The 57261-nt window shown below is 60.1% G+C and carries 53 protein-coding genes (2 of these 53 cut by a window edge); 25 read left to right on the top strand and 28 right to left on the bottom strand.

The genetic code is table 11. The features are described from left to right. The 3 genes in view from ACOQFT_RS13165 to ACOQFT_RS13155 are tightly spaced (at most 3 nt apart) and all read left to right on the top strand, a layout consistent with a single transcriptional unit that may run on beyond the window. Nucleotides 1-321: the 3' portion of a DUF2927 domain-containing protein gene (locus ACOQFT_RS13165; protein ID WP_421598360.1), read on the top strand. 1047 nt of this gene lie to the left of the window's left edge; 321 of the gene's 1368 nt are visible here — the last part of the coding sequence; its start codon lies off the left edge, out of view; the stop codon is at nt 319-321. A gap of 3 nt (nt 322-324) precedes the next feature. After that, nucleotides 325-495: a hypothetical protein gene (locus ACOQFT_RS13160; protein WP_421598359.1), complete on the top strand. Its 171-nt coding sequence runs from the start codon at nt 325-327 to the stop codon at nt 493-495. Between the two features lie 3 nt (nt 496-498). Then, nucleotides 499-1683, top strand: a complete 1185-nt coding sequence (locus ACOQFT_RS13155; RefSeq protein ID WP_421598358.1) for a vWA domain-containing protein — start codon at nt 499-501, stop codon at nt 1681-1683. A gap of 18 nt (nt 1684-1701) precedes the next feature. Here ACOQFT_RS13155 and ACOQFT_RS13150 read toward each other — a convergent pair whose 3' ends face one another. Beyond that, a complete protein-coding gene (locus tag ACOQFT_RS13150) occupies nt 1702-2505 on the bottom strand; it encodes a methyltransferase domain-containing protein (RefSeq protein WP_421598357.1) in 804 nt (267 codons plus the stop codon). A 150-nt stretch (nt 2506-2655) separates the two neighbouring features. Here ACOQFT_RS13150 and ACOQFT_RS13145 point away from each other — a divergent pair, with 150 nt between their 5' ends. Next, the gene (locus tag ACOQFT_RS13145; RefSeq protein ID WP_421598356.1) at nt 2656-3345 is read left to right on the top strand and encodes a M48 family metallopeptidase; all 690 of its coding nucleotides are present in this window, start codon (nt 2656-2658) and stop codon (nt 3343-3345) included. 105 nt (nt 3346-3450) lie between these two features. On the opposite strand, the gene ACOQFT_RS13140 is transcribed toward ACOQFT_RS13145, so the two are convergent. From ACOQFT_RS13140 to ACOQFT_RS13120, 5 genes are read right to left on the bottom strand one after another with little or no spacing between them, the layout of a single operon-like run. After that, the gene (locus tag ACOQFT_RS13140; protein WP_421598355.1) at nt 3451-3993 is read right to left on the bottom strand and encodes an RSP_2648 family PIN domain-containing protein; all 543 of its coding nucleotides are present in this window, start codon (nt 3991-3993) and stop codon (nt 3451-3453) included. Further along, on the bottom strand, nt 3990-5192 hold the full coding sequence (locus tag ACOQFT_RS13135) for an RSP_2647 family RNA methyltransferase (protein ID WP_421598354.1): 1203 nt from the start codon (nt 5190-5192) through the stop codon (nt 3990-3992). Before ACOQFT_RS13135 ends, ACOQFT_RS13140 begins: the two co-directional genes overlap by 4 nt. A gap of 38 nt (nt 5193-5230) precedes the next feature. Next, nucleotides 5231-5503 carry a hypothetical protein gene (locus ACOQFT_RS13130; protein WP_421598353.1) on the bottom strand — a complete coding sequence of 91 codons (273 nt, stop codon included), beginning with the start codon at nt 5501-5503 and terminating at the stop codon, nt 5231-5233. Beyond that, nucleotides 5490-8279 (bottom strand): glutamine-synthetase adenylyltransferase, encoded by a 2790-nt coding sequence (locus tag ACOQFT_RS13125; RefSeq protein WP_421598352.1) that lies wholly within the window; start codon nt 8277-8279, stop codon nt 5490-5492. Before ACOQFT_RS13125 ends, ACOQFT_RS13130 begins: the two co-directional genes overlap by 14 nt. After that, a complete protein-coding gene (locus ACOQFT_RS13120; protein WP_421598351.1) occupies nt 8276-8665 on the bottom strand; it encodes a DUF4440 domain-containing protein in 390 nt (129 codons plus the stop codon). Before ACOQFT_RS13120 ends, ACOQFT_RS13125 begins: the two co-directional genes overlap by 4 nt. Before the next feature lie 154 nt (nt 8666-8819). On the opposite strand from ACOQFT_RS13120, the gene ACOQFT_RS13115 reads away from it, so the two are divergent. The 4 genes from ACOQFT_RS13115 (at nt 8820) to ACOQFT_RS13100 (ending at nt 11034) form a co-directional block, all read left to right on the top strand. Continuing rightward, the gene (locus ACOQFT_RS13115; protein ID WP_421598350.1) at nt 8820-9242 is read left to right on the top strand and encodes a DUF2852 domain-containing protein; all 423 of its coding nucleotides are present in this window, start codon (nt 8820-8822) and stop codon (nt 9240-9242) included. Nucleotides 9243-9307: 65 nt separating this feature from the next. Next, complete coding sequence (locus tag ACOQFT_RS13110) at nt 9308-9739, top strand: RDD family protein (RefSeq protein ID WP_170671863.1); 432 nt, start codon at nt 9308-9310, stop codon at nt 9737-9739. A gap of 75 nt (nt 9740-9814) precedes the next feature. Further along, nucleotides 9815-10639 (top strand): arginyltransferase, encoded by an 825-nt coding sequence (locus tag ACOQFT_RS13105; protein WP_421598349.1) that lies wholly within the window; start codon nt 9815-9817, stop codon nt 10637-10639. 5 nt (nt 10640-10644) lie between these two features. After that, entirely contained in the window at nt 10645-11034 is a 390-nt protein-coding gene (locus tag ACOQFT_RS13100; protein ID WP_421598348.1) for a VOC family protein, read from the top strand. 133 nt (nt 11035-11167) lie between these two features. On the opposite strand, the gene ACOQFT_RS13095 is transcribed toward ACOQFT_RS13100, so the two are convergent. The 3 genes from ACOQFT_RS13095 to ACOQFT_RS13085 form a co-directional block, all read right to left on the bottom strand. Beyond that, a complete protein-coding gene (locus ACOQFT_RS13095) occupies nt 11168-13522 on the bottom strand; it encodes a TRAP transporter large permease (protein WP_421598347.1) in 2355 nt (784 codons plus the stop codon). A 17-nt stretch (nt 13523-13539) separates the two neighbouring features. After that, a complete protein-coding gene (locus tag ACOQFT_RS13090) occupies nt 13540-14466 on the bottom strand; it encodes a TRAP transporter small permease subunit (protein ID WP_421598346.1) in 927 nt (308 codons plus the stop codon). Between the two features lie 121 nt (nt 14467-14587). Beyond that, nucleotides 14588-15670, bottom strand: a complete 1083-nt coding sequence (locus ACOQFT_RS13085) for a TRAP transporter substrate-binding protein (protein ID WP_421598345.1) — start codon at nt 15668-15670, stop codon at nt 14588-14590. A gap of 248 nt (nt 15671-15918) precedes the next feature. On the opposite strand from ACOQFT_RS13085, the gene ACOQFT_RS13080 reads away from it, so the two are divergent. Next, nucleotides 15919-17352, top strand: a complete 1434-nt coding sequence (locus ACOQFT_RS13080; RefSeq protein ID WP_421598344.1) for a cache domain-containing protein — start codon at nt 15919-15921, stop codon at nt 17350-17352. Further along, complete coding sequence (locus ACOQFT_RS13075) at nt 17349-17987, top strand: response regulator (protein WP_421598343.1); 639 nt, start codon at nt 17349-17351, stop codon at nt 17985-17987. The genes ACOQFT_RS13080 and ACOQFT_RS13075 overlap by 4 nt, the downstream gene beginning before the upstream one ends. Nucleotides 17988-18068: 81 nt before the next feature. On the opposite strand, the gene ACOQFT_RS13070 is transcribed toward ACOQFT_RS13075, so the two are convergent. Both ACOQFT_RS13070 and ACOQFT_RS13065 read right to left on the bottom strand, forming a co-directional pair. After that, complete coding sequence (locus ACOQFT_RS13070) at nt 18069-18452, bottom strand: bleomycin resistance protein (protein WP_421598342.1); 384 nt, start codon at nt 18450-18452, stop codon at nt 18069-18071. Nucleotides 18453-18497: 45 nt separating this feature from the next. Continuing rightward, on the bottom strand, nt 18498-19343 hold the full coding sequence (locus ACOQFT_RS13065; RefSeq protein ID WP_421598341.1) for a HalD/BesD family halogenase: 846 nt from the start codon (nt 19341-19343) through the stop codon (nt 18498-18500). A 423-nt stretch (nt 19344-19766) separates the two neighbouring features. Here ACOQFT_RS13065 and ACOQFT_RS13060 point away from each other — a divergent pair, with 423 nt between their 5' ends. From ACOQFT_RS13060 to ACOQFT_RS13050, 3 genes are all read left to right on the top strand, one after another. Further along, nucleotides 19767-21518, top strand: coding sequence for an acetolactate synthase 3 large subunit (locus ACOQFT_RS13060; protein WP_421598340.1), 1752 nt, complete (start codon nt 19767-19769; stop codon nt 21516-21518). Nucleotides 21519-22059: 541 nt separating this feature from the next. Continuing rightward, the gene (gene ilvN / locus ACOQFT_RS13055; protein ID WP_421598339.1) at nt 22060-22620 is read left to right on the top strand and encodes an acetolactate synthase small subunit; all 561 of its coding nucleotides are present in this window, start codon (nt 22060-22062) and stop codon (nt 22618-22620) included. Between the two features lie 282 nt (nt 22621-22902). Continuing rightward, nucleotides 22903-23655, top strand: coding sequence for a helix-turn-helix domain-containing protein (locus ACOQFT_RS13050; RefSeq protein ID WP_421598338.1), 753 nt, complete (start codon nt 22903-22905; stop codon nt 23653-23655). Nucleotide 23656: 1 nt separating this feature from the next. Here the strand turns inward: ACOQFT_RS13050 and ACOQFT_RS13045 are convergent, their stop codons facing one another. The 7 genes from ACOQFT_RS13045 to ACOQFT_RS13015 all read right to left on the bottom strand — a co-directional run bounded on the left by ACOQFT_RS13045 (nt 23657) and on the right by ACOQFT_RS13015 (nt 32919). Further along, nucleotides 23657-24439 carry a DUF2189 domain-containing protein gene (locus ACOQFT_RS13045; RefSeq protein ID WP_421598337.1) on the bottom strand — a complete coding sequence of 261 codons (783 nt, stop codon included), beginning with the start codon at nt 24437-24439 and terminating at the stop codon, nt 23657-23659. 30 nt (nt 24440-24469) lie between these two features. After that, nucleotides 24470-25864, bottom strand: a complete 1395-nt coding sequence (locus ACOQFT_RS13040; RefSeq protein WP_421598336.1) for an amidase — start codon at nt 25862-25864, stop codon at nt 24470-24472. A 96-nt stretch (nt 25865-25960) separates the two neighbouring features. After that, the gene (locus ACOQFT_RS13035) at nt 25961-26644 is read right to left on the bottom strand and encodes a M50 family metallopeptidase (protein ID WP_421598335.1); all 684 of its coding nucleotides are present in this window, start codon (nt 26642-26644) and stop codon (nt 25961-25963) included. 24 nt (nt 26645-26668) lie between these two features. Further along, a complete protein-coding gene (prfB, locus tag ACOQFT_RS13030; protein WP_421598334.1) occupies nt 26669-27796 on the bottom strand; it encodes a peptide chain release factor 2 in 1128 nt (375 codons plus the stop codon). Nucleotides 27797-27886: 90 nt separating this feature from the next. Then, nucleotides 27887-30373: a penicillin-binding protein 1A gene (locus ACOQFT_RS13025; protein WP_421598333.1), complete on the bottom strand. Its 2487-nt coding sequence runs from the start codon at nt 30371-30373 to the stop codon at nt 27887-27889. 95 nt (nt 30374-30468) lie between these two features. Then, a complete protein-coding gene (locus ACOQFT_RS13020) occupies nt 30469-31689 on the bottom strand; it encodes an N-acetylmuramoyl-L-alanine amidase (RefSeq protein WP_170671885.1) in 1221 nt (406 codons plus the stop codon). 66 nt (nt 31690-31755) lie between these two features. After that, on the bottom strand, nt 31756-32919 hold the full coding sequence (locus tag ACOQFT_RS13015; RefSeq protein ID WP_421598332.1) for a pyridoxal phosphate-dependent aminotransferase: 1164 nt from the start codon (nt 32917-32919) through the stop codon (nt 31756-31758). Here ACOQFT_RS13015 and ACOQFT_RS13010 point away from each other — a divergent pair. From ACOQFT_RS13010 to ACOQFT_RS13000, 3 genes are all read left to right on the top strand, one after another. Further along, complete coding sequence (locus ACOQFT_RS13010) at nt 32918-34300, top strand: M48 family metalloprotease (protein WP_421598331.1); 1383 nt, start codon at nt 32918-32920, stop codon at nt 34298-34300. The two genes, ACOQFT_RS13015 and ACOQFT_RS13010, sit on opposite strands and share 2 nt — an antisense overlap. Further along, nucleotides 34297-35055, top strand: coding sequence for a DsbA family protein (locus tag ACOQFT_RS13005; RefSeq protein ID WP_421598330.1), 759 nt, complete (start codon nt 34297-34299; stop codon nt 35053-35055). Before ACOQFT_RS13010 ends, ACOQFT_RS13005 begins: the two co-directional genes overlap by 4 nt. 536 nt (nt 35056-35591) lie before the next feature. Then, nucleotides 35592-36488, top strand: a complete 897-nt coding sequence (locus ACOQFT_RS13000) for an FkbM family methyltransferase (RefSeq protein WP_421598329.1) — start codon at nt 35592-35594, stop codon at nt 36486-36488. Between the two features lie 87 nt (nt 36489-36575). On the opposite strand, the gene ispG is transcribed toward ACOQFT_RS13000, so the two are convergent. From ispG to hemA, 3 genes are all read right to left on the bottom strand, one after another. Then, nucleotides 36576-37697: a flavodoxin-dependent (E)-4-hydroxy-3-methylbut-2-enyl-diphosphate synthase gene (ispG, locus tag ACOQFT_RS12995; protein ID WP_421598328.1), complete on the bottom strand. Its 1122-nt coding sequence runs from the start codon at nt 37695-37697 to the stop codon at nt 36576-36578. A 71-nt stretch (nt 37698-37768) separates the two neighbouring features. Next, nucleotides 37769-38977 carry a helix-turn-helix domain-containing protein gene (locus ACOQFT_RS12990; RefSeq protein ID WP_421598327.1) on the bottom strand — a complete coding sequence of 403 codons (1209 nt, stop codon included), beginning with the start codon at nt 38975-38977 and terminating at the stop codon, nt 37769-37771. Nucleotides 38978-39105: 128 nt separating this feature from the next. Continuing rightward, complete coding sequence (hemA, locus tag ACOQFT_RS12985) at nt 39106-40329, bottom strand: 5-aminolevulinate synthase (protein WP_421598326.1); 1224 nt, start codon at nt 40327-40329, stop codon at nt 39106-39108. A gap of 322 nt (nt 40330-40651) precedes the next feature. Here hemA and ACOQFT_RS12980 point away from each other — a divergent pair, with 322 nt between their 5' ends. After that, complete coding sequence (locus tag ACOQFT_RS12980) at nt 40652-42040, top strand: dipeptidase (RefSeq protein ID WP_421598325.1); 1389 nt, start codon at nt 40652-40654, stop codon at nt 42038-42040. Between the two features lie 137 nt (nt 42041-42177). Here ACOQFT_RS12980 and lpdA read toward each other — a convergent pair whose 3' ends face one another. Beyond that, the gene (gene lpdA, locus ACOQFT_RS12975; RefSeq protein WP_421598324.1) at nt 42178-43572 is read right to left on the bottom strand and encodes a dihydrolipoyl dehydrogenase; all 1395 of its coding nucleotides are present in this window, start codon (nt 43570-43572) and stop codon (nt 42178-42180) included. Between the two features lie 215 nt (nt 43573-43787). On the opposite strand from lpdA, the gene ACOQFT_RS12970 reads away from it, so the two are divergent. Beyond that, the gene (locus ACOQFT_RS12970; RefSeq protein WP_421598323.1) at nt 43788-44222 is read left to right on the top strand and encodes a hypothetical protein; all 435 of its coding nucleotides are present in this window, start codon (nt 43788-43790) and stop codon (nt 44220-44222) included. Here the strand turns inward: ACOQFT_RS12970 and ACOQFT_RS12965 are convergent. From ACOQFT_RS12965 to ACOQFT_RS12950, 4 genes are all read right to left on the bottom strand, one after another. Further along, nucleotides 44219-44797 (bottom strand): DUF924 family protein, encoded by a 579-nt coding sequence (locus ACOQFT_RS12965; protein ID WP_421598322.1) that lies wholly within the window; start codon nt 44795-44797, stop codon nt 44219-44221. The two genes, ACOQFT_RS12970 and ACOQFT_RS12965, sit on opposite strands and share 4 nt — an antisense overlap. A gap of 109 nt (nt 44798-44906) precedes the next feature. Then, nucleotides 44907-46178 (bottom strand): MFS transporter, encoded by a 1272-nt coding sequence (locus ACOQFT_RS12960; RefSeq protein ID WP_421598321.1) that lies wholly within the window; start codon nt 46176-46178, stop codon nt 44907-44909. A gap of 114 nt (nt 46179-46292) precedes the next feature. Then, nucleotides 46293-47339, bottom strand: a complete 1047-nt coding sequence (gene queA / locus ACOQFT_RS12955; protein WP_421598320.1) for a tRNA preQ1(34) S-adenosylmethionine ribosyltransferase-isomerase QueA — start codon at nt 47337-47339, stop codon at nt 46293-46295. Nucleotides 47340-47370: 31 nt separating this feature from the next. Next, entirely contained in the window at nt 47371-50751 is a 3381-nt protein-coding gene (locus tag ACOQFT_RS12950) for a DUF3971 domain-containing protein (protein WP_421598319.1), read from the bottom strand. Between the two features lie 68 nt (nt 50752-50819). Here ACOQFT_RS12950 and ACOQFT_RS12945 point away from each other — a divergent pair, with 68 nt between their 5' ends. The 6 genes from ACOQFT_RS12945 (at nt 50820) to aqpZ (ending at nt 55894) form a co-directional block, all read left to right on the top strand. Next, the gene (locus ACOQFT_RS12945) at nt 50820-51281 is read left to right on the top strand and encodes a peroxiredoxin (protein WP_421598318.1); all 462 of its coding nucleotides are present in this window, start codon (nt 50820-50822) and stop codon (nt 51279-51281) included. Between the two features lie 85 nt (nt 51282-51366). Then, complete coding sequence (locus ACOQFT_RS12940; RefSeq protein WP_421598540.1) at nt 51367-52182, top strand: ferritin-like domain-containing protein; 816 nt, start codon at nt 51367-51369, stop codon at nt 52180-52182. Between the two features lie 179 nt (nt 52183-52361). After that, nucleotides 52362-53687: a DUF5930 domain-containing protein gene (locus ACOQFT_RS12935; RefSeq protein WP_421598317.1), complete on the top strand. Its 1326-nt coding sequence runs from the start codon at nt 52362-52364 to the stop codon at nt 53685-53687. Continuing rightward, the gene (locus ACOQFT_RS12930; protein ID WP_421598316.1) at nt 53677-54177 is read left to right on the top strand and encodes a bactofilin family protein; all 501 of its coding nucleotides are present in this window, start codon (nt 53677-53679) and stop codon (nt 54175-54177) included. Before ACOQFT_RS12935 ends, ACOQFT_RS12930 begins: the two co-directional genes overlap by 11 nt. A 97-nt stretch (nt 54178-54274) precedes the next feature. Beyond that, nucleotides 54275-55084 (top strand): zinc-dependent peptidase, encoded by an 810-nt coding sequence (locus ACOQFT_RS12925; RefSeq protein WP_421598315.1) that lies wholly within the window; start codon nt 54275-54277, stop codon nt 55082-55084. Nucleotides 55085-55207: 123 nt separating this feature from the next. Next, nucleotides 55208-55894 (top strand): aquaporin Z, encoded by a 687-nt coding sequence (gene aqpZ, locus ACOQFT_RS12920; RefSeq protein WP_421598314.1) that lies wholly within the window; start codon nt 55208-55210, stop codon nt 55892-55894. A gap of 42 nt (nt 55895-55936) precedes the next feature. Here the strand turns inward: aqpZ and ACOQFT_RS12915 are convergent, their stop codons facing one another. Beyond that, entirely contained in the window at nt 55937-56485 is a 549-nt protein-coding gene (locus ACOQFT_RS12915) for a peptidylprolyl isomerase (RefSeq protein ID WP_421598313.1), read from the bottom strand. Beyond that, on the bottom strand, nt 56478-56984 hold the full coding sequence (locus tag ACOQFT_RS12910) for a peptidylprolyl isomerase (protein WP_421598312.1): 507 nt from the start codon (nt 56982-56984) through the stop codon (nt 56478-56480). The genes ACOQFT_RS12915 and ACOQFT_RS12910 overlap by 8 nt, the downstream gene beginning before the upstream one ends. A gap of 135 nt (nt 56985-57119) precedes the next feature. Here ACOQFT_RS12910 and ACOQFT_RS12905 point away from each other — a divergent pair, with 135 nt between their 5' ends. After that, on the top strand, nt 57120-57261 hold the 5' end (the start) of the coding sequence (locus ACOQFT_RS12905; protein WP_421598311.1) for a phosphoglycerate kinase. Its footprint extends 1049 nt past the window's final position; the window shows 142 of its 1191 coding nt (coding positions 1-142); the start codon lies at nt 57120-57122; the stop codon falls past the right edge of the window.

Below are 57261 nucleotides of genomic sequence, written 5' to 3'. Positions count from 1 at the left end.
CCCGGCACCGAGGTGCATCAGGCGTATATCACCACCCAGACCGCCGCCTATGCGCTGGCGCAAGGCAAGGGACCCGAAGCCCTGCCCGAGCTGAACAAGGCCATAGACGTGATGACACGCGCCGAGAATGCCTCGCAACTGGCGACGTTGCTGCTGCTGAAATCCGAAGCGCTCAACCAGGCAGGGAGGACCGCTCAGGCACGTTCCGTCAGGCTGGACAGTCTGGGGTGGGCGCGCTACGGGTTTGGCTCGGAAACGGTGGCCCGGTCGCTGATGCAGGATGTTGCGGAAGGGCCTCCCAACAACAACAGGGGCGGATAACGCATGGTCGTGGTATTGGGAATGGCGATACTGGGGGCAATCCTCGGGGCGCTGACGGCACGCAAACGCAATGGCAACACTGCCGACATGGCCCAATACGCCGCCGGCTATGGCATTGCCTTTGCGCTGGTCGGGCTGGTGCTGTCGCTGATCCTTGTAAGGTTTGTGGGGTAAGCGATGTTCCTGCCCTTTTTCGAAAACCTCCGCAAAGCTGGCATTCCCGTATCCTTACGCGAATACCTGACCTTTCTGGAAGGCATGAAAAAGGGTCTGGCCACCTATGATGTCGAGGCATTCTACTACCTCGCCCGCGTCTCGATGGTGAAGGACGAGCGTAACATCGACAAGTTCGACCGCGCCTTCGCCGCCAGTTTCGAGGGCCTGAACGAGATCAGCTTTGATCAGGTGCTTGAAGCGGTGGATATTCCCGCCGAATGGCTTGAGAAGATGGCCGAAAAACACCTCAGCGCCGAAGAAAAGGCCGAGATCGAGGCGCTTGGCGGATTTGACAAGCTTATGGAGACGCTGCAGGAGCGTCTGAAAGACCAGCAGGGCCGCCATCAGGGCGGCAACAAGTGGATCGGCACCGCCGGGACCTCGCCCTTCGGAGCCTATGGCTATAACCCCGAGGGCGTGCGTATCGGCCAGAAGGAAAGCCGCCATCAGCGCGCGGTTAAGGTCTGGGATAAGCGCGAGTTCAGGAACCTGGACGACACGGTTGAACTGGGCACCCGCAACATCAAGGTCGCCCTCAAACGCCTGCGCCGCTGGGCACGCGAGGGTGCGGCCGAGGAACTGGATCTGGACGGCACCATCCGCGCCACGGCCGAACATGGCTATCTGGACGTCAAAACCCGCCCCGAGCGTCACAACGCGGTCAAGGTGCTGCTGTTTCTGGACGTGGGCGGCTCGATGGACCCGCATATCAAGGTGGTCGAGGAGCTGTTCTCGGCCGCGCGGACCGAGTTCAAGCATTTGGAATACTACTACTTTCACAATTGCCTCTATGAAGGCGTCTGGCGCGACAACCGCCGCCGTTGGGATCAACAGACACCGACGCATGAGGTGCTGCGGACCTATGGCTCGGACTACAAATGTATCTTCGTCGGCGACGCCTCGATGAGCCCCTACGAGATCGCCTATCCCGGCGGTGCCAACGAGCACTGGAACCAGGAGGCCGGTCAGGTCTGGCTGCAGCGCGCACGGGATCAGTGGCCGTCGAACCTGTGGATCAACCCGGTGCCCGAGAAATACTGGGGCTACACCCATTCCATCGGCATGATTCAGGAGATTTTCGAGGATCGAATGGTGCCGATGACACTGGCCGGGCTGGAACAGGGGATGCGGGACCTGACGCGGTAACGCGACCCTCACCTGGGGTTAGGGCTTGTATGCGATCTGACTGACATAGGACATGAATCCGAAGAAGGTGTTTTTGTCCACCCGGTCCCGCGCCTCCTTCTTCAGCGCGGCTGCGGTCTCAGACCCCAATATCCCTTCTTCGAACATCCGGTCGGCGCCCCGGTCAATGACCGTCAGAAAATAGGTTGCGCCACCCTCGGCCACGTAACTGTGCCCCTTCCGCGCCCCTAGCCGGAATCCGAATTCGTCCAGCAACCCCGAGATCTGACGCATGATCCACAGATTGGTGACGTTCTGGTTGATCATAAAGCGGACAAGCTGATCCAGCGGGTCATAATCGGCAATCTGGGCTGTTGCGGTATCGTAATCCCCGTCGCAGATCGCCAACACACCGCCCGGTTTCAGCAACCGGTGGGCCTCGGCAAGAACCTCCCGCGGCTGGGGCACATGGCACAGCAAGGTATGCATCAGGATCATGTCGAACGACTCGTCAAGGAAACCGGTATTCTTGGCATCGCCAATTTCGAAGCTGAGCTGCGGATTGTCAGAAAACTGTTCCGTTGCGCGGGCGACCATGACCGGAGACGGCTCGATCCCAATAGCTGAGGTCGCCCCCGCCAGATGCAACAGGTCCTCGGTCACATGCCCGGTCCCCGACCCCATCTCAAGCGCCTTTGCTCCTGCCGAAAGGTTGATACCGGCAAGATACGCCCGTCTGATCGCCTTTTGCGCCGGTTCAAGGCAACGTGCCTCCATCGCGTCGGCGATGCGTTCCTGCATGTGCTTCTGTTGCGCGGCGAGATCGGAATAGGGATCGGACAAAGGGCAGCTCCTGATTAAATGTCCCTATCATACCTCACATTGGGGAAATGCTCACCTGCCGCGACCTATGTCGCGGCGAAACCCGAGCGTGCCGGGCAGAATACGCAGATTTGTGTTGCTCTGTCGTGTTGGCCAACCCATATCTAACCCATGCTTCGCCTGACCCCAATCCTGCTGGCCATCGCCTATGCCGTCGTGATGTACCGGATTTCCGTCTGGCGTACCCACCGGGAACTGGACGCGAAATCGACCGAACTGGCCGATCCGGCGCTGAAACGCATGACCGACCGGCTGGCGGCCGCGTTGGAGATCGACCGGGTGCCCGTCTATATCTACGAGATTGATCCGGTGAACGGGTTGGCAGCCCCGGACGGGCGGATATTCATCACCCGCGGGTTCTATCGCAAGTTCCGCAACGGAGAAGTCTCGGCCGAGGAAATGGCCAGTGTCATCGCGCATGAGCTGGGGCATGTGGCCTTGGGTCACGCGCGGCGGCGGATGATCGATTTTTCCGGACAGAACGCATTGCGGGCGGCGCTGATGATGCTGTTTGCCCGGTTCATTCCCTTTATCGGCGCGTGGATTGCCAACATGCTGACGCATCTTCTGGCCTCACGCCTGTCACGCGGGGATGAGTATGAGGCCGATGAATACGCCGCCGCTTTGCTGACCAAGGCCGGGATCGGGATCGGGCCGCAGAAATCCCTGTTTCACAAGCTGGAAGGCCTGACCCAGCAACGCGCCGGTGTGGTTCCGGCTTGGTTGATGAGCCATCCGAATACCGATGAGCGGATTGCAGCGCTGGAAGCGCTTGAACGGCGTTGGGGCGCGGGCGGATAGGTTGCGCCGCGAAGGGCAAGCCCGCCGCCATTGGCGTTCGAACCAATGGCGCTTCCAATGGCGGCTCCCCGAGATATTTTTGGCCAGTTGAAGAGGGATCCGGGTTTAAGCGGTGAGGGCTTTACCCAGACGTGGAAGGCGTGCCTTTTTCATCAGCGCGCGAAGGGTCCACTGGTCTCCGGACAGACGGTTGGCCTCGGCCAGGACGCGGTTGGCTGTTTCGGCCATGCCATCCGGATCTTGTTGCCAGAAACCCTGAAGCAGGCTGTCGGGGTCTCTGCGCTCAAGCCCTTCTTCCGACAGGATATTTCTAGGGAAATCCTTGGCGTTGACAGTGACGATGACATCCGCCGAGGCCGCAATGGCCGTTGCGAGAACATGAATGTCGGCGCTGTCGGGCAGCCAGAGGCGCTGTTCAACACCCGGTTGTGCCGCGCGTTCCGCATCAGGCCAGTGCGCCTGCGTCAGGGCGATTTCAGCGCGGGCCTGTGCCTCGCCATTCGGGCCCAGTTTGCGGGTGGCGCGGGCCCATTCTTCGAGGATTCGGGCGGACCAGATGGGGGTGAAGTGACCCAGCCGGGCGGCCCCCAGCAGCATCTCTCGCATCACCGTGGGATAGATGACGCAGGTATCCAGAACCGCCTTCACAGCCTATAGAACACAGCTTTGAGATAGCCGCTTTCGGCAAGTTGCGGCAGTTGCGGGTGGTCGGGGCCGGCAAAGCCGGTGTGGATCAGCTGTGCCTGCCGCCCTGCCCGGCCAATGCCGCGCGAAGAGGCATCGCGGAAACGGCCCAGATCGGCTGCGTGGGAACAGGAACACAGGCCGAGATAACCGCCGGGTTTCACCAGCGGCGCCGCCAACCGTGCGATACGTTCGTAGGCGCGAAGCCCAGCGTCCAGCGCCTGTTTCGAGGGCGCAAAGGCGGGCGGGTCGCAGATGACGACGTCGAACTCCGCGCCCTCTTCACCCAGTTGGGTCAGCACGTCAAAGGCATCGCCCTGCCGGGTTTGGAAGCGATCGGCGCAGCCAGAGGCCCGGGCGCCCTGTGCGGCCAATTCCAGCGCTGCGGCGGATCCGTCAACGGACAGGGCCTTCGCGGTCCCTCCGGCCAGCATCGCCAATCCGAACCCACCGACATGGCTGAACACGTCCAGCACCTGCGCGTCCGGCTGTACCAGCCTTGCAGCGAAGGCATGGTTGGGGCGCTGATCATAGAACAGGCCGGTTTTCTGGCCGCCTGTCAGGTCGGCCATATAGGTCGCCCCGTTCATCGGAACCGGCAGCGGTGCATCAGGCGCAGTGCCACGCAGGGTTTGGTTCTCATCGTCCAACCCTTCCAGCCCCCGTGTGCGGCCCGAAGCGTTTTTCAACACCGTCGTCACCCCGGCAACACGGACCAGGGCATCAGTCAGAATGTCCAGATGTGACTCGGCCCAGGCGGCGTTGGGTTGGATAACGCAGGCGTCTCCGAACCGGTCAATGATCACGCCGGGAAAACCGTCTGCCTCGGCGTGGATCAGTCGGTAATACGGCGCATCGAACAGACGCTCGCGCATCTCCAACGCGCGGCGCAGGCGGGTTTCGAACCATTCGGCGTTCAAATCGGCATCCAAGTCGCGATCCAGCACGCGACACATGATCTTGGACTCGGGGTTCACCGCGACCAGAGCGATCGGCGCGCGTTTTTCATCTTCAAGCACCGCCAAGGCTCCCACCGGGATTTTGCGGGTCCGGCGGTCGGTGACGATGTCATTGGCATAGACCCACGGGAAGCCATGGCGCAGGCCGCGCGCATTGGCTTTGGGTTTCAGGCGGATACGGGGGCGATCGATGGCTTGGGTCATGACGCCCTCATAGTGGTGAACGCGCCGGGGGGAAAGCCCTAGCGGGGCCGGGATCGCCACCCGCCGCGCCGTTTCGGTGCCTGGGCCGATTGCAGCCCTTCGGCCAGCACCTGTGTCATCGGATGGTCAGCCTCTTGCGCGGCGTAGATGGCGTGCAGCTCGGTCAGGGCCTGCTTTTGATCGCGCTCTGCCGGCAGGCTCAGCGCCCAGTCCAGAAAGATGCTGCGGCATTCGGGCAGCGTGATGCCTTCGATGCGATAGGCCTCTCGGATCAGGCCCTTGTGATCATTCGGATCGTCACTGCGCGGCATCTTTCCCCTCCCCGATCACGCTGCCGATGATCCCGGCGGCGGTGGTGTAACTGTCCTGCAAGGCGGCCTGAAGCTGTTCAACCTGTTCGAACCCGGTAGCGCGGCACAGGAAGGTCGCGCCGCCCTCGCCGATCTTGTCGGCCTCGATCACTTTGCCCGACAGCAACCGGGCCGCGCATTGCACCGACCAGCATAGAGCGTAGCATTCCTTCAGCGTCTGCGCCTGAGCGACGTCCAGCAAACCGGCAGCGACAGCACCGTCCAGCCCGGACTGCACGTCGCGCTGCGCAACGCCCGATAACAGCGCCCCGGTTTCCGCCACCAGTTCGATATCCATCATCCGGCCCGCGCCGTTCTTGGCATCCCATGTCCCGGCCGGAGATTTGGCCGCCGCCAGACGAACGCGCATCTCGGCCACTTCACGCAGGACCTTTTCGCGGTCTTCGGGCTGTTTCAGGAAATCGGCGCGGAAGGCTTCGATATCCTGTGCCAGCCCTTCGTTTCCGGCCACCACGCGGGCACGGGTCAGGGCCAGATGCTCCCACACCCAGGCTTCGTTCTGCTGATAGTTGGTAAAGCTGGCCCAACTGGTCGCCACCGGCCCCTGATTGCCCGAGGGGCGCAGGCGCATATCGACCTCGTAAAGCCGCCCTTGCGACATCGGCGCCGACAGCGCCGTGATCAGCGCCTGCGTGAACCGGGCATAATAGGTGCGCGAGGCCAGCGGGCGTGGACCGTCGGACATGTCCTGATCCTGCGGGTCGTAGATCACGATCATATCGAGATCGGACTGCGAGTTGATCCGCCCTGCCCCGATCGAGCCCATACCCAACACCGCTGCGCCACGTCCAGGTGCAGGTCCGTGCTTTTTGGCGAACTGTTCAGTCACGCAGGGCAGGATGGCGGCGATCACCGCGCTGGCCAGTTCGGCATATTGCTGCCCGGCCTGCGCCCCGTCGATCAATCCGCGCAGGTGATGAACACCGATGCGGAAATGCCATTCCTTGCACCAGCGGCGGGCGTAGTCGAGCTGCGTTTCATAATCCGCCTCCTGCCCTAACGCCTGTGACAGTTCAGCCTGCAGCACCACCTGCCCCGGCCAGTCGTCAAAGAAACTCCCGCCGATCACCGCGTCAAACACGGCGGCATTGCGCGACAGATGTCCCGCCAGCGCGTGCGAGGTGCCCACGATATCCACCAGCAGGTCGATCAGGTGCGGGTTGGCCTCGAACAGGGAAAACAGCTGCACCCCGGCGGGCAGCCCTGCAAGAAACCCATCCAGTGCCCTCAGCGCCTCATCCGGCTTTGCGGTTTTCGACAGGCGTGAGAGCAGCTCAGGCTTGAGGCGTTCAAAGATCCGCGCGCCGCGTTGCGAGCGTAGCGCCGGATAGGTGGGCCAGCGCGCCAGAACGCTTTGGTCGAACTCAGCCTCTTTTGCCGGTGCCGGGGTCGAGGAGCCGGGGGCAAAGAACCCTTCGGTCAGCTCATGCACCTCGGTCAGGCGGCGGGTCAGCTCGGCGGTCAGCTCGGCGCTGTCGATACCCATCAGACAGGCGACACGGTCGATCCCGTCCTGCGATTGAGGCACCTTGTGGGTTTGCGAGTCGTGGACCATCTGAATGCGATGTTCGACCTCACGATGGGCGCGGTAATGGTCGGTCAGCTTGTCGGCAACGTCCTGCGGCACCCAGCCTTTTTCCGCCAGCGCCGCCAGACCGGGCACCGTGCCGCGAACGCGCAGATCGGGGTCGCGGCCCCCGGCGATCAGCTGGCGGGTCTGGGTGAAGAACTCGATCTCACGGATACCGCCCTGCCCCAGTTTCATGTCATGGCCCGGAATGGCCAGCGTGCCACCGGTGCCCTTGTTCTCGCGAATGCGCAGGCGCATATCGTGGGCGTCCTGAATCGCGGCAAAATCCAGATGCCTGCGCCAGACAAAGGGGCGCAGAGTGTCAAGGAAACGCTGCCCGGCGGCCAAATCACCGGCACAGGGGCGCGCCTTTATATAGGCGGCGCGTTCCCATGTGCGGCCAAGGCTTTCGTAATACCGTTCGGCCGCCTCGGCCGCCATGCAGACCGGGGTCACCGCCGGATCGGGGCGCAAGCGCAGGTCGGTGCGGAACACATAACCATCGGCGGTCTTGTCGCTGAGCGTGGCGCAGAAGTTGCGCGTCGCCCGCACCATGCCGTGCCGTGCGTCGTAGAAATCATCCGGGTCAAAGCGGGTTTCATCGAACAGCACGATCAGGTCGATATCCGAGCTGTAGTTCAGCTCATGCGCACCCATCTTGCCCATCGCCAGGATGATCATCCCGGCGGCGGTTTCGACATCATCCGGCCCCATACCCGGCAGTTTGCCGCGCCGGATCAGTGCCGCGATCTCGGCCTTTGCCGCCACATCCGCCGCCAACGCGCCGAAATCGGTCAGCGCCGCAGTCACCTTCTCCAACGGCCATGCCCCGGCCAGATCGGCCAACGCGGTCAACAGCGCCATTTGCCGTTTTGCCCGTCGCAGGCCCGGTTTCAACTGATCCGGCGGCAGAGCTTTGGCCGCGTCCATGACGTCGGCCAGCGCCTGATCCGGTTGTTGCAGGGCCTGTGGCAACCAATCACGTTCACGCTCGATCAGACCTTTTAGATAGGGGCTGGACCCGGCCGCCCCGGCGATCAGTTCCCCCTGTTCGGGCATGAGGTCGGACACCGCGTTCAATGCTTCATCCCCCAAAGAGGTATCAAAGGCACGCGGGGCGCGGCGGATGGTCAGCGGGCCGGTCATTGCGCCTCCAACGGGGTATCCTGGCTGAAACTGTTGACCCAGACACCCAGGCGGCGCTCCCACAGCGAGGAGATCAGCATTGCCTCCCATCCCTCTGATCCGGGGCGCTGATAATCCGCGCGATAGGTCAACAACACGATGTCCGGAGTCAGAATTCGCAGTTTTGTCTCGCTCAGCTCATACCGGGCCATGGTCGGCGCATCGGCGAATTGCCCGACATGATCATCCCGATTGGCAAAACCGGTGGGGTACACCCCCAGGAAATCCGCGCTCAGCAGCGCCCGGTCGGCCGAGGCATTGCCATCAACCAGTGCAGCCCAGACCTGCTGTTCCAGATTGAGAATTTCGTCCAGCGCCGGAGGTGTCGTATCGTCAGTATTATGCATGTGCGAAACCTGCGCCTGATCCGGGGTGAGGTCAACCGAAGAACGCGCTGGCACACCCAATGTAAATCTTTTTCACATCGACCCCTTGCAACAGGCCGCGCGCTCCCCATCTTAACAATGTGAAAACAATTTACATCAACCCCGGAGACCACAAATGACTGCACTTTCCGACCACGCCGTCCCTGAAAACCCGGGATGGTTTTCCCGAGCCGAAGCTTGGATGGATGACAAGGGCAAAGGGGCCTGGATCGCCGCCATGGTCCTTGGGTTCATCTTCTTCTGGCCTGTTGGCCTCGCCCTTCTGGCTTACATGATCTGGAGCAAACGCATGTTCAGCAAATCCTGCAGCCGCCGCAAATCCTGGCACAGCCACATGAGCGCCATGAAGCCTTCGGGCAACAGCGCGTTTGACGCCTACAAGGCTGACACCTTGGCGCGGCTGGAGCGCGAGCAGCAGGATTTCGAGGCTTTCCTGCACCGCCTGCGCGAAGCCAAGGACAAGGCCGAATTCGACCAGTTCATGGATGAACGCGCCCGCGAAAACCGCGATGAGGCCGAAAACGGTGAACGCGCCTGATCCAACCTTGCCCTGTCCCGCGTTTCGGGACAGGGTCCCCACATCAACGACGCGGATTACATTGAATGACCCACTTGCCCGATCCAGACAGCCAACCCGAATTCTATCAATCGGTGGCCACGAAGCGCTTTGTCGCATGGCTCTTTGACATCGCCTTAATCTCGCTGCTGTGCATCGTGCCGGTTTTCCTTACACTCGGCGCGGGGCTGTTCTTTCTGCCGCTGATCTACGGCGTAATCAGTTTCGTCTACCGCGTCGTCACAATTGCCAACGGATCGGCAACGCTGGGGATGCGTTTCATGGGTATCGAATTGCGCGACGCCTTTGGCGCCCGGATGGATACGGGCAAGGCCGTGGCCCATACCGCAGGGTATTTTGTCAGCATGGCGTTCTTTGTGGTCCAGATCATCTCGGTCATCATGATGCTGACCAGCGCGCGCTGTCAGGGCCTGACCGATGCGTTTCTGGGCACCGTCATGATCAACCAGCGGGCATAAAAATCAGCCGATTGAATCACTTGGCGGCTCAGGGAACCGTTGTTATCATCCTATCTCAGGAAACACGGAACCTTCATGCGACACACGCTGCCAATCGCGCCGCAATTCTATGTGACGGCCCCCCAGCCCTGCCCCTACCTTGAGGGCAGGATGGAGCGTAAGCTGTTCACCGCCCTACAGGGCGAAGGCGCCGATCAGCTGAACAATTCCCTGTCGCAACAAGGGTTTCGCCGGTCGCAGAACGTACTCTACCGCCCGTCCTGCACCGATTGTGCCGCCTGCTTGTCGGCCCGCATCGACGTCTCGGCCTTTCGCCCCAGCAAAAGCCAGAAACGCGCCGCCAAGCGCAACGCCTACCTGCGGCGCCGGGCAAATTCGCCCTGGGCAACGGATGAACAATACGAGCTGTTCCGCCGCTATCTGGATACCCGCCACGCCGATGGCGGCATGGCCGACATGGACGTGTTCGAATTCGCCGCGATGATCGAGGAAACCCCGATCCGCAGCCGCGTGGTGGAATACGCCGACCCCGAAACCGGAAACCTGATCGCCGTCAGCCTGACCGACGTTCTGGATGACGGGCTGAGCATGGTCTATTCCTTCTATGACCCGGAACAGCCGCAAAACTCTCTGGGCACCTATATGATCCTCGACCACATCGACATCGCGCGCGAGGCCGGGCTGCCTTACGTCTATCTCGGCTATTGGGTGCCCGGCAGCCCCAAGATGGGGTACAAGGCGCGCTTTTCCGGCCTCGAGGCCTACATGCAGGGCAACTGGAACCGCGTCGACAATCCGGCTGCACTGGCGGATGCCAGCCATCACCCCTTGTCCACGGCCCCGATCGCCGAACAGGTCGCGGGCATCCAACTGCCCGACCGCCACCCGACCAAGGGCTGACTCCCATGCGCCAGAGCCTTTTTGCCGTCACCCTTGTGGTGCCGGATTACGATGCCGCCATCGCGTTCTACACCCGGACACTGAGCTTCACCCTGACACAGGACATTGATCTGGGTGGCGGCAAACGTTGGGTGCTGGTGACGCCTCCGGGTTCAGCCGGTGCCTCACTGTTGCTGGCCCGGGCTGACGGCCCGAACCAGATCGCCGCCGTCGGCAACCAGACCGGAGGCCGCGTCGGCTTCTTCCTGCAAACCGATGACTTCGACCGCGACCACCGCGAAATGCGCACCAGAGGGGTCCATTTCGAAGAAGACCCAAGACACGAACCCTATGGCACAGTCGCTGTGTGGCGCGACCCGTTCGGCAATCGCTGGGACCTGATCCAGTTCACCTGATCCGCTCTTCATCTGGCCAAAAATATCCCGGGGTTGAATTGGCCCCAGGCCAAGAAGGGGCTGGCCCCTTCCCCAAGGCACCAAAGCAAAGGGGGCCAAACGGCCCCCTTTTCCATTGGATCACAGCGATACATCAATTCGGGATCAGATCCGGCACAATGGTCACAATCGACGGGAAGAACCACAGGATCGCGATCCCCACCACCTGAATGATTACAAAGGGCACGATGCCGCGGTAAATATGCCCCGTCGTCACCTCTTTCGGCGCGACGCCCCGCAAGTAGAACAGCGCAAAGCCGAACGGAGGCGTCAGGAACGAGGTCTGCAGGTTCACCGCCACCATGATCGTCACCCATTTCGGATCAAACGATCCGCCATAGATCACCGGGCCCACGATGGGGATCACGATGTAGATGATCTCAAGAAAATCCAGCACGAAGCCCAGGAAGAACAGCACCAGCATCACGATCAGGAAGACCGTGAACTCGTTGTCAAAACTCTTGAGGAATTGCTGGATATAGTGCTCACCGCCGAACGAGATCACCACAAGGTTCAACAGCTGCGAACCGATCAGAATGGTAAAGACCATCGATGTCACCTTGGCCGTCTCGCGCACCACAGGGGTCAGAACCCCGCTCGAGAACAGGACCCAGCAGGCGTAGATCAGGCCGAACAGCGCATACAGATACGCTGCATAGGCGAGAACAAAGGCGATCCAGGTCTCGGCCGTGACGTTGCCCTGATTGACGCGAAGGTCGAAGTTCACACCCAGCACCAAACAGATGATGACCGCAAAGGTAGACCAGATGATCACCTTACCCGAGCGCTCCTGATCCTGCAGCTTGCGATAGGCCGCCAGCATGATCGCTCCGCCCGCCCCCAGCGCAGCCGCCGGTGTCGGGTTAGTGACGCCGCCGAGGATCGAGCCAAGCACCGCGATGATCAGAACCAGCGGCGGAAAGACCACCCGGATCAGGTCATTCGTCGAACATCGGATCGCCGCCTCCTTGGCCCCATAAATGGCCAGTGCAAACGGCAAAGCCAGCAACAGGAATGTGGCCCCGGACGAGGTTGTCGGCGCGATCAGCACCAAATCAACCAGCAGCATCAACAACAGACCAATGGTCCCGAGGATCAGCGGTTGCGGTGATTTCGACGGCGCAATACCACGGCCCATCAGCAGCGTCAGGCCCAGCAGCACCACAATCACCGCAACTCCATTGCCGATCGGAGCAGTCGCCGCAATCTTGGCATCCCGCGCGGCGGCGAGTTCCTCTTCGCTTAGGCGTGTTGCTGCAGACGTACCGCCCGCTTCGTCAATCACCTCTTGCTCGGCAACGGCCTGATCCCAGGCGGACTGACCGTGCAATTCGATCATCGACGCCTGACATTCCGCGGACACGTTGGTGCGCAACGAGGCGCCAGCCCCGATATCCGAGAAGGCAGATACATTGATGTTCTGACTGCCAATCACACCCGCACTGCCCAGCAGGACCACGCCGACAATCAGCGCAACCGGCGCACCCAGCAGCCAGGTCAGACCTTCGGCGCGGGTGATCGGCTCACCGCTTCCGCCCGTCATCTCAACCGCTGGTGCCTTTTCCGGGTTCAACAGCGCATATCCAAAGGCGTAAAGCGCATAGAGCAAGGCCAGCATGATCCCCGGCAGCAGCGCCGCCTGGAACAGCGTACCGACCGAGACCACTGCGGGCTCACCCAGATAGGTCAGCGCGTCCGTGCACCCTGCGTCAACCGCACGGGTTTCCTGCGCGGTGGAATACAGATCCCCCGCCAAAGTTCCCAGCAGAACGATCACGATCGAGGGCGGAATAATCTGCCCCAGTGTGCCCGAGGCCGCGATCACACCGGTCGCCAGCTCCGGCGAGTAGTTGTTGCGCAGCATGGTCGGCAGCGCCAGCAAGCCCATGGTCACCACTGTCGCGCCCACGATGCCCGTAGAGGCCGCCAGAAATGCCCCAACAACCACAATCGACACCGCCAGACCGCCCGGCAACGGGCCAAAGACGCGCGCCATTGTGGTCAGCAGATCGTTGGCGATCTTCGAGCGTTCCAGCGTAATGCCCATCAGCACGAACATCAGCACGGCCAGCAGGGTCTCGATGGATTGACCGGCCAGAACGCGTTCGTTGATACGGTTCACGATGAACGAAACATTGCGGTCCAGCGCGGTTTCCCAGCCTTGTACAAAGACCGGCTCACCTATCCTCGGTAAGTCGGGGTATCGGAACACGGACACGGTGTCAGGTTTGACCCCCGAATTGACCAGATCCCGATAGGCTTGTGACCCGGTATCAATCGCCTGGTGGATCAGCAGCCCGGCACTGTCCAGCGCCGCGATGATCCCGAACGAAATGATACCGGCCCCACCGATGGCAAACGCCACCGGAAAGCCGGAAAGGATGCCTCCGAAAAGGCAGAAGAATACGATAATGAGGCCTATCTCGACGCCATCAAGTCCGAATAGCATTGTCTTGGTCTCCGTCCTTAATGTGCGCCTTCGTAGGCTTCTTCGCCCTCACCAAGGGTGTCCTTGTCGAGGTATTTTCCAACGCTGTCCGGTCCTTCGACATATTCCAGATACGACCGGTACAGGAAGGCAATCGCGTGCAGGAACACCATGGCCGCAAAGGCGATCAGCAGGATTTTGAACAGGAAATAGGCGTTGAACCCGTTGGGGCTGAACCCGATGGTTTCCACGTTCCAGCGCAGGGCGCGCGATTTCATCACCAACCGATCCAGCGCATCACTGGCCGAGGGTTTTGGCACGATCAGGTGCCGCCACATGAAGTACCAGCCATACATCCATGTCAGCACGGCGATCGGCATCATGAACAACAACGATCCCAGCATGTCGACTACACGCTTGGCCCGGTGGCTGATCCCGGCATAGATCAGGTCGACCCGCACATGACCGCCCTGCACGAAGGTGTAGGTGCAGCACAGGCACACGACCATGGCATTATAGAGTTTCAGTTCCTCCGCATACCAACTGATGTCCTGGCTGAACGGAATGCCCAGACCAAAAGACATATCCGGCCGCGCAAACACCCGCTGCATGAACACGATAACGATTTGCTGAATCACCATCAGCAGGCCCGCCCAGGCAAAGAAGCGCCCGGTCGTGTTGGCGAATCCTTCAAGGACGCGCACCATCCCCCACATGAAACTGCGGTAATACAGCCCGATGGCCGTCAGAACCAGAAACAGGGTGAATACCACAAAGAAGAACTCGACCGATCCGCCATAGTAGACAAAGCGCATGATCGATTCTTTGTCCGACCAGTTCAGCCAGAGTTGCGGATGCGAGATGGCGTATCCGAAATTATAGAAGGCTTCGGCAATGTTCTGAACGAACCATACAAGTCCGTTCCACAGGGCGCCGAAGAACGAGATACCGTTTTCGTCCTGCATGTTGTCCCCAGGTCGTAGCGGTTGCACTGCTGTTATTTACGGCTTTGTCCGGACCGCGCCTGTGCAACGGGAAAGGTTTCCCCGCGATTGCGGGGAAACCAGTCTAGCATAGTTTCTGCGATTAGCCGCGAACGCGGTTGCGCTGCGTGGTGTAGACACCCGACGACAGGTCCAGCCAGCCAGCCGACGACGTCGAGGACGCCACTGCGCTGTCGTGGATTTTCTTGAACAGCTCGTCGCTCATGTTCTCGTCCAGCACTTCCTGGCTGGCCGCACCAAACGCATCCCAGACGCTGTCCGGGAATTCCATGACCTTGACGCCACCCGACTGCAGACGCTGCAGAGCGGCACCATTGTTGGCCAGAAACTGCGCCAGGTTCCACTGATGCGCTTCGCCCGCTGCGATTTCGATGATCTTCTGCTGCGCGGGGGTCAGGCTGTCGAACACGTCGCGGTTGGTTGCCAGCGACAGACCCGCATTCGGCTCGTGGAAACCGGCGGTATAGTAAACCTTGGTGATTTCCTGGAAACCGGCCTTTTCGTCGGCCCACGGACCGATCCACTCGGTGCCGTCGATCGCGCCCGAGGACAGCGCCTGATACACTTCCGATCCCGGAATGTTCTGCACCGACGCGCCCAATTTACCCAGCGCTTTACCGCCCAGACCCGGCATACGGAACTTTAGGCCGTTGAAGTCATCGGGGCTGTTAATCTCTTTCGAGTACCAGCCGCCCGCCTGCGCACCGGTGTTACCGGCCAGGAACGACTTCAGACCAAAGATCTGACCCAGTTCGTCATGCAGCTCCATGCCGCCATCCTGATAGTACCAGTTCACCATTTCCTGCGCGGTCATGCCGAACGGAACAGCGGTGAAGAAGGCATAGCCCGGGTGCTGACCAACAAAGTAGTAGTCAGCCGCGTGGTACATGTCGGCCTGGCCCGACGATACGGCGTCAAAAACCTCAAACGCGCCAACCAGTTCGCCGGCGGCTTTGATTTCAACGGTCAGGTTGCCATCGGACATCGCGGTGATGCTGTCAGCGCAGCGTTGCGCGCTGTCGAAAACACCAGCCAGACCACGACCCCACGACGTCACCATGGTCAGCGTGCGCTTACCCTGTGCATAAGCCGGAGCTGCCAGCGTGGTGGCAGCAGCTGCCGAGCCGCCCAGAGCAGATGTTTTCAAAAATGAACGACGATCCATATGAGTGTTCCTCCCCTACATATTCAAAACCCGGACAGAATCCGGGTGCAGTCGTTATCAGTGCGCGTCAGCTTAAACAGCGGATATTGAATGTGAATACCAACAACTACGTAGAGGGTTGGGTTTTTGAAAGCGAGACAGGTCATTTCCGTGGAAAATCCCTTTTGCAACCCACCTCTCGCGCTGCACATGCATGTGAACGTCCAAAGATTTTGCAATTCTCCGCAGTCTTGCGTATCGATTCGACCATGAGGGGATATCGGAACCTGATTTCGCTGACCTACGGCCAGAAACTGTCGTTGGTTGCTGCCATTCCGCTGGTTGTGGCGGTGGCAGCCATCGCCGTGCTGGTGACACATGAATCCCGCGCCACGGCTGAGCGCGAGATACAGGCGCTGGAACGCCGCCTGATCGAAGCCAAGAAAGAAGAGTTGAAAAACTATGTCACGCAGGCCCGGAACGGGTTTGCCTATATCTACGGGCGTGCTTCTCCGGATGACGCGATTGCAAAAAACCTCGTGACGCAAATCCTGTCGGCGATGATCTACGGAAAAGACGGGTTCTTTTTCGTCTATGACTATGACGGCAACAATCTGGTCAGCCCGCGCCAGACCCAGTTCATCAACCGCAACTGGGAAGGTCTGACGGACAGTGACGGCACCCCGGTTGTGGACGAGTTCATCAGCCTCGCCCGGCAAGGGGCCGGGTGGCACAGCTTCATGTGGCAGAAACCCTCGACCGGGGAAGAGGCGCAGATGATCGCCTATGTGGTCGGCCTGCAAGACTGGCAATGGGCCGTAGGTACCGGCGTGTTCATTGACGACATCGTGGCAACCGTCGCCAATGCCCGCGCCGAGGTCGAAGCCCGCGTCCAGCGCACATTCATGTATATCGGCGGCATCGTTCTTGCTGCAGTGCTGATTGTTTTTGCCTCGGGCATGTTGCTGAATGTCCGCGAACGGCGGCTGGCGGATGCCAAACTCAAGGAACTGACCCAGCGCGTATTCGACGCGCAGGAAGAAGAACGAGGCCGCGTGGCGCGCGAGTTGCATGACGGGATCAGCCAGATCCTCGTCGGTGTACGCTACGCGTTGGACAATACACGACGGCGGCTGGATCGGGGCGACGACGACGGTGCCCGTGCGCCCTTGGATAAAGGCATCGACCATCTCGGCACCGCCATCACCGAGGTCCGCCGCATCAGCCGCGACCTGCGCCCCGGCGTCTTGGACGATCTGGGACTCGGCCCTGCCCTGAAAACGCTGACCGACGATTTCCGCGAACGCACCGGGATCGAGACCGAGTTCACGACGGTGGTGTTCCGAAACCGGCTGGATCAGGACAGCAAGATCGCCCTCTACCGCATTGCGCAAGAGGCCCTGACGAATATCGAACGCCACTCTGGCGCAACGCGTGTTACAATTGATCTGCGCGGCCACAAAAAAGGTGCAACAATGCGCATCACCGACAACGGTCGGGGTTTGCCCAGCGGGCAGGATCAGGCCAGCAGCGGGATCGGGTTGCGCAATATGGAAGAACGGATCGCACAGCTTGACGGAACCCTGCGCATTCTGTCATCACGCGGACCGCGTGGTGGTACCGTGATCGAGGTCAGCCTGCCGCTCAGCCACCTGCTCCCGCCGCAGGAAGAGTCCTCTCCGAACCGAAAGGCCGGCACATGACAGTCCGAGTTCTGATCGTAGACGATCACCCAATGGTGGCCGAAGGGATTCAATCGATCCTGGAAAGCTATCCCGAAATCGCTGTGGTTGGCACGCTCGGCACCGGTCAGGAGGCTGTAGATCGGGCCGCCGATCTGTGCCCCGATGTCATCCTGATGGATCTGAACATGCCCGGTCTGGGTGGCCTCAGCGCGACCGAGATGATCCTCGAGCGCCTGCCCGACACCCGTATTCTGATCCTGTCGATGCATGACAGCCCGGAATACATCTCGACCGCACTCAGCCACGGCGCTAAGGGATATGTGCTGAAAGACGTCCCGACGGATGAGATCAAACAGGCCATCGACGCGGTGATGCGCGGCGAGCAATACCTGTGCACCGGGGCGAGCGGATCGCTGGAACCCAAGAAAGACAGCGCACGCGAAGCGCTTACGGGCCGTGAACAGACGATCCTGCTGGAACTGGCACAGGGCAAATCGAACAAAGAGGTCGCCCTGGCGCTGGAAATCTCGGTGCGCACGGTGGAAACCCACCGCAAGAACATCAAGCGTAAACTGGGGATTTCATCCACCGCCGGCCTGACCCGCTACGCTCTGGAACATGGGGTACTGCAAGGCACCAGCCCCGGCTTCTAGGCGCGCCCGCAGCGCGGCACGCGCTGCCCGGCCCAACCGGCGGAGATGCGCCGCAGGCGCATCGACAACGGGCGGGAGGGCCTACCCTCTCGGACGGATGTCCTGACCGAAAAACACCAGCGTGCCATCCTCGTCGATGACGTGAAACTCGCGCTGCTGGTAGGGCTGGTCGAAGGGCGGACGTACACGCCCCTCGGGCAGGTCCGCCAAACCCGGATGCAGGCTCTCATACAAAGCGTCGATCCCGTCCACATCGATATAAAATGACTGATCGTCTCCCAACGGACGGCCATCATCGCGCGGCGGGCATTCCAATAACCGGATGGCCACAGAACCCAAAGACAGGAACGCGTAGTTATCCTGCCGGAACCCGCAGGAAAACCCCAACCGGTCACAATAGAAATCAATCTGCTTCTGCAGAGAAGAACACAAAACAAATGGCGTAAGCTGCAAGATCTGAGGCACCATTCCCTCCGGCCGCTGAATAACACGGCCACAGCTTAACACATCTCAGTCCAGTAACTGGTCCTTTCTCTGCCCTTCCCGTTCGTGATGACGCGGCAACACCCGCCCATAAAGTTGCTGCGTGCGTTCAACACTGCCACACATCCCTTCGGCCTCGACAAACGAAAAAATCCCGACGTAACGGCTGCGTGCGCCCTCTACCGGAGCCACCCTGTGCAGCGCATATCTCCCTTTGAAAATCTGCAGGTCACCCGGCTGCAATTCCAGTTCCCGCACCCGCGACATGTTCCCGTCCAGAACGGACGCCACTTCCTTGAAGTTCTCATCCTCGGCGGTTCTCAGGTTCGGGACATATTCAAAGGTGCCACCAGTCTCACCGTTCTGGATAGCCAGCGTCACGGTGTAGTTGTTGGTGTCGAAATGCCAGGGAAAACCCTGCCCCTCTTCCACCACGTTGACGATCACATCGGCCAGCGGATCATCATAGCGAAAGAAACGATCCTCGCTCTCGTTCAGAGCGTCACGGATAAACGGCATAAAGCCTTCAAACTCATAGATACGACGCAACGGGCCGGTTCGCGGAAAGTTGTCGGCCGGAACAAATGCGTTCGAGCGGTCGTAAAAGCGGCGGATCGGGTGGCCGATCCCAAAGCTCGGATCGTCCTTGGTGAAATAGGCGTTTGTGCGATTGAAAGACCGGTGCGCCCGCGGCGCGACAGCGTCGGCCTCCCCGACCAGCGCCTCAAGCCCTGCCTCATGGACAAACCCCGGCAATACCGCGCACCCGTCCTCATCCAGGTCCCGCCGCAGATCCGAAATCATCTGGCCGTATGCGCGCGAGCCCGGGCAATCGATGGGATACCGACCAAGATCAACCAAATCCGCCAACATGAACCGCCTCCCTAAACACAATCGTTAGGATCAGCGTGCCGCAGCCGCCAGAGGCCCTCATGTCAGTTTAAGACATCGCCTTGACGCAAACTGACTAGTTCAAATTCAGATTCTCACTCTTCAGGCAGGTCGCAATTGGCGGAAATTCCCCGCCTGCGGCAATCTGCGCAATAAAATGTCGCAAAATCCGCCATTCGGGTCACAAAATTGGTACGATTGCCTGTTGACGCCCCGTCGCACCGCTCATAATGTCCCTGCACGCAAAAAAGGAGCCTCTGGCGATGAAAACGCTAGTCGTAATCGTAGGAACCACGCGCATGGGCCGGTAACGGTAAACCATATTCGAACCCATGCGCCTCCGAAAATCTCGGGGGCTTTTTTTTGGCAACACGCAAGACACATGTCGCGAACGGAGCAAAGCAGATGACACGTGAGATGACCGGCGCAAAGATGGTGGTTCAGGCCCTCAAGGATCAGGGCGTGGACACGGTATTCGGATACCCCGGTGGCGCCGTGCTACCCATCTATGATGAGATCTTTCTGCAAAATGACATCCGTCACATTCTGGTGCGGCATGAACAGGGTGCGATCCACGCGGCCGAAGGTTATGCCCGGTCGACCGGCAAGCCCGGCGTTGCATTGGTGACGTCTGGCCCCGGTGCCACCAATGCGGTGACCGGCTTGACAGATGCGTTGCTGGATTCGATCCCGATCGTGGTTTTGACCGGACAGGTCCCGACCTTCATGATCGGCTCGGACGCATTTCAGGAAGCCGACACCGTGGGCATCACCCGCCCCTGCACCAAGCATAACTGGCTGGTAAAAGACACGGATTCGCTGGCTGACACGTTGCACGAGGCATTCCACGTCGCCACCTCGGGCCGCCCCGGTCCGGTGCTGATCGACATTCCCAAGGACGTTCAGTTCGCCTCGGGTGAATACGCGCCGCCCAAACCGTCGACCTCGCACTATCAACCGGTTCTGAAGGGTGATCTGGAAGAGATCACCGAGCTGGTCGCTGCAATCGAGACGGCGAAAAAGCCCGTTTTCTACACCGGCGGCGGCGTCATCAACTCGGGCCCCGCAGCCAGCCAACTGCTGCGCGAACTGGTCGATGCAACCGGCTTCCCGATCACCTCGACCCTGATGGGTCTGGGTGCATACCCAGCCTCGGGCGAAAACTGGCTGGGCATGTTGGGGATGCATGGTCTTTACGAGGCCAATCTGGCGATGCATGACTGCGACCTGATGATCAATATCGGTGCGCGGTTCGACGACCGGATCACCGGGCGGATCGATGCGTTCTCGCCTAAGTCGAAGAAGGCGCATATCGATATCGACCCATCGTCGATCAACAAAGTGATCCGCGTGGACATCCCGATTGTCGGCGACGTGGCCCATGTGCTTGAGGATATTCTTAAGGTCTGGAAAGCCCGCGGTCGCAAAACAAATGCAGCCGCGGTTGCAAAATGGCAGGAGAAGATTGCCGAGTGGCGCAAGGTCAATTGTCTGGCCTACACCAACAGCGAAAAGACGATCAAACCGCAATACGCGCTGCAACGTCTTGAAGAGCTGACGAAAAAGCATGATCGCTACATCACCACCGAGGTTGGCCAGCATCAAATGTGGGCCGCGCAGTATCTGAGTTTCGAAGACCCCAATCGATGGATGACGTCTGGCGGTCTGGGCACGATGGGCTATGGCACCCCGGCATCGATCGGCGTGCAGATGGCGCATCCGGATGCGCTGGTGATCAACGTCGCCGGTGAGGCCTCGTGGCTGATGAACATGCAAGAAATGGGCACCGCGGTTCAGTATCGCCTGCCGGTGAAACAGTTCATCCTGAACAACGAACGTCTGGGGATGGTCCGCCAATGGCAGGAATTGCTGCATGGCGAGCGGTATTCGCATTCCTGGTCCGAGGCCCTGCCCGATTTCGTCAAACTTGCCGAGGCGTTTGGGGCCAAGGGTATCCTGTGCTCGGACCCTGCCGATCTGGATGACGCGATCATGGAGATGATCAACTATGACGGTCCGGTGATCTTTGACTGTCTGGTTGAAAAGCACGAAAACTGCTTCCCCATGATTCCGTCGGGCAAGGCACATAACGAGATGCTGCTGGGTGAAGCCGAAACGCAGGGCGTAATCGATTCCAAAGGGTCGGTTCTGGTATGAGGACAATCCGTTTCGCAAAAATCGGCATGGCACTGATTGGCGCGACCCTAATCACCGGTTGCTTTGGCCCCAGTTCCCAAAGCCTGCAAGCTGACCCGGATGCCGAACCCACTCTGGAGGCTTCGAGAACAGTCTTTTCGGGCCGAACGAGGGTGACCTATAACCCGTGGTACGGAACACAAATCGAGTACCACCGGCCGGATGGGCGCAGCTTTCTTTGGTTCCCGGGGAATACGGCACCGGTTCCCGCGAATTGGGAAGTTCGACCGCACGGATTTAGCGGGCATGAGATTTGCTGGCAGTATCCTTCGACTTCTCGAAATTCCGTCACAGGTGCTAGAGGGGGAAAATGGGAATGCTATCCTGATCTCGTATATAATCAGGATCTTACGGCATCTCTGAAAGGCGATCCATTCGGGTTGGCCGCATCGAAAGTGCCGTTCCTCATACCGAATAAACGCGAGTACTCTGCGGAACAACTCATGATCGACGCAAAACGCGATCCGTCAAAATTGCAGTATGTTTACAGGAAGAAATAATCATGTCTGCCCTACATATCAAAAAAGGCGCCAGCCGCCATTCGGCCTATAACCTACGCCCCACCTTTTCGGACGTTCAGGAACGCCACACCATCGCCGTTCTGGTCGAGAATGAGCCGGGCGTTCTGGCCCGTGTGATCGGGTTGTTCTCGGGCCGTGGCTATAACATCGAAAGCCTGACCGTGGCCGAGGTGGACCATACTGGCCACCTCAGCCGCATTACCATCGTCACCACCGGCACCCCGCAGGTGATCGAGCAGATCAAGGCTCAGCTTGGTCGAATTGTCCCGGTGCACGAGGTCCACGACCTGACCGTCGAAGGCCCCGCCGTTGAACGCGAGCTGGCCATTATAAAGGTTGTCGGTGCGGGCGACAAACGGGTCGAAGCGCTGCGTCTGGCCGATATTTTCCGCGCCAATGTGGTCGACAGCACGTTGAACTCTTTCATCTTCGAAATCACCGGCGCACCGGACAAGATCGACGCTTTTGCCGATTTGATGCGCCCGCTGGGCCAGGTCGAAGTGGCCCGCACTGGCGTTGCGGCCCTGCTGCGCGGCGAGTAAGTACTGCCCCCACCCTGTCGACGCGTTCGGCACGGGTGGGGAAACTCCGGTTTGCCCGCCGAATTTGGCCGCCTTCACCGTCCCCGGTGCAATACAGCCCAAAAAGATCACGCAAAACAGGATAAAGCCTATTGCGTTTGCAGCATTGAACGTTAGCCTCGGATTTAGACGCGGTGTTGGGATGCGCCCGTTCGTGTCATCTGTACGATTTCGACGTTGAGCCGACCTCTTGGTCGATCATGTTACGTATATCGAAACAAGTCGCAGGAACCTGATACACCTATGACCGATTACATCCGTAACCCGGACGAACTGCGCCGAATGTTCGGTGCCAATCTCAGGCTTCTTGCGCGGCAATACACGTCAGTATCCGAACTTTGCCGGCAGCTGGGCATCAACCGCACGCAATTCAACCGATACCTGGGCGGCGAGAGCTTTCCCCGCCCGGATGTGTTGGATCGTATCTGCCGTTTTTTCGAAGTCGATGCCCGTATTCTGCTGCGACCCCTGGATGAGATCGACCGCGCACCGTCGCATCCTGCGGCCTCGGCCCTGACCGATTTTCTGGGCTCGGGCCCCGCAACTCTGACCGAGACCTTGTTTCCGGCGGGGTTTTACTATGCCACCGAAACCGAGTTGGATGAAACGCAACCTTCGCGGCACAGGTTGTTTCACGCGCGCCGCCTTCCGCAATGCACGCTGGTGCGCGGGTATGAGCCGCGCCCCGGAATGCCGGAAGCTGCCCCGGACGACCGCGAGGTTCAGGGGATCGCGGCCTGCGCTGGCCGTCAGATTTATATTCTGATGTCCAGCCGGGAATCACAAAACAGCCGGATTTATCTGGTAACGCGCGGATCGGACGAAAACGCGGATCGCTGGCGCGGAGTTGCAATCTGCCTGTCAAAAACCAATGCCAGCGCAACAACTATGCGCCGGATTCTGCTGCGCCACCTCGGCGAAAACCCCTCGGCGATACTGGCGGCGGCGCGCACTGCGCGCCGCTCGGAACAACCGGCACGGCAGGCCGCCGGTTGAGCTATCCCTGCCCTTCGACCGATGCCTGCGTGATCAACCGGTAGAGATGCCAGCTTGCGTGCCCCAACAAAGGCAACACGACCAGCAAGCCCAGAAACCACGGGATCATCGCCACAAAGGTCAGGACAGCGACGCACGCACCCCAGACCAGCATCACGCCCAAATTGTCCCGCACATAGCTGAAGCTGGCGATCATGGCGGTCACGAAATCCAGCTCGCGGTCCAGCAACATCGGGATTGAAAGCACGGTGATCATATACAGGATTGTTGCAAACACCGCGCCCACGGCGGTTCCCACGGCCAGCATCGTCAGCCCGTTTGCCGTGAAATACACTTCCAGCGACGTCGAGACATTGGTCATCGTCGACAGGCCCATAAACAGGGCAAAAATCATATGCCCCAGAAAGAACCAGAACAGGAACATCACCACAATGATCGCGCAGATCGAGGGCAACTGACGCCGCCCCTGCTGTAGAACAACGCCGAAGATCGCGCTGAAATCCAGAGGCTCGCCCTGCTCCAATCGGTGTGACACCTCATACATTCCGACCGCAGCGAAAGGCCCCAGCAGAGGAAATCCGATCGCCGCCAGCACCAGCCAATACGAGGTCCCCGTGTGTACAGTCACCCAGGCGATCGCCCATCCGGCCAGTACATAGAAAGCGGCGAACATCAAACCAAAGACCGGCGCACGCCGGAAATCGACCCAGGCCCTGCGCAGCGCTTCGCGCAGCATTTCTGTGTTCACCGGCCCCATGTCGGGAACGCCGAAAGGTTTGTCCATTATGTTTCTCCTCCCTTGCCGGCCCTGAAATCAGGCCGGTCGTTTTTGTGGCCATCTGGTAGCGGCATGATAGGCCGCACCGATTGACAAGATACGGGCGTCCGATCCCCGCGGGCCAAAGACCTGCATCCCCATCGGCAGCCCCTCGGCCCCGAACCCTACAGGCACTGACAGGCATGGCAGGCCGATCAGGCTGACCGGCACCATAACCTCCATCCATCGGTGATAGGTATCCATTTCAGTCCCGGCGATGTCCGTCGGGTACGGCGTTTCAATCTGGAACGGCCAAACCTGTGCCGAGGGCAAAATCAGTGCGTCATAGTCCTGAAACAGTTCAGCCGCACACCGGAACCATTCTGATCGCGTTTCGCTGGCCCTATGCACCTGCATCGCAGTCAGGGCCTGTCCCCGATCCAATTCCCACTGTGCGGTATCCTTCAACGCCGCCCGTTGTTCCGACAGCTCAGCAAGACCGGCAGCCACGCTCCACGCGCGCAGCGTCGACCAACTGTTCCAAATCCGCTCAGCTACAAAGGGGGGCACAACGGGGGTGACCTTGGCCCCAAGTTGCGAAAACACATCCAGCGCGTTGCGACACAATTCGCGAATTCCGTGCTGAAACGGATAGGCCCCGCCCCAGTCATCCAGCCAACCAATCCGAAGGCCCCGCATATCGCAGGCCTCAACCGGCGACGCTGACGGGCTGGCATCCCAATAAGGCTGCCGCGGATCCGGTCCCGAGATCACATCCAGCAACAGCCCCAGATCCTCGGGGCAGCGCGCCATCGGGCCAAGCGTCGAGAGCTGATGCAGATACCCGTCGCCCGCAGGCTCGGACGGCACCCGACCCCAGCTGGGCCGGAACCCGTAGACATTGTTCCAAGCGGCCGGGTTGCGCAGACTGCCCATCATGTCGGACCCGTCCGCCAATGCCACCATACCGGTCGCCAGCGCAACAGCCGCACCGCCTGACGACCCACCACAGGTCCGCGCCGAGTTATAGGGGTTGCGCGTCGCCCCATAAACCTGGTTGAAGGTATGAGAGCCCAACCCAAATTCCGGCACATTGGTCTTGCCAATCAGGACCGCCCCCGCCGCCCGCATCCGCGCGGCAATCAGGTCATCCTTCTGCGGCACATGATCCTTGAATATCGGTGAGCCCTGAGACGAAACGATCCCGGCTACATTGACCAGATCCTTGACCGCAATCGGCAGCCCATGCAGCGGCCCCCGGTTTGGCCCGGTATCCAATGCACGTGCCTCGGCCAGAAGATCATCCGGGTCGCGCAAGGCCACAATGGCATTTGCCGACCCGTTGACAGTGGCAATCCGCTCCAATGTCGCCTGCATCACCTCAACCGCCGACAACCGCCCCGCGGCAATTGCGTTCAATAGGTCCATTGCAGTTGTCTGGCTCAGATCCATCCCCGGCTCGTCCCTCCTCGGGGATCAACCTAGCCGGGGCACTTCTCTATTTAAACCCACAGATTGAATACATCTTTTGACAATGTTCTCCGACGATCAACTGGATGATTGACCAAATCTCAGGTTGCTGTCGTGCCCAAGAAAATACTTCAGGCACAGAAAGATCGACAAGAAGCTGAGGATAAGCCAAACACCACCCCACAGCATGGTGGTGCCGCCAAATTCCTCGGCCAACATATACGCGTCCGAACGTATGCCCGAGCGGCGGATCGTGTCGTCGAAAATATCATAAGGAACATAGATCATGCTGGTCAGTCCCATGATCCGCAGGAACAGATCGCAAATCGGTCGGCTCAGATACCACGCCATGGCGAGCATCCCGGCACCGACAACACCGCAGAACAGCATCGCAAAGGGCTCGCGGATGTAAAGCAGGGTCACCAACAGCATGACCGCGCCAAAGCCGCCCAGCATGGCCCGATCCCAATGCGTACGCAGGGCAATGAACAAGAGCCCCATGCCAAGCGCCAATGATCCGAGGTAGCCCGCTGACAGGCTTAGAAAGCGATTGCCTCCTCGGGCAGTTACAAGCCCACCCTGTCGCGGAGAGATGGTGAAGCTTTCCACCGACCCGCCAGTCACAACAACCACGATCGCGTGCGAAAGTTCGTGCAGGAAAACGACAAGGATCTTCAGCGGAAGCACAACCGGAGTATGCCAGAGTGCAAAGACCAGCGTGACAATCACGATCAGTTGCCAGTGGCCTTTGATCATGCTCATCACGAGTATCCCGTAGGTTTGCAGTTAGCCTTCGCCCTGCGCCTCGGACCGGCTTTTGCCCGCCACGTTCAACGCCAGCGTTGCCGCCATGAACCCGTCCAGGTCACCGTCCAGCACCCCTTTGGTGTCCGAGGTTTCAAAGTTCGTCCGCAGGTCCTTGACCATCTGATAGGGCTGCAACACGTATGACCGGATCTGGTTGCCCCAGCCCGCATCGCCCTTGGCTTCATGCGCCGCGTTGATGTCGGCATTGCGACGGTCCAGCTCCTGCTGGTACAGGCGGGACTTCAGCGCTTTCATCGCAATGTCGCGGTTCTGGTGCTGCGACTTCTCGGACGAGGTCACCACGATGCCAGTCGGAATGTGCGTGATCCGCACCGCCGAGTCCGTGGTGTTCACGTGCTGACCGCCCGCACCCGAAGACCGGTATGTATCGATGCGGATTTCGGACGGGTTGACCTCGATCTCGATATTGTCGTCCACCACCGGATAGACCCAGACCGAGCTGAACGAGGTATGCCGCTTGGCCGCCGAGTCATAGGGCGAGATTCGCACCAGCCGATGCACGCCGCTTTCGGATTTCAGCCAGCCATAGGCGTTATGACCAGAAATCTTGTAGGCGGCGGATTTGATCCCCGCCTCTTCGCCCGCGGTTTCGGACTGCAGCTCAACCGTATAGCCCTTTTTCTCGGCCCAACGCACATACATCCGCGCCAGCATCGAGGCCCAATCGCAGCTTTCCGTCCCGCCGGCGCCCGAGTTGATCTCGAGAAAGGTGTCATTCCCGTCCGCCTCGCCATCCAACAGCGCCTCAAGCTCTTTCTTGGCGGCCTTGGATTTCAGCTTTTTGATGGCGTCTTCGGCGTCGGTAATGACCTCTTGGTCCTCTTCCATCTCACCCAGTTCGATCAATTCGATATTGTCGTTCAGATCGGTCTTTATGGATTCATAGGTCTCGATGGCATCGACCAACATCTGGCGCTCGCGCATCAGTTTCTGCGCGTTCTCGGGGTTGTCCCACAGGTTGGGGTCCTCGACGCGCGCGTTAAATTCCTCAAGGCGATGAGGCGCGGTTTCATAGTCCATACGCTGCGCCAGCAGCTCCAGCGACTTTTCGATTTCCACCACGGTATTCTGGGTTTCAGCGCGCATGGTCTTGTCCCAACTTTCTCAATCAGGTGTGCGTGATAGCAAGAGGTTCAGGCCACCACAAGACAGCGGCGACCCGAAACGTCTGTGTGGTCAGTAAAGGCCGCCGGTTGACAGATCGCCCTGGCTGGCATTGGGCCCAACGGTGACGGTGTTGCCCGTCGACGTTGTGACCTGACGGCCCGAGCTGGCTTCCTCGAACAGCGGCAGGTCCGATCCCATGGCGAAACCACCGTCATAGACGCGGTCGATAAAGCCATCGACGCCATCGCGGAAGTACTCGGCAACCACATAATCACCGGTCGCATCCGCAGGCAGGCGCGCGCCGCTAAAGCGGTCGATCTTGATGAAGTGGCCGCCCTCGGGCACTTCAAACGGGCCGCCACCATATTTCTCAACGGCTTTTTCCATGAAGCTCTGAAACACCGGGCCACACAAGGTGCCGCCATAGGCCCCCCGCCCCATCGGGCGCGGGCGGTCATAGCCGATATAGCAGCCGGCCACGATGTTCGAAGTGAAGCCGATGAACCACGCATCCTTGGATTCGTTGGTCGTGCCGGTCTTGCCTGCGGTCGGCACCGGCAGGTTTACGACACGGGACGCCGTACCCCGATCAACCACGCCCTTCATCATCGAGGTCAGCTGATACGCCGTGATTGCATCCATGACCTGAGAGCGGTTGGTCTCGATGGTCGGCGATTCATCCGGCTCCAGCCAGGCCGAGTTACAGTCCAGACACTGGCGGTCGTCGTGACGGTAGATCGTCTTGCCGAACCGGTCCTGAATACGGTCAACTAGAGTGGGTTCGACCCGTTCCCCGCCATTGGCGAACATCGCGTAGGCGGCGACCATCTTATACAGCGTCGTCTCCTCGGACCCCAGCGAGTTCGCAAGGAATGCGCCCATCCGGTCATAAACACCGAACCGTTCCGCGTAGCCCGCCACAACGGGCATCGTGACCTCTTGCGCCAGACGGATGGTCATCAGGTTCCGCGATTGCTCGATCCCCGTGCGCAGCGGCGTCGGGCCGTAGAACTTGTTGGTCGAGTTTTTCGGACGCCACAGGCCTTGCGGCGTGTTCACCTCGATCGGCGCGTCCACAACGATGGTTGCGGGGCTATAGCCACTGTCCAGCGCGGCGGCGTAGACGAAGGGCTTAAAGCTCGAACCCGGCTGCCGCTGTGCCTGCGTGGCGCGGTTGAACACCGAGTCCTGATACGAGAATCCGCCCTGCATCGCCAGAACTCGGCCCGAGTTCACGTCCATTGCGACAAAGCCGCCCTGCACTTCGGGCACCTGACGGGCGGACCATTGGCCCTCTTCCCCGGCCATCACCAGAATGACATCGCCGCGTTTGAAATTGGCCGCGAAATCACCCTGCATCCATTTGATGTCGGACCGCGGGATGACACCATCTGCCGGGCCATTCTCAATGCCCACGGTCAGCGACTGGTCGGCCACGTTCAGAACCACCGCCGGATACCACTGCGTCGGCAGCACCACGTCGCGCGGAATCTCCATGATCGACAGCGCATCGCGCCACTGGGTTTCGTCAGCCAGTTTTTCCTCGGGGATCACCTCGCCCGTGCCGCGCCATTTGCCGCGCGAACGGTCGTACTTCTGCAAGGCCGTACGCAGCGCCTTGGCGGCCTCGACCTGCATTTCCTCATCAACCGAGGCGCGGACGGTGAAGCCGCCAGTAAAGAACTCACCTTCACCGAAATCCTCGCTCAGCTGGCGACGGATTTCGTCGGTGAAATAGTCACGCGGCGGCAGCGCGGTGCGGAAGCTTTCAAAGTCGCCGTTCTGGACCGAGCGCAGCGGCATCTCGACCTCGACGTCATAGGTCGCCTGATCGATATAGCCGTTCTGCCGCATTTCCCGCAGCACATAGTTACGGCGGTTCAACAGGCGTTCCTTTTGCCGCACCGGATGATAATCCGACGGCGCCTTGGGCATCGCGGCCAGCGTCGCGGCCTCATGCGGGGCCAGTTCCTGCAGGGTCTTGTTGAAATAAGTCTGGGCGGCGGCCGTCACACCATAAGAGTTCTGACCCAGAAAGATCTCGTTCATGTAGAGTTCGAGGATCTGTTCCTTGTCCAGCGTATCCTCAAGCCGTGTGGCGAGGATGATCTCTTTGATCTTACGTTCGGCGCGGCGGTCACCGGACAGCAGGAAGTTCTTCATCACCTGCTGCGTGATCGTGGACGCGCCACGGACGTTTTCACCCTTGGACTTCACCGCCTCGACCCCGGCGGCAATGATCCCGCGCGGGTCATAGCCCTGATGGCTATAGAAATTCTTGTCCTCGGCCGAGATAAACGCCTGTTTCACCAGATCGGGGATTTCCTCGGACGGGGTGAACAGACGGCGTTCTTGCGCGAATTCGTCGATCAGTTGGCCCTCACCCGAGTAAATCCGGCTGATCGTCGGCGGTTTGTATTGGGCCAGCGACTCATGGCTGGGCAGGTCGCGGCCATACATCCAGAACACCGCGCCAATCACCAGCGCGGCCATGAAAATACCCAAGGTAACGAGGCTGAAGATCGCCCCGAAAACGGAAAGAATGAAACGGATCACGTTGCTGCCTTTTACTCGCGCTGCCGCCTATATAGGGATGCGCCGGCGCCGGGTCAAAACACGATGGCCAATATTAGCCGGTTTGTGCCGCAGGGTCACTGGCCAATCAGGGACCGTTTGACCAGATCGTCCTGACGCCATTGCTCCAACCCGTTCAGAATACCAAGCGCCATGCCCTTGCGCCATTCGGGATTTTGGATGTTTTTCAGGTCTCTGGGGCTGGACAGAAATCCAAGCTCGACCAGGACCGAGGGAATGTCCGCAGCCTTGAGCACAGAAAACGACGCGGTGCGGTTTGGTCGGCGGTTCATCGGACCGCCCTGCTGGGTCATTCCGTCGGCCAAAGCCCGCGCCAGCGCATCGGTGCGCGGCCGGGTTTCCTGCCGGGCGATGTCCAACAGGACGTCGGCCACCTGATCGTCCGCACCGCTGAGGTCCACGCCCGAGATCAGGTCGCCCCTATCGTGTCGTTCGGCCAGTTTATGGCTGGCCACGTCCGAGGCATCGTCGGACAGCGTGTAAACCGCAGCCCCGTGCGCCCGCCCTTCCGACAGGATGTCCGCGTGCAGCGATATGAACACATCCGCCCCGGCCCGATGCGCCAACGCAATGCGGCGTTCCAGACTGACGAAATGGTCATCCACGCGCGTCAACACCACCTGATACCCCCCTGCCCGCAAAAGCGTTTCCCGCAACTCGCGCGCGAAGGTCAGCATCAGGGTTTTCTCATCCGTGCCCCCGGCCTCGGCCCCGGGGTCGATCCCGCCATGACCGGGGTCCAGCATAACCAGCAAGGGACGCGTACCATCACGGCCCGGCTTGGCCGGTGTCACGGCGGGCTCTGGCAAGTCCCAGCCTGGCTGGCGTGGCGCACCGGCACCGGCGGTAAAACTGTCGAAATCGGTACCACGCAGGTTCAATGACAAATGCGCCGTCCCCGTGACTTCATCCACCCTCAGTTCCGACGTATCGACGGCCAGCGGCGCGCCAAGCTCCAGCACCATGCGCGACCAGCCCGGAACATAGGCTCCGAACTGAACGCCGCTGATCCGGTCGGTTTGCAAGAAGGTATCGGCATCCAGCCCGGTCCAGTCAACTTCCTGAAAATCCAGCACCATGCGGTAGGGATCGCGCAGAGTGAATACCCGGTACGGCACCCCCTGGCTGAGACCAAGGTCAACCCGAACACCGGCACGCCCGTCATCGGTGATGCGGCTTTGGTCCGGTACGATGCGGGCAAGCGCGCTGAAATCATGCGCGTACGCAGCACCGGTCAGCGCCCAGATCAGCGCTATGGCGTAGAAAATCCTGCTCATGGCCTCAAGTTTTCCCGAGATCGTTTGACCGCCAGCCTAGCCGACCGATGTGATTTTGTGAACGCCCTAGGCCTGTTCGGTGATCGCACCGCGTTCGGCCATGAAGCGACGCAGCCTTAGCAGGCCCTCTTCGATATCTGCCGAAGATCGCGCATAGGAAAACCGCAGCGTGTGATGCCCGCGCGCGGGGTCAAAATCCAGCCCCGGCGTGACGGCAACCCCGGCCTTGTCCAGTATTTCGGTCGCAAAGGCGCGGCTGTCATCGGTCAGGTCGGACACATCCGCATAGACGTAAAAGGCCCCGTCAGGCGGTGCGATATTGGTGAACCCGGCCTTGGGCAGCCCGTCCAGCATCAGCGCGCGGTTGCGGCGGTAGACGTCCAAGTTCCCCTGCAATTCCTCTTCGCAATCCATCGCCGCCAGTGCGGCCACCTGACTGGCGTGAGGCGCGCAGATGAACATGTTCTGGGCAATCCGCTCGACAACGCGCACCTGATCCTCGGGGGCAACCATCCAACCGACGCGCCAGCCGGTCATCGAAAAATACTTGGAGAAAGAGTTGATCACATAGCACTCATCCGTCAGTTCCAGCGCGGTGACGGCTTTGGCCTCATATTCAAGACCGTGATAAATCTCATCGCTGATGAATGAGGCGCCCTGCCCGTGCGCGGCCTCGATCAACGCCCCCATCGCGGCGTGATTCAGCATGGTGCCGGTAGGGTTGGCGGGCGAGGCCACCATCAGCCCCTGCAGGTTCAGCCCGGCAAAATCCCCCGGCACCGGCTGCAGGCGGTTTTCCGGCGCGGTGGGCAGATCGACCGGCGCCAGACCCAGCGCCTTGAGGATCTGCCGGTAAGACGGATATCCCGGCGCGCCGATGCCAACACGGTCCCCACTGTCGAACAGCGCCGTGAAGGTCAGCAGAAACCCGCCCGACGATCCCGGCGTGATCACCACGCGATCGGGGCTCAGATCGACATTGTACCACTCGCCATACAGCCGTGCGATCCGTTGCCGCAGCGCCGGCAAGCCCAGAGCGACCGTGTAGCCCAGCGGGGCTTGCTCCATCGCCTTGGCCAGCGCGTCAGTTGCCCCCTTGGGCGCACCGGTTCCGGGCTGGCCGACCTCCATATGGATGATGTGGCGCCCGGCCTCTTCTGCCTTGCGCGCGGCCTCCATCACGTCCATCACGATGAAGGGATCGACCCCGGATCGGGTTGAGTTTCTCATGCCCATCTCCCATGTTGCAGCCATGGCTTTTGAACGCTTATCCAGGGTGGCGTCAATCCCGGCCCTGTTGCTGGTTGCAGCGACATGGATGGCAAGTGCTGTGCCGTCAACCGCGCAAAGCCTGATCCGGGACCCAGATATCGAATACGGGCTGCGCGAACTGGCCTTTCCCGTCCTGCGCGCAGCTGGATTGAACACCAACCGGGTCCGGATACTGGTGGTCAACGACAGCACGTTCAACGCCTTCGTGATCGACTATGGCGCGATCTACGTGAATTACGGACTGATTCTGACTGTTGAAAGCCCCGAGATGCTGCAGGCCGTCATCGCCCATGAGGCCGCCCATATCGCCAATGGCCATTTGGCCAGAAGGGTGGAAAACCTGCGCGCCGCAAATCGAAATGCGGGCTTGGGCACCGCCCTTGCCCTGATCGCAGCAGCAGCGGGCGGCGGTGAGGCCGCCGCGGGCATTGCTGCGGGCACCCAAAGCGCCGCGCTGCGCGGCTTTCTGGGGCATACGCGGGCCGAGGAATCCTCGGCGGACCAAAGCGCCGCCAGTTATCTCAGATGGGCCGGTATCTCGCCCAGCGGCATGGTGGCGCTGCATCGCAAATTCGCGGGTCAGGAATTGCTGAGCACGATCAATCAGGACCCATATATGCGCTCGCACCCCACCAGTCGGGAACGCCTGCGTGCTGCCGAGGCGTTTATGGAACAATTCGGGGACAATGCGCCGCCGAACCCGAATGCCGACTACTGGTTCGCCCGCGTCAAAGGCAAATTGTCGGCGTTCCTGCGGTCGCCAGGCTGGACCCTGCGCCGCGCAAAGGAAGAAAGCGCGCAGGATATCCGGCTGATGCGCGAGGCCGCAGCCCATCACCAAAACCGCGATCTGGCGCGGGCTCGCGCGGCAATTGACGCGGCACTGGCCATGCGTCCGAACGACCCATTTTATTACGAGCTCAAAGGCCAGATCCTGCTGGAAAACCGGCAGGTGCAAGAGGCGGTTGCCGCCTATGGCCAGGCCGTCGACATGGCCCCGAACAACGCCTTGGTCCTTGCCGGTTACGGACGGGCCATGTTGGCGCAGGGCCAGACGAAGAACGCCCTGCAAGCCCTTGAAAAAGCAAGGCAGAGGGACTCTCGAAACGCCCGCCTGATGCAAGACCTCGGGGTCGCGTACGCGAAGGTCGGCAACAACGGCATGGCCTCGGCCGTGACCGCAGAAAGATATGCCTTGCAGGGCCGATTGGCCGATGCAGGCATCCACGCAAAACGCGCCGTCAGGCAGTTGCCCGAAGGGTCACCGGGTTGGCAACGGGCACAGGATGTGCTGATTGCCTCGGAACGCGCTACGAAATCAAAAAGGAAACGGAAATGATCCTCAGACATGCAGCACCCGCCCTTCTGGGGCTTTCCCTGATCACCGGCCCGGCACAGGCGCTGGACCTGAACGCGCTCAGCGACGCCGAAAAGGCCGAGTTTGGCAAACAGGTGCGCGAATATCTGCTGGAAAACCCCGAGGTGATCATCGAGGCGATCGACGTCCTTGAACAGCGCAACGCCGTTGCCGAAGCGGCCGCCGACAAGGATCTGGTTCAGACCAACGCCGATGAGCTGTTCAATGACGGTTACAGCTGGGTCGGCGGCAATCCCGACGGCGACATCACCCTGGTCGAGTTCATGGACTATCGCTGTGGCTACTGCCGCCGGGCCGTGCCCGAAGTGGCCAGCCTGCTGGCCGAAGACGGCAATATCCGCCTGGTGATCAAAGAACTGCCGATTCTGGGCGACGCTTCGGTCATGTCCGCGCGCTTTGCCGTTGCCACGAAACACGTCGCCGGTGACGATGCCTATAAACAGGTCCATGACGCGCTGCTGGAATTCAGCGGAGAACCGACCGAGGTCACCCTGCGCCGCATCTCGGACGGGCTTGGGCTGGACAGTGACGCAATCATCGCGGCGATGGACAGCGATCAGGTCACCGAGGAAATCGCACAAACCCGCGCGCTGGCGCAACGGATGAAAATCTCTGGCACGCCATCCTTTGTGCTGGGCACCGAAATGCTGCGCGGTTTTCTTCCCGCCGCACAGATGCAGCAGATCGCCGACGGTGTGCGCGCAGATCAGAGCTGATGGATTGGGGCGGTTTGACCGCCCCTTCCCCGCTCACAGCCCAGACAGTTGATCGGTCCTGAGAACGTATTCGTCTCAAAAATCCAAAGCTGTCACCCAGACACAGCCTGAAGCGCCGCACCAACCAGCCCAAATACCGGTTGGAACGGGATGCCGGATAGAATCCTTTCGTCATCCATATCTGGGATTAAGCTCCACGAGGAACGTCAGTAGCGCCAAAAAGACCAGCCTGCGTTGTTGACGGTAAAAGGCGGCGTTTCAATGAATTCACAAAAGTCTCCAATCAACTATAGCGTGTTCTTGATCCGCGATTTAGGCGCGAGTTTGACAGGCATGGGGCCAATGCCCTGACAAACGGTATTTTCCAAATTCGGCACCCAAGTCAGGATGACCGAACGCCCGGTAATCAGCAGTAATCAGCGCATTTTCCGAACGGCCTGCCACCTAAGTTTCAAGTTCACAATTTTTGTGTTGAACGCTACTTTGGTCTCGGGCATTGAACGCACAAAGTAATTGATCCAAAGCCAGAGGCACGTATGAGCAATAACACAAAATCTGGTTTGTCCCGTGCAGCCGCCAAGGTGCGACAGGCTGGACGTGTTCTTCGCGGAAAAAACAACGCTCAAAAAACTGCGCCCCTGAGCAACATACCCGAAGTCAAAACGGCCGCTGAACCGGCGTTTCCACCTGCGGATCAGGGCATCATCGTCGATATCGGCATGAATGACGGTACAGACTCGTATTACTATCGCAAAAGGGGTTTCCAGGTCATTTCTGTTGAGGCCATTCCCGACCTTTGTGCGGCAGTGTCCAAGAAGTTTGACGAGTTGGGCATCGATGGCATCGACATCAAAAATTTCGCGATCACCGACTCGGATGCGGAAGAGGTCACATTTTATGTGAACAAGTTTGACACCGAGTGGAGTTCGGTCGACGAAGAGATCGGAAGCCGGGCGGAAGGTGCCGAAAAGATCGTCGTACCGGCGATTGACGTATCGAAGCTGCTTAAGGATGTTTCGAAACAAATCCGCTATGCCAAGATCGACATCGAAGGGCTGGACAGCGTTGCCTTGGCGCAAATCATGTCATTGCCTGATCGTCCCCCATATATTTCGGTCGAGAATGGCAGTTCGGACATGCTGCGGACTCTGTATGAGAACGGGTACGACAAGTTCAAGTTCTCTAACCAGAAGTACACGCATTACCAGACTATTCCGCCTCACTCACCACACGGCAAGGTCTTTGACTATCAGTTCCCTGACGGGGCGTCCGGCCTGTTCGGAGAGGACCTTGAAGGCGAATGGCTGTCTTATGAGGACGCAATGAAGGTTCAGAAAGGTCTGAACCTCGCCGCGCAGCACGCGCCGAACAACCTGTTTGCGGTTGTCATCGGCTGGTTTGATCTGCACGCCAAGCATTCTTCTGCCAAGTAACTGTGTCAGCCCCGCCCTTTTGGGCGGGTGCCGAAAAATCTACCGTGCCGTGTTCGCAACACGCGGAACGGCGGGCATGCCAGATGCCTATTCGGCCGCTTCCTGCGCCGCGTCCAGTTCTGCCGCTTTTCTCTCGACCTCTTCGACGATGTGATCGATCATCTGGTCGTTCGACATCTTGTGGCTGGCTTTGCCCGCCAGGTACACCATGCCCGACCCGGCCCCACCGCCGGTAAAGCCGACATCGGTCATCAGGGCCTCACCCGGGCCGTTCACAACACAACCGATGATCGACAGGCTCATCGGTGTCTTGATGTGTTCCAGCCGCTGTTCCAGTGTTTCGACCGTCTTGATCACGTCGAACCCCTGCCGCGCGCAGGACGGGCACGAGATGATGTTCACACCGCGATGGCGCAGGCCCAGGGATTTCAGGATCTCATAGCCGACCTTGACCTCTTCGACCGGATCGGCGGACAGGCTGACGCGGATCGTGTCGCCGATCCCCATCCACAGCAGGTTGCCCAAACCAATCGCGGACTTGATGGTGCCGCTGACCAGCCCCCCCGCCTCGGTGATACCAAGATGGATGGGCGCGTCAGTGGCCTCGGCAATGCCCTGATAGGCAGCGGCCGACAGGAACACGTCGCTGGCCTTCACGCTGATCTTGAAGTCGTGAAAGTCGTTGTCTTCCAGAATGCGGATATGCTCCAGCCCGCTTTCGACCATCGCCTCGGGGCACGGCTCGCCGTACTTCTCAAGAAGGTGCTTTTCCAAAGAACCCGCATTCACCCCGATCCGGATCGAGCAATTGTGGTCGCGCGCCGCTTTGATCACCTCTTTGACGCGCTTTTCGTCACCGATATTGCCGGGGTTGATCCGCAGGCAGGCGGCACCGGCCTCGGCGGCTTCGATCCCACGTTTGTAGTGGAAATGGATGTCGGCCACGATCGGCACGGGGCTTTCGCGGACGATCTCTTTCAGGGCCTTCGACGACGCCTCATCCGGGACGGAAATGCGCACGATATCCGCGCCCGCTTCGGCCGCCGCCTGCACCTGCGCGACAGTCGCCGCCACATCGGTCGTCAGCGTATTGGTCATCGTCTGGACGGCAATAGGGGCATCGCCACCAATAGCAACGTCACCAACCATGACCTGACGGGATTTGCGGCGATAGATATTGCGCCACGGACGAACGTGATTGAGCGACATGAGGACGGGTCCAAGACAGCCTGAGTTGGGTCTTTAAATAGTCCGCCTAAAGGGCCATCGCAATGGCTAGATCACTCGGCGGCGTCTTCGGTGCCCTGCGCCTGAAACTCGGCGACCAACTGCGTGATGGCGCTGTTCTGCTCGGCCGGAAGATCTGCCACGGCATAGGTCTCGGCCACCGCGTCCTTGGACAGAACCACGCCTTTGGCAACGGTCCCAGGTGCGCCAGCGGGCCCGTAATGTTCGCCGTTCATCGAGAAGAACACAGATCCCGACGCGCCCGCGCGCAGCAGCGGAGGTTCTTCGGTCAGGGGCACTTCGAACACACTGCCCTGTTCGACCGTGCCCAGAGTACCCTCGAAAATCACGCTGCCATCGGCGGCGGTGACCCGCATCCAGGCCGGGTTGACCGCGACGATCCTGAGCGTTGTGTCGATCTGCTCGACCACCTGCGGCAGGGCCGGGCGTTCAACGGTGTGAACCTCGGCCACCTCGACCTTGGGCAATTCCTGCGGCTGGAATGTACCGACGGTGCGCGGATCAAGCGTGGAAATCGGCGCGTCACGGGCGACCAGTACCGGAACGTCCAGAGCTTGCGGGCGATACAGACGGTCCAAAGCCTCGGCGCTGGGGGTTTCGGCGACGGCAACCTCGGTCGTGGCAATGCCAGCGGTGTCCAGCGGATCAAGGTCGGACAGAACCACCGGGGCTTGTTCAACCGGGCTGACCTGCACCTGCTGGATCTTGTTCAACACCGACCAACCGCCATAGCCAATGCCACAGATGACGGCAATCAGCACAAGCGACGAGCCAATCGCCCGCGGCTCAATCTGACTGACAAGGGATTCCTTGCCCGGAACAAAGGGCGTGTTGGGCGAGATGAAGGGATCGCGCCCCATCGGCCCCCGCGCAGGTAGCCCACCCGCAGGTTTGCGGACAACCGACGCCTCAGCCGACATGCCATGCGCAACCTCGAACCCGCTTTCCTTGCAGAAGGCGGCAAAGGTTTCGTCCGGGTTCATCCCCAGATAACGGGCATAAGAACGCACATACCCGGCGATGAAGCCGGGTGTGTCGAACGCCTCGGGATTGGCGTCTTCGATGGCAGCGATGTAGTTCGCCTTGATCCGCAATTCCCGCTGCACATCCAGAAGAGACTTGCCCATGGTGGCGCGTTCGCCGCGCATCATGTCGCCAAGCCGTACCTCATAATCGTCATAGCCCTTCGGCCTGACATCGGTATCCTCTTCGGAATCGCGCTGAGATCTGCGCCCAATCATCCCTGCTGCCCCATTCTGCCTGCGCGTGTTTCGCGCCAACGGCGAATCGTTCCACTAACGATTCGTCCGTTAATTTTGTTAGCGTAAGCTTAACACGCGGCAAACACGATGCACACTTTAGCGTGAGATTAACCCGCAAGTTCGGCGCGATTTAGCGCACAATGTGACCAAAGTTCGTCCATAGCCACCACCAAACGGTTCATTTCGTCCGGTCCATGCACCGGCGAAGGTGTAAAGCGCAGGCGCTCGGTTCCGCGGGGCACGGTCGGGAAATTGATCGGCTGCACGTAGATGCCAAAGTCATCCAGCAGCCGGTCGCTCAGGATTTTGGTGTGCACAGGATTGCCCACGATCACCGGCACGATATGGCTGCCATGATCGATCAGCGGCAGGCCCAGCCCCTTGAGCCGCAGCTTGAGGATTTTGGCTTGGGTCTGATGCTGCTCGCGCAGTTCAGGCGCTGTCTTGAGATGGGCAACAGACGCCGCCGCCCCCGCAGCAACCGCAGGCGGCAACGAGGTGGTAAAGATGAAACCCGGCGCATAAGAGCGCACAGCGTCGCACATTTTCTCACTGGCCGCGATATAGCCGCCCATCACGCCATAGGCCTTGGCAAGCGTGCCGTTGATGATGTCGATGCGATGCGCCAGATCATCACGCTCGGTCACGCCACCGCCGCGCGGGCCGTACATGCCAACCGCGTGGACCTCGTCAATATAGGTCAGAGCGCCGAATTCATCGGCCAGATCGCAAATCGCTTCGATCGGACCGAAATCGCCGTCCATCGAGTAGACCGACTCGAACGCGATCAGTTTCGGCGCCTTGGGATCGTCCGCTTCAAGCAGTTCCCGCAGATGTGCGACGTCATTGTGCCGGAAGATACGCTTGGCGCCACCGTTGCGGCGCACGCCTTCGATCATCGAGGCATGGTTCAGCGCGTCGGAATAAATGATCAGACCGGGGAACAGTTTCGGCAACGTGCTCAGCGTCGCGTCATTGGCAATATACGCGCTGGTAAACAGCAGCGCCGCCTCTTTGCCGTGCAGATCCGCCAATTCAGCCTCAAGCTGTTTGTGATAGACCGTGGTGCCAGAGATATTGCGCGTGCCGCCCGACCCCGCACCGGCTGCGTCAACAGCATCATGCATCGCGTTCAGAACAACCGGATTTTGCCCCATGCCCAGATAGTCATTGCCACACCACACGGTGATGTTTTGCTGCGACCCGTCCGGTCGCGTCCGCACCGCATGTGGGAAATGGCCATTCCGGCGTTCGATGTCGATAAAGGTCCGGTAACGTCCTTCATCATGCAGCTTGGCGATCGCTGTATCGAGCTGAGCAGTATAGTCCACCGGTGTCTCCTTACGTGCCCGGCCAATGCCTTTGCCGACCGGACGTCCTTTCTGACGCGTGGGCCGGACGAATCCGAACTTGCGCCGATGCGTTCCCTTGTGCCCATCACGTATAAACGACATTGGGATCACATATTTGATTTGCATCAAATATCCCGTCGCACTGGTTCCGACAAGTAAAGTTACGGCTATCGGACGCGAGGAAACGACGCAGGCCCATGTCGGTGTTTCCGATATTATACCACATTCCCGGCAAAGCACACTGGACGGCGCCGGTAACGTTGATAGGGTTCCGGCAAATCTCAAAAATCAGGAGAACCCTATGTCGCTGGACGCTGTTCTGACCCGCATCGACGCTGATCTGCAAACTTCGATCGACCGCCTGATGGAACTGCTGCGCATTCCGTCGATTTCCACCGACCCGGCCTATGACGCACAGGTGGATCAGGCCGCCGACTGGCTGGTTGCCGACCTGCAAAGCATTGGCATCGCAGTCGAAAAACGAGAAACACCCGGCCACCCGATGGTGGTTGGCCATGTCGGAGAGGACGACGGCGCGCCGCATGTCCTGTTCTACGGGCACTATGATGTGCAGCCGGTCGACCCGCTTGAGCTGTGGAACCGCGACCCGTTCGATCCGGCCATCGAAGACACCGACAACGGCCCGGTCATTCGCGGTCGGGGCTCATCAGATGACAAAGGTCAGTTGATGACCTTTGTCGAAGCCTGCCGGGCCTGGAAAGCTGTGCACGGCACCCTGCCCTGCCGCATCACCTTTTTCTTCGAAGGTGAAGAGGAATCGGGCTCTCCCTCCCTGGTGCCGTTCCTGCGCGAGAACACCGCCGAATTGAAAGCCGACCTGGCTCTGGTCTGTGATACTTCGATGGTGTCGCGCGGGGTTCCGTCGATTGCGTCGCAACTGCGCGGGATGCTCAAGGATGAATTCACCATCACCGGTCCCCGTATCGACCTGCACTCAGGACACTACGGCGGCCCCGGCCTGAACCCGCTGCGGGAACTTTCGAAAATCGTCGCCTCGTTCTATGACGACGAAACCGGGCGTGTCGCCGTCGAAGGCTTCTATGAAGGTGTCCACGAAGTGCCGGACGACCAGTTGCGCCAATGGGAAGGCTGCGGTTTCGACGAGACCGAATACCTAAGTTCCGTTGGTTACTCGCAGCCACACGGTGAAAAGGGGTATTCGACGCTAGAACAGCAATGGGCGCGCCCTACGCTCGAGGTCAACGGCCTGTGGGGCGGCTATAACGGCGCAGGCTCGAAGACCGTGATCCCGTCGCAGGCGCATTGCAAGATCACCTGCCGTCTCGTCGGCGACATGGACCCTGACGCCCTACGCAACAAGGTTCGCAAACATGTGGAGGAGCGTTTGTCGCCGGACGCCACAGTCGAGTGGGACAATGACCTGGAAGGATCCCCGGCCTCGGTCATGAACCTCGACCGCCCCGAATTCGAAGCCGCCCGCGGCGCGCTGTCCGATGAATGGGGGCGTGAGGCCGTGTTCACTGGTATGGGCGGGTCGATTCCGGTTGTGGGCTACTTCAACACCGAACTCGGATTGGACTCGATGCTGGTCGGCTTTGCCAATGACGACGACGCCATCCACTCACCGAACGAAAAATACGACGTGAAGAGCTTTCACAAAGGCATCCGGTCCTGGGTCCGCATTCTGGATGCGCTGACGAAGAAGTAAGTATTATGCGAGGCTCTGCCTCGCGCTCCGGGATATTTTCGGCCAGATGAAGTACGGATCCCCTGCTTCATCTGGCTATAAATATCCCGGGGGGTCGCCCAAAGGGCGGCGGGGGCAGAGCCCCCTAACCGCGTCGATCACATGTGAATGACCTTGCCGTAGGCGTCCAGAACGCTTTCGTGCATCATTTCCGACAGCGTCGGGTGCGGAAAGACCGTATTCATCAGGTCTTCTTCAGTGGTCTCCAACTGACGGCCTACCACATAACCCTGAATCAATTCGGTCACCTCGGCGCCAATCATATGCGCGCCCAGCAATTCACCCGTTTTGGCATCGAAAACCGTCTTGATCAGGCCTTCAGGCTCGCCCAGAGCGATGGCTTTACCGTTGCCGATGAAGGGGAAGCGACCCACTTTGATTTCATACCCCAGTTCTTTGGCTTTCGCCTCGGAATACCCGACCGAGGCCACCTGCGGCTGACAATAGGTGCAGCCCGCGATGCTTTCGGGTTTCACCGGATGCGCATGTTTGCCTGCAATCAATTCGGCCACCATGACACCTTCATGGCTTGCTTTGTGGGCCAGCCAAGGCGCGCCCGCGATATCACCAATGGCATAAAGGCCATCGACACCGGTCCGGCAGAACTCGTCGGTCACCACATGGGTGCGGTCGATCTTCACGCCCAGAGCTTCCAGCCCCAGGTTCTCGACATTGCCCACGATCCCAACAGCCGAGATGACGGTGTCAAAGTCGTGTTTCTCGACCTTGCCTTTCACCTCGATATGCGCGGTGACCTTGCCCTTGGCGCGGTCCAGCTGCTTGACCATCGCCTTTTCCATGATGGTCATGCCCTGCTTGGCAAAGGCTTTCTTGGCAAAGGCGCTGATTTCGGCGTCTTCGACCGGCAGCACACGGTCCATGACCTCGACAACAGTCGTATCGGCGCCCAGCGTGTTGTAGAAGCTTGCGAATTCGATGCCGATTGCGCCCGAGCCGATGACCAGCAGTTTCTTGGGCATCCGCGGTGGCTGCAGCGCATGCTTGTAAGTCCAGACCAGATCGCCGTCGGCCTCAAGACCCGGCAGCTCACGTGCCCGCGCGCCGGTGGCCAGAACGATATTTTTGGCGGTCAGTTCCTCGGTCCCCTTGTCGGTCTTGACCGAGACCTTGCCCTTGGCGGGGATCGTTGCTTCCCCCATTACCACGGTCACTTTGTTCTTCTTCAGCAGATGGCCAATGCCGCCCGAAAGCTGCGCCGCCACACCCCGAGAACGTTTGACCACAGCGTCCAGATCATAGCCGATCTTGTCCGCCTTCAGACCGAAATCCTTGGCGCGTTCCATCAGGTGGAACACTTCCGAAGACCGCAGCAGCGCCTTGGTCGGGATACAGCCCCAGTTCAGACAGATACCGCCCAGATGTTCACGCTCAACCACGGCAGTTTTCAGGCCCAGCTGTGCTGCGCGGATAGCCGCCACATAGCCGCCCGGACCAGCGCCGATTACGATCAGATCAAAAGATTGTGCAGCCATGGTTTCCTCTCGGCACAGGTCGAATGAAATTTAGTTTACCATTAAACTAATTTTGACAACGCATCAACACGCCTTGCCCGCGACAAAAGCGACGCAAGGTCAATGACACCAGTTTCTGCGGATTTCAGCCTATACCGGACAAGTCTCAATGGCTAGAACATAGGGGCCGGGTCCGCCCGTTCGTTCCTTAACACAAGTCATTCGAAAGGCTTACCATGGCCAAAACGCTAAAGGATCTGCTGATTGCTCTGCTCAACGCCACCCTCATCCTGGTGGCGCTCTGCCTGTTTCTGGGGTGGAAACTGGCCTCGACTGTGGAAAGCATCACCACGGTTTTCGAGGAAAAACTGGAGATTGTTGCCCCCCTCAAGGATGAAATTCGCGGTGTTCGGGGCGAGCTTGCCGCACTGCGCAGCGATCTTACCAAACTTCAGGCAGACGGCGCCGTGACAGACATCGCCGAGAAAGTACGGCTTTCCACCGCATTGGTGACGCTGGATAATCTCGAAGCACGGATGCAGGATTCGCAAGCCCGCATCACGGAAATCACCGAGGCCCCGGACACGCTGATCAGCACCGCCATAGAAAAATCGGCCGACGTGGTTGCCGACCGAATTATTGCAGTTCGGGGATGTGTGCCGTCGTCCTAGCTGCCGGCTTGCAGTTCCCGCACCGTGGCACCGTATCCGCCCATGTCGACATAGGCCGCTTCGTGCTCGGTCATCGGACGTTCCAAAGCTTCGTTGCGATAGGGGAACCGACCGAACTTGCGGATCACCTCGCGATGCGCCCGTGCGTGCAACAGATTGCTTGGATCGCTGTCCGTCATATTCTGGCACATCAGGCGAACACAGCGCTCCTGATCGCACAGGTTTTCCGAGTGCATCATCGGCAGATAAAAGAACTGACGCGCCGGTTCGTCGATCTTGAGGTCCCACCCCTTGTCTACCGCGCATTTGGCGGCCGACAGGGCCGCGCGATCTGACGAGAACGCCTTGGCGCTGCCGCGGAACATGTTTCGCGGGAACTGATCCATCAGAATGATGTAAGCCAGCACCCCGCTGGGATAGGTCAGCCAAAGAGAAAACTTGCCTTCATTCGCGGCTTCCCAGGTGGTCAAAAACCGTTCGCGAATTTTAGCATCCAAGGCGTCGTCTTGCAGATACCACCCCTCGGGGCCGACCTCATCCAACCAAAAACTCAATACGTCTTCAGGCCCTACCATTGCCCTAACTCCGTCGTGTTGCCCTCCCCAGGGACGTAAGGTCATTTAATGACGTTTTACAGATTTGTAACAGTAAAAAATTGCAACACTTGCGTCATAATCTTGTGTCTCAGGCAACATCTTGCGTTTCCTGCTCGGCTTCGGCGGCTTCTATAGCCACTTCTTGGGCCACCTCAAGCGCGACCGGAGAGACCGTCGGATAGAAAGGCGACATCGTTCCGGTCTCATCAACCGGGATCGCGGCACGCTGCGTCGTGCGGTAAAGCGCATAAGCCGCCATCGTGGCCAGCAAAGCGGCAATGAACAGGAAAAAGCCCGGAGGACCAAAGACAGCATCCCCCATAAGCCAACCGGTGATCAGAGGCCCGGCAATGGCGCCAAGTCCGTTGATGAACAACAGACCGCCCGACGCGGCAGCCATGTCTTCGTGGTTGAGAAAGTCGTTCGCGTGGGCGATCAGCAGCGAATAAAGCGGGTTCGACATGCCACCGATCACAAAGGCCGCCGCCAGCAGGATCGGGAAGGTCAGCCCGAACAGCATGCCCACCACGGCAGCGCACGCCCCTACCCCCGCAACCAGCATGATCAGGAAACGGCGGTCCATGCGATCCGACATCCAGCCCAATGGATACTGCAGCACCAGGGCGCCGATATAAAACGCCGCGACAAAGGTTGAAATTTCCACCAGCGTCAGGCCCGCACGGGCACCATAAACCGATGCCATGCCGAACTGGGCCGAGAACACTCCGCCCAGAAGGAACATGCCGACACAGCCCAGCGGAGAACTATTGAACAATTCGCGCAGGGTCATCGGCTTGGTTGTGTCAAACGCCGGTGTGGGCGAAATCGACAGGAGAATTGGGGCAAAAGAGACCGAAACCAGGATGGATGCGATTACAAAGGTGTCAAACCCGGCCGGGTCGCCCAGCACCACCAACCCTTGGGCGCTGATGATGCCGGTCATCTGAAAGATCATATACAGCGACAACGCCTGACCGCGGTTTTCGTTACTGGCCGCGTTGTTCAGCCAGCTTTCGGCGGTGACATACACCCCGGAAAAGCAGAACCCTATGACGAAGCGCCCCAGAACCCAGACAATCGGATTGGTCATCAGCGGGTAAAGGATCATGACCGCCGAGATGAACGAGGCCAGCGCCGCGAACACCCGCACATGCCCGACCCGCCGGATCATCTCGGGCGCAAGGCGTGAGCCACCCAGAAAGCCCATGAAATAGGCCGACATCACAAAGGACATCTCGAGCGTCGAAAAGCCCTCGATCTCGCCCCGGACACCCAGGATCGTGCCCTGCAGGCCGTTGCCGACCATCAGAAGCCCCATACCAAGAAGAAGCGCCCACGCGCTGGAAAGGACCTGAAGCATTGGGGTCTCCGTATTATTTGCCGACCGGACTTAAGGATTCGTTTTGATATGAAAAACGGCTTGGAACCCGCTTGTCTACGACATTGCGGGGGCGCGATCCCGACAACGCGCCCTTTACGGGATCAAAAGCGACGCATCGCCATATGAGAAGAAACGATATTCCCGTTCAATCGCATGGACATAGACATCGCGCATCCGGTCCTGCCCCATCAGCGCCGATACCAACATCAACAATGTTGATTTCGGCAGGTGGAAATTCGTCATCAGCGCATCGGTGACATGGAATTCGAAACCGGGATAGATGAAAATGTCGGTGTCACCCTCCCACGGTTCGATCTGACCCGAACGCGCTGCGCTCTCGATCAGCCGCAGCGCCGTGGTGCCGACCGGGATGACCCGACCGCCAGCGGCTTTGGTGGCGCGGATTTCCTCGACCGCAGTCGCGCTGACCTTACCCCATTCGGCGTGCATCTTGTGCGTGGTCACGTCCTCGACCTTGACCGGCAGGAAAGTACCCGCGCCCACATGCAAGGTCACATGGCTGAACGTGACGCCGCGCGCCTGAAGCGCCTGCATCAACGCCTGATCGAAATGCAACGAGGCCGTGGGGGCCGCAACCGCGCCCGAGTTGCGCGCCCAGATCGTCTGGTAATCGGTCTTGTCCTGATCGTCCGCCGGGCGTTTGGCGGCGATATAGGGCGGTAGCGGCATCGCGCCCGCCTGTTCCAGCGCGGTATCGAAATCGTCGCCTGTCAGGTTGAACCGCAGATTGGCCTGCCCGTCCTCAACCCGGTCCAGCGTGGCACTGAGGTCATCAGAAAACTGTATCTCTTCGCCCAGTTTGACCTTTTTCAGCGGTTTTATCAGCGCCGCCCATGTGCCATCGGCCTGCGGGTCCAGCAGGGTCGCCTCGATCGCGGCAGACACCGGCCCCTGCGCGCTGTCGCGGTGACGGCGCCCATTCAGGCGCGCCGGGATCACGCGGGTGTCGTTCAGCACCAGCCGGTCGCCGGGGTGCAGCCAATCGGGCAGATCGAACACATGCGCGTCCGTCACCGCATCGCCGTTGGCCACCAGCAAACGAGCTGAGGACCGCGGGTTGGCGGGCCGCGTGGCAATCAGGTCTTCGGGCAGGTGGAAATCAAAATCGCTGAGTTTCATGGCCGCGCCATACAGCGCCCTCTATCCCAGTTCAACGGTCTGATGCGGGTGCCCCGAAAGTTCGTTTCGGCTTGTCCGGTTTGACCGGCACTGCGTTTGGTCCGTCGGTGACCTTGGGCGGCGGCGCCCTCAGCAGGTTGCGCAGGAACAGCGGTGCCAGACCCGAGAGCGGATTGACCGAAACCTTCGGCTGCCGCAACGGCCCGGTCAGGGTGTAGTTAAAGCCAATGATGCCCTCACCTTTCTTGGTGAAGACGCTGCCAATCGCATTGACCAGATAGATCGGAGAGATCGCACCGCGCAGGTTCAGCAATCCGTTAACCGTGTCGATGGTGCCGTCAAAAGACAGGCCCATCGACGGCCCGACCGCACTGCCGCTGAGAACCTTGACCTGCGTTGGCGTGATCCGCATCCGGCTTTCGATTGTAGCGAAAAAGATGCCCTGCCCGGCCATTTCATCCAGCAGACCCACGAGGCTGATGGCATTCAGCAGCGCGGCCATCGCCGGGGCGTCCTTGATGCGGGTATTGGAGATTTTCAGGTTCACGTCGTAATTGCCAGGGCCCGCGACCGGCTCCAATCGCAGATCCATTCCCCCACCGCGCGCCTGCGTGATCATACCGGCCGACCGCAAAACCGCCCCTGCATCGCCCGAGGTCAGCGTCACCGCGCTACGTCCTGCGCGCGGCGAGACCTGCCCCCGCACCGCTGCACCGCCGTTGACATTGGCGGTGAAGGCACCGTTGACACCCCCGGTGGTCTGAAATGTGCCCTTGAACCCGGTCAGGGCTATGGTCTCGGTGACTTGCAGACGATCCAGCGCCACATCCAGCCTGGGTCCGGGACCGGACGCACCGCCGCCGCCGCTACTGGCAAAACTCGCGCGCCCAAGATTCATTACGCCGCCCAGCACACGGATGTCCGGCACAGAACCTCCGCTATTGACCAACTCGGCGGGTACCGCCAGCCAATTGCCCAGATCGAAGGAACTGAACTGCACACGGTCGAAATCCCCGTCGCGGAATGAGATCGACGCGGTGGTGCGCAACCCGGCGGCGTCCAGCTTAAGCTCATCTACCCGCAGGTTGCTGCCCAGCGTCGCCGCGACGGTCATCGTGCCGGTCGTGCCCGCCCCCTTGCGCCACCCCAGTTCCGGAATGGCCAGTGCGACACCCGCCAGATCGGACGACGCCGTCAGTTTCGGCGGTGTCCCTGCACCGATGCCCAACGTGATATCGGCTGTACCCTGCCCGGTCAGCATCCCCTTTGGCAACCCGGCTTTCAACTCGGTCATCAGGCGGGGGGACAGTTCGATTTGCCCGGTCAACTCGCTGCGCTGCGGTTCTGTGCCGCCGATGGGCTGGCGCCATGCAGCCCGAAGCGGAACATCGCCAAACAGCCCGTTGCCCGAAACCTCGACCCCGGTCTGGTCGCCTTGCAACTCCAGCCGCGCCGCACTGACAGAAAAGCCGGGGACCAGCTTGTCGCTTTGCACATCATCAATGTGACCTGCAAAGTGGAATTCGGCTTCTTCGAACTTCAAGCCTTTCTTCATCGGCAGCGACAGGGTTCCGGTCAGGCTCACTGCGCCGTCTGCCAGATCAACCGGCAGGTTTGCCTTGGTCAGCAACTCCAACGGCGGCCGGTCAAGCAGCGACAGTGCCGCCGTAGCACTGCCTTTGGCGGCAATCCGGGTGACCGACGGAGACACCCCTTTGATGCCCGTATCGGGGATGATGAACGACGTGCCGGTGGCATCAATCGCACCGCCCTGATCGGCGATGACCTCGCCGGATTCCGCCGTGGCCGTGAACCGGTTGTTTATCAGACTGGCCTGCCCCTGCGCATCAATAAGCGGCGGCAAGGTCTTGGCAAATCTGATCTTTGCCTGATCGAACCCGAAATCCAAATAGATCTCGGGCTTGTTTTCGGGCTGCAGCCGCAAGGCAAAATCAACGTCCGAGAACTGCCCCTCATAAAGGTTGTCCGCAACCCAGAGTCGTGGCTTTGGCGCCAGACGCTCTGGCCAGTAGTTCAACAGCTGATCCGCGTTCATGTGGTCCAGATGCGCATCCACCTGCACCGCCCAACCTTCTGGTTCACCCGTCAGCTTGCCCGAGCCCAGCAGCCGGTAGTTGGCGTCTTGAACCATGATCTGACCGAGGCGCAGCTCGAACGGGGCCAGTTTCATTTGCATGTCCAGTTCCGCCCGCGCCAGTTTCAGCGAATCCGGGAACAGGTTGGCCGGGTTGATGTTGATGCTGTTAAAGCTGAGCTGCGAGGTCAGGCTTTCCAGCGCGCCATTTTCGATCCCGTTCAGAAAGGCTTTGCCCTCGCCCTGAAATGCCCCCCAGGCCGAGACCACCGACACCTCGTTGAAATCCAGCTCCTGAAGGTGGGGGGTGTAGGTGAAATAGGTGCTGGCGGACTCGAACGGGATCGGGCGGGTCTCTTGCGTTGGCTGCACCGCGCCCGCACCAAGGTTCAGGGTGGCAAAGAGCGGACCCAACGCGGCATTGCCGTCGACACTGCCGCGCAGAGCGCCCGAGATCGGGGCCTTGAGAACCTGCAGCCACGACAGTGCAAGAGTCTGGCCAGCAAGGTCTTCGGCGGGCAGATCGGTGATCGCAACACCGAAACGCGCCTGCGGCGTACCCAGAACGCTGGTGTAATTCGCTTCGATCAAGCTGGCATAATCGCGCCCGGTCAGAACCGAGAACCCGGTGGCCAGATGCATTTCATCACCGTTGCGGGTGGCCGAGATATGGCCGCCGTCAAACACCCAGGCGCGACCCAGGCGCAGGTCTTTGTAGTCAAGCGTCAGGGATTCCAATTCGACCGAGCGCAACCCGGACAGGATTGGGGACAGGAAGACATCGTCCGATTGCTCGATCAATTGCGCCAGATCCGGCGCTTCCTGCACCGGGGCGCTGCCGGACCCGACGGTCAGGGACAAGGCACCGTCAAGCCCCCGGGTCAGATCGAGTTGCGCCCCCCGCACGGTGATGCGGCGAGGGCGAATCTGCCCCCGCAGCAAACCGCGCATGGACAGCCGGGTGCGCAAGTCCGAAACCCGCGCGATCTGCTGGCCAGCGGCGTCACTGATCGTCACATCCGTCAGTTTCAGGCGGGGCCGCCATTCTTCATTGACGATGAAACTGGCGTCTCCAAAACTGAATTTCAGCCCACCCAGGCTTTGCTCCAGCCGTTGCTCGACCTTGTGGCGCACCCATTGCGGCGCGTGCAGGTTCTGCCCGAACAAAAAGAACCAACCCGCAAACACCAGCAAGCCAATCGACAGACACGTCCAGATGGAGAAATGCGCGGCAATACGACGGCGCGACCGACGGCGCCGGGGCTTACCGGGCTGCGTCGCACTTTTGTCTTCGTGCTGCACCAATTTTTTATCCACGCCTTCCAACCCGCTTGCGCCGCCCTATGATGTCGGGCAGCCCTTAAAAAACTTTAGCGGAGTTTCCAATGCCCGACGTTTCAGACATCGCCCCTGACTTCACTTTGCCCCGCGACGGAGGCGGCGAGATCACCTTGTCGGCCCTGCGCGGCGGCACCGTGGTTCTGTTCTTCTATCCCCGCGATGATACGCCAGGCTGCACCAAGGAATCCATCGGTTTCTCGGAACAACTTCAAGCCTTTGCCGATGCGGGGGCTCAAGTTTTCGGCATCTCGCGTGACAGCATTGCTAAGCACGACAAATTCGTCGCCAAGCACAGCCTGACCACGCCACTGTTGTCGGATGAGGGGTCCTCGGTCTGCGAGGATTACGGCGTGTGGGTCGAAAAGAACATGTACGGGCGCAAGTCGATGGGGATCGAGCGTTCGACCTTTGTTATCGACGCCGAAGGCAAGATCGCCCGCGTCTGGCGCAAGGTCAAAGTGCCCGGCCACGTGGACGAGGTGCTGGAGGCCGTACGCGCCCTGTGACCCCTCTCGACCACGGTCGCCATCCGGTCTAAGACCCGCACACCTGACCAAGCGGAGAAATACAGTGTCAAAAACACTGACCCAGATGGCGACCGAAGTTTTGACCACGGCGGATGGGCGGGAAAAAACCGCCCTGTCCAAACGCCATGCCGCAGCGTGGTTCGCATCGCGCAAAGGTGAGGCCCCCGCGATTGAGATCGGCGCCGCAACGCCCCCGCTGCAACCGGCGCGACCGGACCGGCCCGAATTGCTGTCTCCGCGCGAGGTTCCGAAACGTAAGCCCGGAACCGAGGCCGGCCGCATCGCCCTGCTGCACGCCGTTGCTCATATCGAGCTGAACGCGGTGGACCTGCATTGGGACATCATCGCCCGTTTTGGTCACGTACCGATGCCCATCGGCTTCTATGACGACTGGGTCAAATGCGCCGAAGAGGAATCGCGCCACTTCGAGATGGTCTGCGATTGCTTGGAAACCATGGGCAGCCACTACGGCGCCCTGCCCGCCCATGCCGGCATGTGGCGCGCCGCCGAGGATACGGCCGAGGATTTGATGGGGCGCCTGGCCGTGGTTCCCATGGTGCTTGAGGCACGCGGCCTGGACGTCACCCCCGGCATGATCGACATCTTCCGCAAGGCCAAGGATGACGGGGCCATCGCCGCGCTCGAGGTCATCTATGCCGAAGAGGTCGGCCATGTGGCCTATGGCTCGAAATGGTTCCATTTCCTGTGCGGGCGCGAAAATGCCGACCCCAAGGACGTGTTTCACCAATTGGTGCGGCGCTACTTCCACGGGGTCCTGAAACCCCCTTTCAACGAAGAAAAACGCGCCGAGGCCGGGTTGCCGCCCGACTTCTACTGGCCGCTGACCGAAGACCTGCCACCGCCCGGCACCGCGCCTTAAACCCACTCAACTTGACGTTATCGGCAATTTCCCGCCGAGAATTGGCGGGAATATGGGGCTTTCTTGTGTGAACTGGTTAACAAACTTGCCCAAAGCACGCGCCCGTTCTATGCAATGCGCCCAAGGGACGGACATCACTCACAACCGGTCCCGATCTTGGGGATGAGAGGTGAAGACGCGTGCGAACACGTCTGGCAATCAAACTACACTCACTGCTCGAGCGGTATTTCCCGGAGCGCCGGGTCTTTCTGAAATCCGATAACGACACGCGGTTCATCCGGCTCAGTTCGGAAACGCAAGTCGCTGCCGTCGCGGGTGTTTCAGTGATCGTTGGCTGGACAGCAGTCGCCACGGCGATCCTGCTGATGGACAGCATCGGGTCGGGCAACTTCCGCGAACAGGCGAAACGGGATCAGGCCACCTATCAGGAACGCCTGAACATCCTGTCCACCGAACGCGACGCCCGCGCACAAGAGGCGCTGGCGGCGCAAGACCGGTTCAACGCTGCGCTGAAACAGATTTCGGCGATGCAGTCGGAACTGCTGGCCTCGGAAAATCGCCGCCGCGAGCTTGAGACCGGGATCGAGGTGATTCAGACCACCCTGCGCGCCACTATGAAACAGCGCGAAGAGGCCCGCACCGAACTGGCCAGCGTACAGGTCGAGGCCGATGACGGCGAAATGTACGTGACCGCCCTGGCCACCCCCGAACAGATGAACTTTATGACCGAGGCTTTGGCCCGCACCGCGCAAGAGCGCGACCAGATCGCGGCCAATGCCAAGGATGCTCTGGACCAGCGCGACGAACTTGAGCTGGAAATCCAGCTGATGCAGGAACGCAGCGACGAGATATTCCGCCAGTTGGAAGAGGCGATGGTGATCTCGGTCGAACCACTGGACAAGATGTTCCGCCAGGCCGGTATGCCCACCGACCGTATTATCGAAGAGGTCCGCCGCGGTTACAGCGGTATGGGCGGGCCCCTGACCCCCATCTCATTCAGCACGCGCGGCGAGGACCTGACCCCCGACGAGATTCGCGCAAATGTTCTGCTGCAGCAGATGGATCAGTTGAACCTGTACCGCCTTGCCGCCGAGAAAGCGCCGTTCGCCAATCCGGTGAAGACCGTGGTGCGGTTTACCAGTGGTTTCGGCACCCGCCGCGACCCAAAAACCGGCGGACGGCGTATGCACAATGGCGTCGACTTTGCCGGCCCACAGGGCACGGACATCTACGCCACCGCAAATGGCGTGGTGACACATGCTGGCTGGCAATCCGGTTTCGGACGGCTGGTCAAAATCCGCCACGCCTTCGGAATTGAGACACTTTACGCTCATAACACCAAGATCCGCGTGAAGGTCGGTCAAAGGGTCTCGCGCGGGGATCATATTGCTGATATGGGTAGCACCGGACGGTCTACCGGCACGCATCTGCACTATGAGGTGCGCGTAAACGGAAAACCTGTTAACCCAATGACTTACATCAAGGCTGCGAGAAATGTTTTCTAAGAGCAAAATCAACGAGCCCGGATCCAATGCACCCGAGGCGGCGAAACCTGCCGCTCCGGCCACACCGGCGACCCCTGCACCGGCGGAAACCAAGGCCAGCACCGCGCCCAAGCCCAAGCCTCCGGCATCGGTTCTGTCCTCGGACCTGCACATCACGGGCAACCTGAAGACCACTGGCGACATTCAGGTCGAAGGCACCGTCGAAGGCGACATCCGCGCGCATCTGCTGACCATCGGCGAAACCGCCACCATCAAGGGCGAAGTCACCGCCGATGACGTCGTGATCAATGGCCGCATCGTGGGCCGTGTGCGTGGTCTGAAAGTACGTCTGACCTCGACCGCACGTGTCGAAGGCGACATCATCCACAAAACCATCGCCATCGAAAGCGGCGCGCATTTCGAAGGTTCAGTGCAGCGTCAGGACGACCCGCTGAACCCGGGCCGCAGCGCCAAAGGCGGCGCCAACCCGGCGGCCGAGGTCAAGCAGTAACGCTGACCTGATATCCGAATGCACAAACGCCGCGGGTCACCCTGCGGCGTTTTTCTTTTACCCTTGCCGACGAGATCGGTCGGTATAGGGTTCTGACATGTTAATCTTTTTCTCACTCCTGCTGCTGATCGCGGGTTATTTCCTGTACCGTCACTGGTCCAGGTCACAGGCGCGGCAGGAATTGCTGGCCACCCCCCTGACCGACCACCAACGCCGCGTGATCGAACAGCAGGTACCGCTGATCCGCCGCCTGCCCCCTGACCTGCGCGCCAAGCTGGATGGCAAGGTGAACCTGTTTCTGAACCAGGTGCAATTCCACGGCTGCGACGGGCTTGAGGTCACCGAAGTGATGGAACTGGCTATCGCCGCGCAAGCCAGCCTGCTGCTGGTAAACAGCGACCTCTGGTATGACCACCTGACAACGATCCTGATCTATCCCAGTGCATTCAAATCGCGCCAACGTCGGCAGGACGGCTATGTCGTAAGCGAAAAGGAAATCGTCCGCACCGGCGAAAGCTGGGATCGCGGACCGGTGATCCTGTCATGGTCGCACAGCCGAAAAGGCGCGGCGAATGATCATGACGGGCAAAGCGTCGTCTTGCACGAGTTTGCGCATCAGGTCGATGATCTGTCAGGCGGCACCAACGGCGTTCCAATCCTGAATGACGGGCAAAGCTTTGCCGAATGGGAACGCGTCTTTTTGACCGCCTATGACGCCCATGTACGTGCGGTGGAACACGGCCAACACACTGCCATTGATCCCTATGGCGCAACTGGCCACGAAGAGTTCTTTGCCGTCTCGGTCGAGGTTTTCTTCGAACAGCCGCGCCAACTGAAAGCCGCAGTACCCGAGGTATACGAACAGCTGTCGAAACTGTTCCGTCTGGACCCGGTCAGCTGGGTATAGCTGCCCGGTCAAACCCGCCGGATCATTTCTGAACGGCTTGTTTGGAATTTCCCCGTTACCCGACATTTCACAAAATGCGATTATTGAATTAACCTTAAATCAGTGTTTTCAGGAGGGATTTTCATGTCATCAAAACTCATGGCCGAGTTTTTCGGCACGTTCTGGCTGGTGCTGGGCGGCTGCGGTAGCGCCGTTCTGGCAGCAGGTGTTGCCGATGTGGGCATCGGCTGGCTGGGCGTTTCCTTTGCCTTCGGCCTGACAGTTCTGACCATGGCCTATGCGGTCGGCCACATTTCGGGCGGGCATTTCAACCCGGCAGTCAGCCTTGGCCTGATGATGGGCGGCCGGTTTCCCGCCAAGGATCTGATCCCCTATTGGATCGCGCAGGTGATCGGCGCAATTGCCGCCGCAGCAGTCCTGTATCTGATCGTCAGCGGTGCTCCGGGGTTTGAGGGCGTCGGCGGGTTTGCCTCGAACGGGTATGGCGATGCCTCGCCCGAAGGCTACTCGATGATGTCCGCGCTGGTGATCGAGATCGTGATGACTGCGTTCTTCATCATCGTCATTCTTGGCGCAACTTCCAACTTTGCGCCTGACGGGTTCGCCCCGATCGCCATTGGCCTGTGTCTGACGCTGATCCACCTGATTTCGATCCCGGTGACCAACACGTCGGTCAATCCGGCGCGGTCCACCGGAGTGGCCTTGTTTGCCGATGCACCGGCCCTGGCGCAGCTTTGGCTGTTCTGGGTCGCGCCGCTGATCGGCGCCGCCATCGGGGCGCTGATCTGGCAGGCGATGGGCGACGACTGATACATAAAAGCCCCGAAGCGGATTGCGTCGGGGCTTTTTGATTTACTCGGTGACAGTGACTTTTTTCATCACGTCCGGCTGACCGATCACAGCGCCGTTGGGGCCGTCACCGCGCTTGATCGCATCGACCACGTCCATGCCCTCGGTCACCTGACCAACAACCGTGTACTGACCGTTCAGGAACGGGCCCGGTTCGAACATGATGAAGAATTGCGAGTTCGCGCTGTCGGGATCTTGTGCCCGTGCCATCCCCACAACCCCACGGTCATAGTTATAGTCAGAGAACTCGGCAGGCAGGTTCGGACGGTCGGACCCACCCGTGCCAGCGCGGCGCATGTCGCCGCCGATACGGCCGAATTCTACGTCGCCGGTCTGCGCCATGAAGTCGTCGATCACCCGGTGAAACACCACGCCATCATATTTGCCTTCAGCGGCCAGAGCGCTGATCTGTTCAACATGTTTGGGGGCAAGATCTTCGAACAGGTCGACGGTGACGGTGCCGTTAGCGCCCTCCCCCTCGATTTCGATCTGAAGCCCGGTGGCCAGCGCAGGGCTGGCCAGAAGGGCAAAGGCAGCGGCCAGCTTATACATCGGCTGCCACCTTGACGCTGATCATGCGATCCGGGTTTGCAGGCGGCTCACCGCGTACGATGGCATCCACATGCTCCATCCCGTCGATGACGCGGCCATAAACGGTGTACTGACCGTTCAGAAAGTGGTTGTCCTTGAAGTTGATGAAGAACTGCGAGTTGGCCGAATCCGGGTTCTGCGAGCGTGCCGCGCCCAGCGTGCCCCGGTCATGCGGCAGCTTGGAAAACTCGGCCGGGACGTTCGGCAGCGACGATCCACCGGTGCCCGCCATACGCAGGTTGAACCCGTCTTCCATGTCACCGTGCTGCACGTCACCGGTCTGCGCCATGAAACCGTCGATCACACGGTGAAAAGCCACGTTGTCATACTCGCCACCGCGCGCTAGGTCTTTCATCCGGGCCGAGTGCTGAGGGGCCACGTCCGGCAGCAATTCGATGACGACGTTGCCGCCCTTCAGTTCGATGATGATCGTGTTTTCGGGATCCTTGATCTCGGCCATGAGGCCCTCCTGTCGTTTGGTCTTGCGCAAATACCTATTCGCCATGCGCATGAATGCCAAGTGACGCATTGACCTGAGGGCAAAATGCAGGAAAAGAACCGCCTAAATCTGTTTCACATCTCCGAGGATTGCACGATGGGCTGGAAAACTCTCGACGACATGGACCTGAACGGCAAACGCGTGCTGGTGCGCGTCGACATCAACGTGCCGGTTGTGGACGGGGTCGTGACCGACGCGACCCGCATTCAGCGCATCGTGCCCACGGTTCGCGACATTC

The organism is Ruegeria sp. MALMAid1280, from assembly GCF_049195285.1.
Lineage (GTDB): Bacteria > Pseudomonadota > Alphaproteobacteria > Rhodobacterales > Rhodobacteraceae > Ruegeria.
The sequence above is the reverse complement of the archived record's forward strand: the minus strand, read 5'-3'. Positions and strand labels throughout refer to the sequence as shown.

What these genes read in the sequence shown, in the direction of transcription:
- ACOQFT_RS13160 (WP_421598359.1), top strand. Translation starts at nt 325, where the DNA reads ATGGTCGTGGTATTGGGAATGGCGATACTGGGGGCAATCCTCGGGGCG.
- ACOQFT_RS13155 (WP_421598358.1), top strand. Translation starts at nt 499, where the DNA reads ATGTTCCTGCCCTTTTTCGAAAACCTCCGCAAAGCTGGCATTCCCGTA.
- ACOQFT_RS13145 (WP_421598356.1), top strand. Translation starts at nt 2,656, where the DNA reads ATGCTTCGCCTGACCCCAATCCTGCTGGCCATCGCCTATGCCGTCGTG.
- ACOQFT_RS13135 (WP_421598354.1), bottom strand. Translation starts at nt 5,192, where the DNA reads ATGACCCAAGCCATCGATCGCCCCCGTATCCGCCTGAAACCCAAAGCC.
- ACOQFT_RS13130 (WP_421598353.1), bottom strand. Translation starts at nt 5,503, where the DNA reads ATGCCGCGCAGTGACGATCCGAATGATCACAAGGGCCTGATCCGAGAG.
- ACOQFT_RS13125 (WP_421598352.1), bottom strand. Translation starts at nt 8,279, where the DNA reads ATGACCGGCCCGCTGACCATCCGCCGCGCCCCGCGTGCCTTTGATACC.
- ACOQFT_RS13120 (WP_421598351.1), bottom strand. Translation starts at nt 8,665, where the DNA reads ATGCATAATACTGACGATACGACACCTCCGGCGCTGGACGAAATTCTC.
- ACOQFT_RS13115 (WP_421598350.1), top strand. Translation starts at nt 8,820, where the DNA reads ATGACTGCACTTTCCGACCACGCCGTCCCTGAAAACCCGGGATGGTTT.
- ACOQFT_RS13110 (WP_170671863.1), top strand. Translation starts at nt 9,308, where the DNA reads ATGACCCACTTGCCCGATCCAGACAGCCAACCCGAATTCTATCAATCG.
- ACOQFT_RS13105 (WP_421598349.1), top strand. Translation starts at nt 9,815, where the DNA reads ATGCGACACACGCTGCCAATCGCGCCGCAATTCTATGTGACGGCCCCC.
- ACOQFT_RS13100 (WP_421598348.1), top strand. Translation starts at nt 10,645, where the DNA reads ATGCGCCAGAGCCTTTTTGCCGTCACCCTTGTGGTGCCGGATTACGAT.
- ACOQFT_RS13095 (WP_421598347.1), bottom strand. Translation starts at nt 13,522, where the DNA reads ATGCTATTCGGACTTGATGGCGTCGAGATAGGCCTCATTATCGTATTC.
- ACOQFT_RS13090 (WP_421598346.1), bottom strand. Translation starts at nt 14,466, where the DNA reads ATGCAGGACGAAAACGGTATCTCGTTCTTCGGCGCCCTGTGGAACGGA.
- ACOQFT_RS13085 (WP_421598345.1), bottom strand. Translation starts at nt 15,670, where the DNA reads ATGGATCGTCGTTCATTTTTGAAAACATCTGCTCTGGGCGGCTCGGCA.
- ACOQFT_RS13080 (WP_421598344.1), top strand. Translation starts at nt 15,919, where the DNA reads ATGAGGGGATATCGGAACCTGATTTCGCTGACCTACGGCCAGAAACTG.
- ACOQFT_RS13075 (WP_421598343.1), top strand. Translation starts at nt 17,349, where the DNA reads ATGACAGTCCGAGTTCTGATCGTAGACGATCACCCAATGGTGGCCGAA.
- ACOQFT_RS13065 (WP_421598341.1), bottom strand. Translation starts at nt 19,343, where the DNA reads ATGTTGGCGGATTTGGTTGATCTTGGTCGGTATCCCATCGATTGCCCG.
- ACOQFT_RS13060 (WP_421598340.1), top strand. Translation starts at nt 19,767, where the DNA reads ATGACACGTGAGATGACCGGCGCAAAGATGGTGGTTCAGGCCCTCAAG.
- ilvN (WP_421598339.1), top strand. Translation starts at nt 22,060, where the DNA reads ATGTCTGCCCTACATATCAAAAAAGGCGCCAGCCGCCATTCGGCCTAT.
- ACOQFT_RS13050 (WP_421598338.1), top strand. Translation starts at nt 22,903, where the DNA reads ATGACCGATTACATCCGTAACCCGGACGAACTGCGCCGAATGTTCGGT.
- ACOQFT_RS13045 (WP_421598337.1), bottom strand. Translation starts at nt 24,439, where the DNA reads ATGGACAAACCTTTCGGCGTTCCCGACATGGGGCCGGTGAACACAGAA.
- ACOQFT_RS13040 (WP_421598336.1), bottom strand. Translation starts at nt 25,864, where the DNA reads ATGGATCTGAGCCAGACAACTGCAATGGACCTATTGAACGCAATTGCC.
- ACOQFT_RS13035 (WP_421598335.1), bottom strand. Translation starts at nt 26,644, where the DNA reads ATGAGCATGATCAAAGGCCACTGGCAACTGATCGTGATTGTCACGCTG.
- prfB (WP_421598334.1), bottom strand. Translation starts at nt 27,796, where the DNA reads ATGCGCGCTGAAACCCAGAATACCGTGGTGGAAATCGAAAAGTCGCTG.
- ACOQFT_RS13020 (WP_170671885.1), bottom strand. Translation starts at nt 31,689, where the DNA reads ATGAGCAGGATTTTCTACGCCATAGCGCTGATCTGGGCGCTGACCGGT.
- ACOQFT_RS13010 (WP_421598331.1), top strand. Translation starts at nt 32,918, where the DNA reads ATGCCCATCTCCCATGTTGCAGCCATGGCTTTTGAACGCTTATCCAGG.
- ACOQFT_RS13015 (WP_421598332.1), bottom strand. Translation starts at nt 32,919, where the DNA reads ATGAGAAACTCAACCCGATCCGGGGTCGATCCCTTCATCGTGATGGAC.
- ACOQFT_RS13005 (WP_421598330.1), top strand. Translation starts at nt 34,297, where the DNA reads ATGATCCTCAGACATGCAGCACCCGCCCTTCTGGGGCTTTCCCTGATC.
- ACOQFT_RS13000 (WP_421598329.1), top strand. Translation starts at nt 35,592, where the DNA reads ATGAGCAATAACACAAAATCTGGTTTGTCCCGTGCAGCCGCCAAGGTG.
- ispG (WP_421598328.1), bottom strand. Translation starts at nt 37,697, where the DNA reads ATGTCGCTCAATCACGTTCGTCCGTGGCGCAATATCTATCGCCGCAAA.
- ACOQFT_RS12990 (WP_421598327.1), bottom strand. Translation starts at nt 38,977, where the DNA reads ATGATTGGGCGCAGATCTCAGCGCGATTCCGAAGAGGATACCGATGTC.
- ACOQFT_RS12980 (WP_421598325.1), top strand. Translation starts at nt 40,652, where the DNA reads ATGTCGCTGGACGCTGTTCTGACCCGCATCGACGCTGATCTGCAAACT.
- lpdA (WP_421598324.1), bottom strand. Translation starts at nt 43,572, where the DNA reads ATGGCTGCACAATCTTTTGATCTGATCGTAATCGGCGCTGGTCCGGGC.
- ACOQFT_RS12970 (WP_421598323.1), top strand. Translation starts at nt 43,788, where the DNA reads ATGGCCAAAACGCTAAAGGATCTGCTGATTGCTCTGCTCAACGCCACC.
- ACOQFT_RS12965 (WP_421598322.1), bottom strand. Translation starts at nt 44,797, where the DNA reads ATGGTAGGGCCTGAAGACGTATTGAGTTTTTGGTTGGATGAGGTCGGC.
- ACOQFT_RS12960 (WP_421598321.1), bottom strand. Translation starts at nt 46,178, where the DNA reads ATGCTTCAGGTCCTTTCCAGCGCGTGGGCGCTTCTTCTTGGTATGGGG.
- queA (WP_421598320.1), bottom strand. Translation starts at nt 47,339, where the DNA reads ATGAAACTCAGCGATTTTGATTTCCACCTGCCCGAAGACCTGATTGCC.
- ACOQFT_RS12945 (WP_421598318.1), top strand. Translation starts at nt 50,820, where the DNA reads ATGCCCGACGTTTCAGACATCGCCCCTGACTTCACTTTGCCCCGCGAC.
- ACOQFT_RS12940 (WP_421598540.1), top strand. Translation starts at nt 51,367, where the DNA reads ATGGCGACCGAAGTTTTGACCACGGCGGATGGGCGGGAAAAAACCGCC.
- ACOQFT_RS12930 (WP_421598316.1), top strand. Translation starts at nt 53,677, where the DNA reads ATGTTTTCTAAGAGCAAAATCAACGAGCCCGGATCCAATGCACCCGAG.
- ACOQFT_RS12925 (WP_421598315.1), top strand. Translation starts at nt 54,275, where the DNA reads ATGTTAATCTTTTTCTCACTCCTGCTGCTGATCGCGGGTTATTTCCTG.
- aqpZ (WP_421598314.1), top strand. Translation starts at nt 55,208, where the DNA reads ATGTCATCAAAACTCATGGCCGAGTTTTTCGGCACGTTCTGGCTGGTG.
- ACOQFT_RS12915 (WP_421598313.1), bottom strand. Translation starts at nt 56,485, where the DNA reads ATGTATAAGCTGGCCGCTGCCTTTGCCCTTCTGGCCAGCCCTGCGCTG.
- ACOQFT_RS12910 (WP_421598312.1), bottom strand. Translation starts at nt 56,984, where the DNA reads ATGGCCGAGATCAAGGATCCCGAAAACACGATCATCATCGAACTGAAG.